Source organism: Streptomyces sp. DH12 (assembly GCF_020873895.1).
Lineage (GTDB): Bacteria > Actinomycetota > Actinomycetes > Streptomycetales > Streptomycetaceae > Streptomyces.
The window spans coordinates 1-57,230 of the sequence record NZ_JAHWGT010000026.1 but is presented as its reverse complement, the minus strand read 5'-3'; the positions used below and the strand labels follow the sequence as shown (position 1 = coordinate 57,230).

Here is a 57,230-nt window from a genome sequence, read left to right as displayed (position 1 = left end):
TGTATGGATCCCTCGTCGCGCGGGCGGTGGCGGGCGCGGTGCTCGCCTGGCCGCTCGTGCTCTCCCCCGCCCTCGCGCCGCCGGCCTCGGCCGACAGCTGTGCCCACGCGTCGACCGGGCCCGGGGGCACCCACGCGGTGTCCGTCGCGGGCGGCTCGTCCTGTACGCCCCGCCCCACTCCCCCGGTCCCCTCGCCGACGCCGCGGCCGACGCCCTCTCCCGGCCCCTCCCCCGGCCCCTCCTCCCAGCCGACGCCGAGCCCTTCGCCGCCTCGGCCCTCACCGCCGGCGCCACCGTCCGCCCCGCGGCCAGAGCCGCCCGCCGCGAGCGCGCCGCCCGCCCCCGCCCCGCCGCGTCCGGTGGCGCCCGCGCCGCCACCACCCAATCCCGCGGCGCCGGCTCCCGCGCCTGTGCCGCCACCCGCCTCGCCCCCGGCACCGCGGCCGGCGCCGACGGCCGCGCCGGCGGTGACCTACCCGCTGCCCGCCTACCGGGCGGCGCAGCGCCCGAAGCCCAAGCGCGGGCCGTCGATGGTGTCGATGATGCTGCTGCTCACGGCGCCCGCCGTCTTCGCCGCCGCCATCCTGCGCCCCCGCTCGCGCTGAGGCCACCACCGCGTCGCGGCGCACCCGGCCCACTCCCGTCCCCTCCCGAAGACCGAGACCGAGAGAGAGTTCCCGTGTCGGAATGGCTTGTCCTGACCCTGGCGATGGCCGCCGCGTGCGCGGTCGTCCTCGTCATCGTCGTCATCAACAACCGCCGCCTCGGTGAGGACGACGACCCGACCGAGACGCCGGACGTCATGGAGTACATGACGATGATGATCGGTGTGGTCTACGCGATCGTCCTCGGCCTGGCCATCGCCGGCGTCTGGGAGGGGCGCGGCACCGCGCAGGAGAGCGTCCGTCAGGAGGCGCAGGCCCTGCACGAGGTCAGTGTGCGCTCCGAGGTGTGGCCCGCCGACGTGCACGCGCGGATCCGGGCCGACGTCGAGGCGTACGTCCGGCACGTGGTGGGCCCCGAGTGGGACGCGATGGCGGAGCACGGCGAGCTGACGGAGGAGGGCACGGAGCTGCTGCACCAGGTGCGCCGCTCGGTCACCTCCTACCGGCCGGCCGACGCCCACCAGGCCGAGGCGTACCAGCCGCTGGTCGACCAGGTGGCCGCGGCGGACGACGCGCGCAGCGTCCGGGCGGACTCGGCGGGCGAGACGATGCCGGGCGTGGTGTGGTTCGGCCTGATCACCGGGGCGCTGATCGCGGTGGGGCTGATCTTCGCGCTGCAGATCCGCCGGACGTTCCGGGAACTGCTGCTGGCCGGGTTGTACAGCGCCCTGATCGCCTTCCTGCTCTTCCTGATCTGGGCGATCGACGCCCCGTTCGGGCGGGGCGTGTCGGCCACCACGGAACCGTTCCTGCGCGCCTTCCCGGTCCTCGGCGGCTGAGCCGGCCTCTCCCGGTCCGCACGGCGGGCGTGGCGTGCGCCGTACGGGTGACCCGTTGCCCCGTTCGCCCGACCGGGGTCGCGGGTGTGGTAAAGCGCTCCTAACGTTCCGGGCACAGAGGGTCATTTCAGCTCGTTCGCGGAAGTCCGTTCCGCACTGCCCCTCGGGACCGGAGGACTCTTCATGCGCGCGATAGGTGCCGCTTCCGCCGCTCTGCTCGGAGCGGCGGCTCTCGCCCTCACCGCACCCCCCGCGGCCGCGGTGGATCCGTACGCCGTCTCCCCCTCGACCGTCAACCCGGGCGGCCGGGTGGTTCTCTCCGCCCCCGGCTGCCCGGGGACCGCCATCGCGTCGTCGGGCATCTTCGACGCCGTGTCCATCCCCGCGGGCGGTACGGCGACCGCCACCGTGGACTGGGACGCCCGCCGGGGCGCCGCCTACACGGTCTCCTTCACCTGCGCCGGCGGTGCCCCGGGCACGGCGCAGCTGAGGGTCGCCGCCGGGGCGACGACCAGCTCGACCGCCGCCCCGACCGTGACGCGGACGGCGACGGCGACCACGGCGCCGTCGGGCGTGCGGGGCGGCCTGGGCGGCAGCATCGGCGGCTGGAACGCCGGCGAGCTGGCCGCCGGCACGGGCCTCGTGGTCGCCGCGGCGACCGGCGTGGTGTACGCGCTGCGCCGCAGGGCCGAGAGCCGCCGCCACTGACCCCGCCTCGTGCGGCCCGCGGACACCCCGCGCCCCCCCCCCACGACCGCACCGCACACCGCTGTATCACCCACGTTCCACCCGCCGCACACGCCCGACGCCCCGAGTCCCGGCCAGGACTCGGGGCGTCGGGCGTGTACGGCCGACCGGGAGGTTCGGCCGGTCAGGCCCTTCCGCCGCTCGGACGGCGGCGGCGGATGAGGAACACGCCGCCGGCGAGCGCCGCGCCGCCCGCGAGGACCGCGCCGACGGTCACCTCGGCGGAGCTGGGCGCCATCGAGCCGCCGAGGCCGCCCTGCGACCCGCGCCCGCGGACGACCTGGAAGGTCCGGGTGACCACCCGGGAGCTGTCGCTGCACCGGACGGCCAGGTTGTACTGGCCGGGGGTGGCGTGGTCGTAGATCCGCGGGGTGGCCGCGGAGTGGCCCGAGGCGTTGACCGTGAGGGCCGTCTTCGGGAACGCGTTGGACGACACGGTGCCGCCGTGGCCGCACCCCATGGCGCTCACCGCCAGGCTGCCGCCCTGGTGCACCTGGGTCGGGGAGACGGTGACGTTGGTCGGACCGTTGTTGGCGGTGGCGGACGGGGCGGCGACCCCGATCACCGCACAGGCGGTGGCGGCCACCGCGAGGGCGCGTGAAGCACGCATCGTTGAACCTCCAGCGGAAGACGCCCCAAAGCGGTGCTCCGGGAGATCGACGGATGCGCCTTCCATGACGAACCCTCACCAGAGAGTCGGACCACCGCATGTCGGCGCTGCGCCACCCCGGTGAGGCGACCCGCCCGGTTCGCGGGTACGGGCGGGGAACCGCCGCAGGTCACACACCGTCAGGGGGTCCGAGCCGATGACCCGGATGGTTGATCACCCGTCCGCCGCGCCGCCACCCGTTCGCGCGCGCCAGGATCGCCGGTGGCGCGGGACCCGCTTACGGTGCCGGGAGAGGCCACGAAGGGAGAAGCATGGGCCTGGAGCGCAGAGGTGTCGGGGACCGAAGTGCCTGGGACGTGATCAGGGCCCGCCGGCCCTGGGGTCCGCTGGCACTCGTCATGCTGACCGGTCTCGCGATGATGCGGAACGGGGTCGACGCCTCCTCGGGGCCGCCGCAGCCCGCCGCCGCGACGGCGGGGACGCGGCAGGTGGTGGCCGCGCCCACGCCGTCGGCCGGGCTGCGCCCGCTGGCGTACGCCCCGGCCTCCCGGGTGCGGATCGAGGCGCTGAAGGTGGACGCGCCCGTCATCGACGTGGGCCTGGACCAGGAGGGGTGGATCAGCGCGCCGCCCCCGCAGGACCCGAACCTGGCGGGGTGGTACCAGAACGGCATCTCGCCCGGGCAGCGCGGCACGGCGGTCGTCGTCGGGCACGTCGACAACGACTCCGGGCCGGCCGTCTTCTACCGCCTGGGCGCGCTCCGGCCGGGCCAGCGCGTCGAGGTGACCCGGTACGACGGCCGCGTGGCGGTCTTCCAGGTGTACGGCGTCGAGGTGTTCTCCAAGGACGACTTCCCCGGCGTGCGGGTCTACGGCGACACCGGCCACCCGGAGCTGCGGGTGATCACCTGCGGTGGCGGCTACTCGCGGGCCGGCGGCTACGACGGCAACGTCGTGGTCTTCGCCCGGATGGTCGCCACCCGCTGATCCGCCCCCGGCCGGCCGCCGCCCCGGCCACCCCCCGGGCCGGCCGCCGCCCCGGTGGTGCCGGCCGCCGGGCGGGTGCCCGCGGGGCGGACGCGGGCACCGGCCGCCGGGGTCACCGGCGGGGGACCGTGATGTGGTAGCCCGCGTCCAGGAGCCGCGGCAGGTACGTGCGCAGCGCGCGCACGGTCTGCGAGCGGTCGCCGCCCGCGTCGTGGGAGAGCACGACGACGCCGGGCCCCGCGCCGTCCAGGACGCGGCGCACGATGGTCGACGTGCCCGGTTCCTTCCAGTCGAGGGTGTCGACGGTCCAGGCGAGCGGCTCCATGCCGAGTTCGGCGCCGATCTCGAAGGACAGCCGGTTCCAGGCGCCGTAGGGGGCGCGGTACCAGAGCGGGGCGGCGCCGAGCGTCCGCTCGATCACGTCGCTCGTGGAGCCGAGCTCCTCGCGGATGCGGGACGGCGGCAGCCTGGGGACCAGGGGGTGGGACCAGGAGTGGTTGCCCACGACGTGCCCGTCCTCGGTCATCCGCCGCAGCAGGTCGGGGTGGCGGACGGCCATCTCGCCGCAGACGAAGAACATGGCGCGCACGCCGTGCTGCCGCAGGGTGGCGAGGATGGCGGGGGTGTAGCGGGGGTCGGGGCCGTCGTCGAAGGTCAGCACCATGGTGTTGCCGGTGCCGGAGACCCGCAGGAAGGGCCGTTGCCGCACGGGCGGCAGGGCCCGCCGGAAGCGCGGCGGGGCGTACGACGTCATGGGCTGGAGCCGGTACGCGGAGGGCGCCAGGCGCGGTCCGGCCACGGGGCCCGCGGCGGGCGCGGGGGCACGCGTCGCCGCGGGGCGCGGGCGGGACGGGGACGTGGCGGAGGGGGCGGGCGCGCCGGGCGGGGCCGCCCGGTCGACGCTGAACAGACCGACGGTGGTGGTGGCGCCCAGGGCGGCGGCGATGCGCAGCACCATCCGCCGCCCGGAAGGCATCTGGTCCTTTTTCATGACCAATGCTCCGCACGGGCGACTCGTGGATCGGGTGTGCGACACCGGACGCGCGGAGCGATTGCACCCGTTGGGACGAGCGGCGCGGGAGTAGGCCCGGTCCTCCTACTCCTCCCCGCGCACCAGGCCGTCGGCCGCGGCCCCGCGGCTGAGGACGACGGCGCTGATGCGGTCGCGCAGCGGGGCGAGCCCCGTGTTCCCCGCGGCGATGGCGGCGGTCAGGTCGACGACGCGGTTGGCGCCGGTGTCGTACCACTGCGGGAGGTACTCGGCGCGGGTGACCTCCCAGCGGCGGCCGGGCGCGGTCGGCGGGGCGAAGGTGAAGCGGGCGATGGTGCCCTCGTTGCCGCGCGGGTCGTGGGCGCCCGAGTGGTCGACCATGGGGCCGGCGATCTGGTCGCCCATGCCGTAGACGATCCAGGTGCCGTTGACCTTCTCGTACGCCTGGGGGACGTGGGCGTGCGTGCCGAGGATGAGGTCGACGTCGGGGCGGCCGTCGGTGGTGGCGGCCGTGAGGGCGCGGCCGAGCTCCAGTTGCCGCCGGTCGGGGGCGGTCTGCCACTCGCTGCCCCAGTGGAGGCTGACGACGACGATCTCGGCGCCCGCCTCACGGGCGGCGCGGGCGTCGCTGAGGACGCGGCTCTCGTCGATGAGGTTGACGGACCACGGCCGGTCGGCGGGGACGGGGATGCCGTTGGTGCCGTAGGTGTAGGCGAGGTGCGCGACGTCGGCGCCGCCGGCCTTGAGGAGGGTGGGGGTGTCGGCCTCCTCGGCGGTGCGGGCGGACCCGGCGTGGCGGACGCCCGCCCGGTCGAGGTGGTCGAGGGTGCGGCGGATGCCGTCGGTGCCGTCGTCGAGGGTGTGGTTGGAGGCGGTGGAGCAGGAGTCGTAGCCCGTGGCGCGCAGGGCGGTGGCGATCTGGGGCGGGGAGGTGAAGGTCGGGTAGCCGGCGAAGGGGCCGCCGTCCTCGCCGTACACGGTCTCCATGTGGCAGATCGCCAGGTCGGCGCGGGAGATGACGGGTGCGACGCCGGCGAGCATGGGGCGGAAGTCGTACCCCTCGCCGCCCGCGTCGGCGTTGGCCTGGCGGATGACCGAGTCGTGCGGGAGGACGTCGCCGGTCGCGGCGAGGGTGAACGGCCGGGCGTCGGGGCCCGCGCCGCCGGCGGACGCGTGCGGGGGCGGGGCGGGGGCGCTGGGCGGGCGGGGCGCCGTGCAGCCGGCCGCAGCCGCGGTGGCGGAGAGCAGGACGGTGGCGGCGGCGGCCGCCGCCCGCCGGACGCGCAGTGTCATCGCTGGGACTCCGTGGGTCGGAAGGGGCAGGCGGGGCGGGTGTGCCCTCTGCATCCACGGGGGACATACACGCCGATCAGTCATTCGATAGGAAAAATGCGGCAGATTCACTGAATGGGGGGCATGTCCCTGCGTCGACCGTTCGCCGCACCATTCGTCGCTCGGTGCGACCGCTCGCCGCACACCTCGGTGCGTCGCCTGTCCCGGCGGCCTCGGATGCGTTCGGATACGGCTCTGGGTCCTGGAGCCGGCGGGAAGGGAAGTGAACGATGACGACGGCGACGACCACCACGGACGAGCGGGCCTTGGAGGAGCTGCACCGGGAGCACGGCCCCGCGCTGCTGAACTACCTGCTCGGCCTCACCTACGGCGACCAGCAGCGCGCCGAGGACCTCCTCCAGGAGACGCTGGTCCGGGCGTGGCAGCACCCGGAGGCGTTCGAGGCGCCGTACGCGTCGATGCGGCCGTGGCTGTTCACCGTGGCGCGGCGGCTGGCGATCGACGCGCGACGCTCGCGACTGGCGCGCCCGACGGAGATCGGCGACGGGGTGCTGGCCTCCACGCCCGACCCGGCGGACGCCACCGAGTCCGCGGTGGCCGCGCTCGACGTGCGGGCCGCGGTGGCGGAGCTGAGCCCCGCCCACCGGGACGTGCTGGAGCGCATCTACTTCGACGGGCTGACCGTCAGCGAGGCCGCGGAGCGGCTCGGCATACCGGCGGGGACGGTCAAGTCCCGCTCGTACTACGCGCTGCGGGCCCTCGGGCGCTGCCTGCCCGGCTACAGCCGGGCGTTCCCCGCGGCGGGGAGCGGCGCGCTGGAGGGGGCCGCGGCGGAGCGGGGCGATCTGTCCCCCGCGGGCCGCGGCGGCGGCTGAGCCCGTCCGCCCCTGCGGGCGCACCGGATGTGTTCCTTCCCGCGCGTAACGGCACGGACGGGAACGTATGCGAAACCACACCGTCAAGTTGTGCAAAGAGCGGCCGCACGCCCCGCCTTTCGGTGGAGGCTCGTCTTTCAGGGGTGCGTGGCCGAGTTACGCGCGGAAGAACGTCCGGGAGAAGGTGGGAACGTTGCGGCCCGAGAGCACGAACGGCACCGGCGGAGGCGGCCTGGCCGTCCCGATGGACTGGCTGTGTGCCGAGTACCTGGCCGATGAGCTGCTGCGGACGGGCGGGCTGGTGGAGACCGGCTCCCTGGAGTACGTGGCGGGGCGCCGGACGCTCGCGCTGACGATCTACCTGAGCGACGGCGCGGCCCCCGAGGACCAGCTCGACGAGTGGCTGGACCGCACTTCGTACGACCACCCGTGGCAGGACTGGGTGCGCGCCCGACTGACCGAGCGGCGGGCGCGCGAGGGCGACGACGAGCCGGGGGTGGCCCTGGCGCTGGAGACCTGGCGGCTGCTGGAGGAGACCCTGCTGCTCGCCGCCGACCTCGGCGCCCTGCCCGCGCCGCCGGCGGCGGGGCTCGTGGTGGACGAGTCGGCGCAGGTGTGGCTGCCGTCCTGGCAGCTGGGGCTGCCACTCGGCCATCTGGCGCTGCACCTGTACTGAACCGGCTGCGGCCGGCCCCGCGTGGCCCGGCGGGGGTCGGGCCGAGGCGGGCTCACGGCCGGGAAGGCGCTGTTGCCCCGCCTCGTGCGTGCCGGTCATCCTGGGTGCGGCCGCCGGCACCGCCGGACGGCCGCACCGAGCGCGTGGACCGGACGGCTGGGCGGGAGTGGTGGTCTGGATGGTCGCGAGTCCCGTGCCGCGCGGGGTGACCGTGGGGGTCGAGGAGGAGTTCCTCCTGGTCGACGCGGTCGACGGCGCCCCTGTGGGCGGGTGCGGCGACGTGCTGGCCGCGGACCGGGCGCGGCCCGGGCCGGAGGGCGGCGCGGGCCGGGAGTTCCAGCGCGAGCTGCTGCCGACCATGGTGGAGACCGCCACGGAGGTCTGCACGGACCTGGCCCGGCTCCGTGCGGAGCTGGCCGCCGGCCGGACCCGGTTGGACCGGGCGGCGCGCAAGGCGGGGCTGCGCCCGCTCGCCAGCGGCACCGCGCCCATGGCGGCCCCCGCCCGTACGGTCACTCCGACGCCGCACTACCGGCAGATGGCCCGGCTGTACGGGCGGCTGACGGACGAGACGGAGACGTGCGGCTGCCACGTGCACGTGGGCGTACCGGACCGCGAGGCGGCCGTCGCGGTCCTCAACCACCTGCGGCCCTGGCTGCCGGTGCTGCTCGCGCTCTCCGCCAACTCCCCCTACCACCAGGGCGCGGACACCGGCCACGCCAGCTGGCGCACGCTGGTCCTGGCCCGCTGGCCGACCCACCAGATCCCGCCCCGCTTCACCTCCGCCGCGCACTACGACCGCACCGTCACCGCCCTGCGCGGCACCGGCGTCCTGCCCGCCCGGGCGGCCAACGCGTACTGGCTGGCGCGCCCCTCCCACCACCTGCCGACCGTCGAGGTGCGCGTCGCGGACGTCACGCCGAGCGTCGACGAGGCGGTCCTCCAGGCCGGGCTGACCCGCGCGCTGGTCACCTCCGCCCTGGACGCCGTCGCCCGCGGCCTCCCCGCGCCGGACCCGCCCGACCACATGCTGGCCGCGGCGCTGTGGACGGCGGCCCGCCACGGACTGCGCGGTCCGGCCGTCCACCCGGTCACCGGGGCGCGCGTCCCGGCCGCCGAGGCGGTACGGGCGCTGCTCTCCCGGGTGCGTCCGGCGCTGGAGGCGAGCGGGGACGCGCGGGAGGTGGCCGCGCTGGCGGAGGCGGTGCTCGCCCACGGCACGGGCGCCGAGCGGCAGCGCCGCCGCGCCGACCCCGCCACTCCGTGGACGGTGCTGTAGGCCCCGTCGAAGGGGCCCGCCGGGGCCGGCCCTACGGGGTGTCGGCGTGGACGCCCGCCCGGTACTTGGGGATGCGGACGGTGACCTTCATGCCCGCGTCGACGCCCGTCTCGACGACGAGCCCGTAGTCGTCCCCGTACGCCTGGCGCAGCCGCTCGTCGACGTTGGGCAGGCCGATCCCGGAGGTCCTGGGGTGTTCCCCGGCGAGGATGGCCCGCAGGACGGCCGGGTCCATGCCGACGCCGTCGTCCTCGACGGTCACGACGGCCTCGGCGCCCGCGTCCTGCGCCGCGATGGTGATGCGGCAGGTGGTGCGCGAGTCCTCCAGGCCGTGCTTGACGGCGTTCTCCACGAGCGGCTGGAGGCACAGGAAGGGCAGGGAGACCGGCAGCACCTCGGGGGCGATCTGCAGCGTCACCCGCAGCCGGTCGCCGAAGCGGGCGCCGGCGAGGGCGAGGTACTGCTCGATGGAGCGCAGCTCGTCGGCGAGCCGGGTGAAGTCGCCGTGCCGGCGGAAGGAGTAGCGGGTGAAGTCGGCGAACTCCAGCAGCAGCTCCCGGGCCCGCTCGGGGTCGGTGCGGACGAAGGACGCGATGGCGGCGAGCGAGTTGTAGACGAAGTGCGGCGAGATCTGGGCGCGCAGGGCGCGGATCTCCGCCTCGATGAGCCGGGTGCGGGACAGGTCGAGTTCGGCGAGCTCCAGTTGGACGGAGACCCAGCGGGCCACCTCCGTCGCGGCGCGCACGAGGACGGCCGACTCGTGCGACCCGTAGGCGACGAGCGCCCCGGCCACGCCGTCCTCCCCGGTGAGGGGGGCGATGACGGCCCAGCGCAGGGGGCAGGCGGGGTCCTCGCACTCGGCGCGCAGGCTCTGCCCCCGGCCGGTCTCCAGGACCTCGGCGACCCGCTCCATCACCTGGTCGGCGTGGTGGGCGCCGGAGCCGTCCCAGGCGAGCACGGCCGTGCGTCCGGTGAGGGCGAGGGCCTCGGTTCCGAGGAGGGGGCGGAGCCTGCGGGCGGCTTTGCGGGCGGTGTCCTCGGTGAGGCCGGCGCGCAGCGGCGGCGCGGCGAGGGACGCGGTGTGCAGGGTGTGGAAGGTGGCGCGTTCGACGGGGGTGCCGAGGTCGAGGCAGTCGCGGCCGGACCGCCGCGCGGCCAGCCGGCCCAGGGCGTACCCGGCGGCCGTCAGCAGCGCCCCGGCGGCGGTGAGCGCGGCGAGGAGGGTGCCGCTCACCGGTCGGCCCCCTCGGTCCTCGGGCGGCCGACCAGCCCTTCGGGCAGGTGGAGCCGGGCGAGGATCGCGGGTGTGCCGGGCGGGACGTGGCGGGGGGTGGCCAGCGAGACGCCGATCATGGTGACGAAGCCCAGCGGGACGGACCAGACGGCGGGCCAGGCCATCAGCGTGTGCGGCCAGCCGTCCGGGGCGAGCCCGGCGCGCGTCGCCATGACGGCGGTGAGGGCGGCGCCGCCGCCGGTGAGCAGGCCGGCCACGGCGCCGGGCGGGGTGAGCCGGCGCCACCAGATGCCGAGGACGAGCAGCGGGCAGAACGACGACGCGGACACCGCGAAGGCGAGCCCCACCGCGTCGGCGACGGGCACGTTGCCGGCGACGGCGCCGAGCGCCAGCGGCACGGCCATCGCGAGCGGTGTGGCCAGGCGGAAGTGGCGCACGCCCCGGGAGGGCAGCACGTCCTGGGTGAGGACGCCCGCCACCGACATGGTCAGGCCGGAGGCCGTCGACAGGAAGGCGGCGAAGGCGCCGCCGGCGAGGAGGGCGCCGAGCAGGTCGCCGGCCAGGCCGCCGACGACGCGGTCGGGCAGGACGAGCACGGCCGCGTCGGCGGCGCCGGTGAGGGCCAGTTCGGGCGCGTAGATCCGGCCGAGGGCTCCGTAGAGGGGCGGCAGCAGGTAGAACGTGCCGACCAGGCCGAGGACGACGAGGGTGGTGCGGCGGGCGGCCCGGCCGTGGGGGCTGGTGTAGAAGCGGACCGCGACGTGCGGCAGGCCCATGGTGCCGAGGAAGGTCGCGAGGATCAGGCCGTAGGTGGCGTACAACTGCCGGCCGTCGCGGACGCCGGCGAGGGAGCGGGACCAGCCGAGCGGGTCGTCGCCGTCGGCGACCCGCTCGGGGACGCGGGCGCCCGCCGGGAAGCCCAGCGTGGTGCCGGCCTCGATGCGGTGCGTGCCGGCGGCGAGGGTGACCGGCCGCCCGTCGTGGGCCACCTGGTCGATCCCGCCGGAGACGGTGACGGTGAGCGGGGCGTCGACGGCGACGCGGACGGTGTCGGCGACGCGCACGGTGGTGTGCTCGCGCAGGACGGCGGGCGCGTCGAACCGGGCGCGCGGCGCGTCGTCGCCGAGCCAGGCGGCGATGAGGAAGAACGCGGGCACGAGGAGCGCGGTCAGCTTCAGCCAGTACTGGAACGCCTGGACGAAGGTGATGCTGCGCATGCCGCCCGCGGCGACCGCGCCCGTGACGACGACGGCGACGAGGAGCCCCCCGACCCAGCCGGGCGCCCCGGTGACGATCTCCAGCGTGAGGCCCGCGCCCTGGAGCTGGGGCATCAGGTAGAGCCAGCCGATGCCGACGACGAAGAGGCTGGCCAGCCGCCTGACCTGGGTGGACTCCAGGCGTGCCTCGGCGAAGTCGGAGAGCGTGTACGCGCCGGAGCGGCGCAGCGGGGCGGCGACGAGCACGAGCAGGACGAGGTACCCGGCGGTGTAGCCGACCGGGTACCAGAGCATGTCGGGGCCCTGGAGGAGGACGAGCCCCGCCACGCCGAGGAAGGACGCCGCGGAGAGGTACTCGCCGCTGATGGCGGCGGCGTTGAGGCCGGGGCCGACGGTCCGCGAGGCCACGTAGAAGTCGGACGTGGTGCGGGAGATGCGCAGGCCGAGCGAGCCGATGAGGAGGGTGGCGAGGACGACGGCGGCGACCGCCGCCACCGCGTGGGTCTGGTTCACCGGTGTGCGTCACCTGCCTTCGACGAGGCCGGTGAAGTCGCGCTCGTTGCGCTCGGCCCGGTGCACGTACCAGCGGGCGACGAGCCACATGACGGGGTGGACGCCGACGCCGAGGGCCGCCCAGACGAACAGCCCCGGGGCGGGGGCGGTGCCGTGCGGGGCGAGCGCGGCGGGCAGCGCGAGGAGCAGCGGCAGGGAGCCGACGAGCAGGGCCAGGGTGGCGAGCGCGCGCAGGGCGGCACGCAGCTGGCTGCGCATGAGGGACCGGACGTAGGTGTGGCCCAGCGTAGTCTGCTCGCTGATCTCGGAGCGGGCGGGCGCGTGGCCCGGCGGCCGGCGGCCGGAGCGGGGCACTCCGGTGACGGTCTCGCGGCGGGGGCGCGGCGCGGGCTGCGGCTCTGGAGACATCGGTGTCCGGGGTCGGGGAGGGTGTGGCCCTGGTGGCCGGAGGGGTTCGGTCGGTGGAGTGTACGCAGACAACGGCCCGGCGGGTAAGCGGATCGTCGTACCGGCCGTCGGGGCGCGACTGCCCCCGCGGCCGGCGGGCGGCGCCGAGCCGGTCGCCGCGGTCAGCCGCGGACGTGCCGGGCGAGGAGGTCGCGCAGCTGGCGGGCGTGGCGGCGGCTGACCGACAGCTCGGCGCTGCCCACCCGTACGGTGGTGGCGCCGCCGTCGAGGCGCAGCTCGTCGATCCGGCCGAGGGCGACCAGGTGGCTGCGGTGGATGCGGACGAAGCCCCGTGCCGCCCACCGCTCCTCCAGCGTGGACAGCGGGATGCGCACGAGGTGGCTGCCCCCGTCGGTGTGGAGGCGGGCGTAGTCGCCCTGCGCCTCCACATAGGCGATGTCGTCGACCGCCACGAACCGGGTGACGCCGCCCAGCTCCACCGGGACCTGCTCGGGGACGGTGCCGGCGGGGGCCGGCTCGGAGAGGTCGCTGACCCGCCGGACGGCCTCCGCCAGACGTTCCTTGCGGACCGGCTTGAGGACGTAGTCGACCGCCTTCAGGTCGAACGCCTGCACCGCGAAGCCCTCGTGGGCGGTGACGAACACGACGAGCGGCGGCCGGGCGAAGCCCGCCAGGAGCCGCGCCACGTCCAGGCCGGTCAGCCCCGCCATGTGGATGTCGAGGAAGACGACGTCGACGGCGTCGGGGCCGTCGGGGCCCGCCTCCAGCGCGCGGCCGATGCGGCGCAGCGCCTCCGTCGCGTCGGTGGCGCCCTCGGCGCTGTGGACGCGAGGGTCGGAGCGCAGCAGGTACAGCAGCTCCTCCAGGGCGGGCTTCTCGTCGTCGACGGCCAGTACGCGCAGCATGGGGCGGAGTGTAGGCGGGCGCCGGTTGAGCGAGAAGCGGCCGCGGTACGTACGGGTCGACGCGGGGGCGGGGCGGGCGAGTACGGGAGCGAGGGACGATGGCACGGCCGGAGCGGCACGACGCGGTGGGCGCCTACGCGCTGGGCGCGCTGGAGCCGTACGACGCGCTGTGCTGCGCCGAGCACGTCACGCGGTGCGGTGCGTGCGCGGCGCGGCTGGCGGAGTTCGCCGAGGTGGCGCGGGCCCTGGCCCAGTTGACGGGCCGCGCGCCGCTCGCCCCGCCGCCGCGTCGGGCGGCGCCCCGCGGCCCCCGGCCCGCCGCGGCGCGGCCGGTGGACGTCCGGCCGGCGGTGCCGACCCCGGGCGGTGGGCGGTCCCGGACGTGGCGGCCGGTGGTGTGGGGCACCCCGGGCCGCCGGGTGCGGCGGTGGCTGGTGCGCGGTCGGGCGCCCGCGGAGTGACGGGCGCGGCGACTGCCCGCGGCTACTTCAGCAGGCGGGACAGACGGCGGTCGGCCAGCGGCTTGCCGCCCGTCTGGCAGGTGGGGCAGTACTGGAGCGAGGAGTCGCTGAACGACACCTCGCGGATGGTGTCGCCGCACACGGGGCAGGGTTCGCCGGTCCTCCCGTGGACGCGCAACCCGCTCTTCTTCTCCGCCTTGAGCCTGCCCGCCTCCGTGCCCCGGGAACGGGCGAGGGCGTCGGCGAGCGTGGTGCGAAGCGCCTCGTACAGCGTGGTGACGTCGTCGTCGGTGAGGCGGTGGACCGGCTTGAAGGGCGACATGCGGGCGGCGTGCAGGATCTCGTCGCTGTAGGCGTTGCCGATGCCCGCGACGAGGCCCTGGTCGCGCAGGGCGCCCTTGACCTGCCGCCGCTCCCCCGCGAGGAGCGCGGCGAAGGCGTCGCGGTCGAAGTCCTCGGCGAGCGGGTCGGGTCCGAGCCGGGCGACACCGGGCACCTCGGCGGGGTCGCGGACCAGGTGCACGGCCAGCCGCTTGGTGGTGCCCGCCTCGGTCAGGTCGAAGCCGTCGCCGCCGCTCAGCGCGGTGCGCAGGGCGAGCGGACCCCTGCCGGGGCGGGGCGGCGCGGCCGGCAGGTCGTCCCGCCACTGGAGCCAGCCGGCGCGGGCGAGGTGGACGAGGAGGTGCAGGCCGCCCGCGGTGACGTCGAGGTACTTGCCGTGCCGGTCGACGGCGGTGACGGTGGCGCCGTCGAGGGCGCCGAGCGGGGGGTCGTACGTCTTCAGCACGCTGATCGCGACGGGTAGGACGCGGGCGATCTCCTTGCCGACCAGACGGGCGTCGAGGAACTCGCGGAGCGCTTCGACCTCGGGCAGTTCGGGCATGGTCCCAGCCTGCCGCAGGAGGGTGCGGCGCGCCTCACCGGACGGTCCGCCGCGGGGCCCCACGGGGCGCGTCCGCGCCTCGGCGGGCCGGCGGGTCCGCGCGGGGGCGGCGCGACGGGGCGCGGTCCCCGGCCCCTCGCGCCGCGTCAGTCGGCCCGGGGCTGCCACGTCCCCTGGCGGCGCCGTCCCGCCGCCCCGGTGTCCCGCCGGCCGCCGCCGTCGCCGGACCGCTCCGGCAGGGCGAACTCGCACCAGACGCACTTCCCCCCGCCCCGCGACTCGACGCCCCACACGTCCGCGAGCCGGTCCACGAGCAGCAGTCCGCGGCCCGAGACGCCGTCCGCGCCGGTGTCCCGGCGGCGGGGCAGGGCGCTGGAGCGGTCCTCGACCTCGACGCGGAGCCGCCGTTCGGGGCCGGTGAGCATCCGCAGGGTGACGATGGCGCCGCCGTCCGTGTGCAGCAGGGCGTTGGTGACCAGTTCGTCGGCGGTCAGCGCGATCTCGTCGGCCCGCTCCCCGCCGCCCCAGGCGCGTACGGCGGCGTGGATCATGTGGCGGGCGGAGCGCAGCGCCTCGGGGTCGTTCTGGGCGACGTGCTGTTGGAGCCTGCCGCCGCTCCGCGGGGTGTAGCCGCCGCGGCGGCGCAGCAGCAGGATCGCCACGTCGTCGTCGCCGCCCCGCTCGTCGACCACGTCGCACAGCAGATCGGCGAGGTCCTGGAGGTCGGAGGGGCCGTTGCGGACGAAGGCGGTGAGCCACTGCATGCCCTCGTCCAGGTCGGCGCCCGGCTGCTCGACCAGGCCGTCGGTGTACAGCACGAGGGTCTGCCCGGGGTCCAGTTCGAGGACGCTCACGGGGTAGTCGAGCGCGCCGAACTCGGCGGAGAGCCCGAGGGGCAGCGCGCCCTCCACCGGCACCCGGCGGCAGCCGCCGTCGGCGTCCCGCACCAGCGGGTCGACGTGGCCGGCCCGTACGACCTGGACGACGCCCGTGGCGAGGTCGACCTCCATGTAGGTGCAGGTGGCGAACCGGTCGGTGTCGAGGTCGCGGAGGAAGACCGAGGCGCGCGCCATGACGGTGGCCGGGGTGTGGCCCTCGGCGGCGTACGCGCGCAGGACGATGCGCAGCTGGCCCATGACGGCCGCCGCGTGCGTGTCGTGCCCCTGGACGTCGCCGATGACCGCGCCGACCCGGCCGCCGGGCAGCGGGATGACGTCGTACCAGTCGCCGCCGACGTCGCGGCCGAGGCGGGCGGCGCGGTAGCGGACGGCGACCTGCGCGCCGGGGATCTCCGGGATGCGCCGCGGCAGCATGGCCTGCTGGAGGCCCTCGGCCAGGTCGTGCTCCTGCTCGAAGAGCATGGCGCGCTGGAGGCTCTGGGCGATGCTGCTGCCGAGGGCGACGAGGACGTTGCGCTCGTCGGCGGTGAAGCCGTCCTTGTCGCTGTACAGCAGGCCCATGGCGCCGATGGGGCGGGCCTGGGCGATGAGGGGCAGGTACGCGGCGGAGGTGATGCCGAGGTCGGTGATGTGCGGCCAGAGGATCGGGTAGGAGGCGGCGAAGTCCTCGGGCGACTCGATGAAGCGGGGGGCGAGGGTCCGCACGACCTCGCTCATGGGGTATTCCTCGTCGACGCGCGTGTAGCGGGTGCCGGGGACGAAGGAGTCCTCGGGGCCGTCGGCGACGAGGTGGATGCGGCCGGCCTCCAGCAGGCCCATGACGACGCTGGTCGCGCCGAGGTGCTCCAGCCCCTGGGAGTCCTTGAGCACGTCGATGACGTCCTGGACGGTGCGGGCGTGGGCGAGGGCGGCGGTGGTGGACTCGACGACGCTGGTCTGGCGGCGGCGCTCGGCGTCGACCTCCAGCCGGGCGGCGGACTCGGCGAGCTCCTGGGTGGCGTCGCGGACGATGCCGATGATGCGGTGGGGGCGCCCCTCGGCGTCACGGCGGATGAACCCCTGCGTGTGCGTCCAGCGCAGTCCGCCCTCGCGGGTGCGGATGCGGAAGTAGGCGCCGTAGTGGCTGCTGCCGTTCTTCAGGGCCTGCGCGACCATGCCGTCGAGGCGGACGGACTCGCTGGGCGGGACCCGCCGGGCGAGGCTCTCCGGTCTGCCGTCGTACTCGGCGGGGTCCGTCTGGAACACGTCGAGGGCGACCTCGTCCATGTGCATCAGCCCGGTGTCGAGGTCCCAGTCGAAGCTGCCCAGGCGGTTGAGGGACAACCTCAGATCCGGGTGGGCGGGCCAGTCCTCGGGAAGCGACAGGGCATCCGCTGCCGGATCAACCATGGAGCCACTCTGCCATCATTTGTCGGGTTTATCGACCTCAAGGGAACTTCACGGCCGAGGGATCGTTCCTCCTGCTCCCCGGGGTGCCCGGAGCGGCGGGGCGGTCAGTACGGCCCGCGCAGGACGTCGGCGTCGGAGGCCGCGTCGGGTGATTCCGCGTCGGGCGGCGGCGCCTCCTGCGGCCCGCCGTCCGCGCCCCCTCCCGCCTCCTCCGGTGGGGCGGCCCCGTCCGGGGTGAAGCCGTCCGGCTGCGGCGCGTCGGGCACCGTACCGTCCGGTGGCGCGTCGCCCTCGCCGGGTGGCGGGGGCGCCTGCGGGGTCCCGGGCCCATCGGGCACGACCGGCGCCGCCGGGGCGGACGGCGCGGCGCTCTCGGGGGCGGCGCTGTCGGGCAGCGGGGTGTCCGCGACGTGCCGTTCGCGCGGCTCGTAGGCGGGGGGCACCTCGGGCTTGCCGTCGTGGTCGCCCCGGGTGCCGATCGCGCGCTCCAGCCAGGTGTCGTTGAGGGTGTTCACCAGGACGAGCCGGTCCAGGGCCCGCTGGGTGGGGCCGATCAGCACGACGCGGTCGACGCGGTACCCGGGCCACGGCTGCCCCCGGTGCGCCGCCGGTCGCCGCGGGTCGGCAGGCGTGCGCAGCGGGTCGCCGGAGGCGCAGCGCACGCGGGGCGCCCCGTACCGGTCCACCAGCACGGCGCTGCCCGCCTGGAGCACGGCCTCGTACGGTACGGGCGCGCCGCCCCGGTACCCGTGGCCGGCCACCCGGGTGTCGGCGCGCAGCGTGACCGGCGTCAGGCCGCGCACCCAGGTGCCGAGGCCGGCCGGCGTGACCCCGGCCGCCTGCGCGAAGGCGGCGGCTTTGGCCTTGTCGGCCGTGAGCAGCCGCGCCTGCTGCTCGACGTCGCAGCTGGGGAGCGAATGGGTGCCGCCGTACAGGCCGGGCGTCGCTCCGTCGACGGTGGGCAGCGGCCGTTCGGCGCCGACCGGCTCCGCCGAGGGACCGCCGGGAGCGGTGGGGGCGGCCGCGGCGGTGGGGGACGCGGAGTCGCGGGCGCCGGGGGCCGCGGCGAGGGAGGTGGAGGCGGTGAAGGGGTGCGGGCCGGGCGCCGCGGCCGGCTGGAGGAGGGGGACGCGTTCGGTGGCGAGGGGGACGCCGGGGGCGGGCCCGCCGCCGTCGCCGTCGGCGCCGCAGCCCGCGGCGAGGAGTCCCGCGACGGCGGCCGCCGCGGTGAGGGCGGCGGGTCGCCGCGGGCGAGCCGCCGGGGAGCGGCGCGTGGGAGACGACACGGGCATCCCGCCTTTCCCAGGAGTCGACCGGACACGTTCCTCCATGTCTGCCGGACCGGCACGCGGGCCGCAACCGGGGTGGTCCTCCCGTGGGCGGCACGACCCGGAGTCGACTTGAACATGTTCAACTCCGCCCACTAGGCTGACCACGCTGGTTGAACGCGTTCAAGACAGGGAGAGGGTGGGGCGCGGTGACCGTCCTGGTGGACCTGGTCGTGGTCCTCGGCATGCTCGTGGTGGTCCCCCTCGGGCTGCGCCTGGTGGCGGCGCCGGAGACGGCGCTCGCCTGTCGGCTGTGGCCGCTGTTCGCGGTGCCGGGCGCGGTCTCCCTGTGGCTGCCGCGCGGCACGCCCGCCACCGCCCTGGCGGCCTGCTACGCGGCGGGCACCCTCCTCCTGGCGGTCGCGGCGCCCCGCCGGCTGATGCGCACCCGGTGCCTGGCGCCCCGGGAGGTGGCGCTGCTGACGGCGCTGGTGAGCCCGGCGGTCGCCGCGACCGCCCTGGTCGCCGAGCGGCTGGGCCACCCGCTCTTCGGCTTCGACCTGGCGATCCTCGACCTGACCGTGCCGCACTTCCACTTCGCCGGCTTCGCCGCCGCGCTCGTCGCCGGGCTGGTCCGGGGCGCCACCGGCAACCGTCGGCTCAGCGCCTTCGCCGCGCTGAGCGTCCCCCTCGGCACGCTCCTGGTCCTCGCGGGGTACTTCGTCGACGACTGGACGGAGCTGGCCGGCGCCGTGGTGCTGACCGCCGGAATGTGGGCCGTGGCCTGGCTGACCTGGCGAGACGTGCGGGCCGGCGTCCGGGACCGGCTCACCGGCGCGCTCCTCGCCGTGTCCGCGGCCGTCCTCGTGGCGACCATGCTGCTGGCGCTGAGCTGGGCGCTCGGCGAGGCGACGGGGTGGCCGCACCCCAGCCTGGCGTGGATGGCGGCGACCCACGGCGTGGCCAACGCCCTCGGCTTCGCCCTCTGCTCGCTGCTGGCCTGGCGACGCCTCGCCCGCGCCCCGGGCCAGCCCCCCGCACCGGCGCCGGCTCCCACACCGACCCCCGTCCACGCCGTCCACCCCACCCCCGCCGTCCACCGCGCCCCCACCACTCCGGAGCCCCAGGAGGCCCCCGAATGACCCGACTCGTCCGCAGCACCGGCACCACCCCCGGCGGCCCGCCGCTCCGCCTCACCTACCCGGAGGTGGGGGCGACCCGCTCCGCCGCCCTCCCCGCCGGCTACCACCACCTGAGCCACCGCGAGCCGATCGGCCGCGGCCGGGACGCCTTCGAGGCGGCCGGCGCGGCGGTCACGACCTGGCGGATGCACCGCGCGTCCGGCGCCCGGGTGCACGCCGAAGCGGTCCGCGCGGCCCCCGGCGTCCGCCTGCGCGTGGCCGTGGGTGTCGGCCGGCTGGCGTACGCCGTCCCGTGCGAGGTCGTGTGGACCGTGCACGAGGAGCGGCGCGCCGGGTTCGCGTACGGCACGCTCGACGGGCACCCGGAGTGCGGGGAGGAGTCCTTCGTCGTCGAGCTGCGCCCCGACGGGACGGTGTGGTTCACGGTGACCGCCTTCAGCCGTCCGGCCCGCTGGTACACCAGCCTGGCGGGGCCGATCGTGCCGGTGGCCCAGCGATGGTACGCGCGCCGCCTCGGCCGGACGCTGCGGAGGATCACGCGCGGCTGACGGCGCGCGGCCGATACTGGAGGGGATGGACTGGTTCCCCTGGTTCGCCTCGTCCGACCTCTGGCTGGGCCGCCTCGCCTTCCAGCGGGGCCTGGCCGCGCTCTACCTGGTGGCGTTCGTGTGCGCCGCCCTGCAGTTCCGGGCGCTGATCGGTGAGCGCGGGATGCTGCCGGTACCGGACTTCCTCCGCCGGGTGCCGGCGCGCCGGGCGCCGAGCCTCTTCCGGCTGCACTACTCGGACCGCTTCTTCGCCCTCTGCGCCTGGACCGGGGCGGCCCTCGCACTGGCGCTCGCCGCCGGCGCGGGCGACGCGGTGCCGCTGGCCGTGGCGATGCTGCTGTGGGCGGTGCTGTGGGGGCTGTACCTGTCGATCGTCAACGTCGGGCAGACCTGGTACGGGTTCGGCTGGGAGTCCCTGCTGCTGGAGGCCGGCTTCCTCGCGGTCTTCCTCGGCAACGAGCGCACCGCGCCCCCGGTCCTCCTCATATGGCTGCTGCGCTGGCTGCTGTTCCGCGTCGAGTTCGGCGCGGGACTGATCAAACTGCGCGGCGACCGCTGCTGGCGCGACCTGACCTGCCTGTACCACCACCACGAGACCCAGCCCATGCCCGGCCCGCTGAGCTGGTTCTTCCACCACCTGCCGCGTCCGCTGCACAAGGTGGAGGCCGCGGCGAACCACGTCACGCAGCTGGCCGTCCCCGTGCTGCTGTTCACCCCGCAGCCGGTGGCGACCGTCGCGGCCGGGCTGGTCGCCTTGACCCAGCTCTGGCTCGTCGCGTCCGGCAACTTCGCCTGGCTGAACTGGATCACCATCGTGCTGGCCCTCTCCGCCGTCGACGGCACCCTCGTCGCGGACGCGCCGCGGCTGCCGGCCCCGCCGCTCTGGTACGGCGTGCTGGTGATCGCCGTGACCGTGCTCGTCCTGGCGCTCAGCGTGCGCCCGGTACGCAACCTGCTCTCCCGCCGCCAGGCGATGAACCGCTCCTTCGACCCCCTCCACCTGGTGAACACCTACGGCGCCTTCGGCACGGTCGGCCGCGTCCGGTACGAGATCGTCGTGGAGGGCAGCGACGAGCCGGCGGCCCGGGAGGGGACGGTCTGGCGGGAGTACGAGTTCCGCGGGAAGCCGGGCGACGTACGGCGGCTGCCGCGCCAGTTCGCCCCGTACCACCTGCGGCTGGACTGGATGATGTGGTTCGCCGCGCTCTCCCCGGCGTACGCGGCCGGGTGGTTCGGCCCGTTCGTGGAGCGGCTCCTCGAAGGGGACCGCGACACGCTGCGGCTGCTGCGCCGCAACCCCTTCCCCGACGCCCCGCCGGCCCTGGTGCGGGCGCGCCTGTACCGCTACCGCTTCACCACGTGGCGCGAGCTGCGCGCGACGGGCGCGTGGTGGCACCGCACGCTCGTGCGCGAGTACCTGCCGCCGACACGGCTGGAGCCCCGGGCCGGGGCTGGGCCCCGGACGGGGGACCAGCGCGGGCGCGCTCCGTGAAGCACTGGTCAAAGCTGGTCGGGGAGGGCGGTGTCCGCTACCTTTCAGCGGCAGTGCGACGGGCCGAGCGGATGCCGATGACGTTCGGCCCGCCCGTCTGCCCCTCCGCGGCAGGTCCGTCCGGTCCGCTCTCCCGTGTCGGCGCCGGACGGAGAAGCCCCGTGCCCCGCCCGTCATGGGCGGGGCACGGGGCTGTCGGCTGTAGGCGACTCCGCCGCCATCGGGGGCGGCGGTGACGGGCCCGGCGGGCCGGGCCCGGCGGTCGATGCCGGGTCGGCCGATAGCGGGTCAGTCGATGCCGGGCAGGATGTGCGGCTCCGCGAGGTCGTCCTCGTACCCCGCCAGGCGGATCGGGGCCGAGCGGGCCCACACCTCCAGGCTGCCGAGCTCATCCGACCGGGTGGACCGGGCGAACCGTTCCGGGAGCTCCGTCGACTGCTCCCGCTTGGTCGATTCTGGTGTCACCGCGCACTCCTTAGTGTCGCGAACCTGTGGGTCGTGTTCTGCCGTTCGGTCGCGGTGGCGCCGGTCTCCGGGGTGGGCCGCGACCTAGGTGGCAGGCCGGTCCCGAGGTCGGCCCGAGGGGTTTTCGTGGATCCCCGTCAGCCGACCGTTCGCCTCAGAGTAACCACATGAGCGCCCCTCCGCTCGATGGAACGCGTCACACCGTCGACTTCCGGACAGAGCGACACGGAGTGCCCCGTTCGGGGCACTCCGTGTCGATGTCACCGTGGGGCCGTTCGGCCGCTCACCACTTGCCGGGCGCGTAGTCCTTCAGGAAGCAGCCGTACAGGTCCTCGCCGGCCTCGCCGCGCACGACCGGGTCGTAGACCCGGGCGGCGCCGTCGACCAGGTCGAGCGGGGCGTGGAAGCCGGCCTCGGCGAGCCGCATCTTGTCGGGGTGCGGGCGCTCGTCGGTGATCCAGCCCGTGTCGACGGCCGTCATCAGGATGCGGTCCGCCTCGAACATCTCCTGGGCGCTGGTGCGCGTCAGCATGTTGAGCGCCGCCTTCGCCATGTTGGTGTGCGGGTGTCCGGCGCCCTTGTAGCCGCGGCTGAAGACGCCCTCCATCGCCGAGACGTTCACCACGTACTTGCGGCGGGCCGGGGAGGCCGCCATCGCCGCGCGGAGCCGGCTGATCAGGATGAACGGCGCCGTGGAGTTGCACAGCTGGACTTCCAGCAGCTCCACCGGGTCGACGTCGTCGACGGTCTGGATCCAGCTGTTGACCGGCGCCAGGTCCGGCACCAGGCCGCCCGCGTCGATGGCGGTGCCCGCGGCGATCCTCGCCGGCGTCGCCGAGCCGCTGACGAGCGCCAGCTCCGTCACGTCCCGGGCGCTCAGGCCGTCGCCGCCGCGTGCGGAGGGCAGGGCGGCCACGCTGTCCACCGCGCCGCTGCCGAACGTGCCGATGACCTCCGAGGCGGGGAGTTCACCCGCGGGCAGCGGCGCCGACTCGGCGCCGAGCAACTCGCTGTACGCGCGACGGGAGCGGCGGACGGTCTGCGCGGCGTTGTTGACGAGGATGTCGAGGGGCCCGGCCGCCGCGACGGAGTCGGCGAGGGCGACGACCTGCGCCGGGTCGCGCAGGTCGATACCGACGATCTTCAGCCGGTGGATCCACTGGTCGCTGTCGGGCTGGGCCTTGAAGCGGCGGATCGCGTCGTTGGGGAAGCGCGTCGTGACGGTGGTGTGCGCGCCGTCCCGCAGCAGGCGCAGCGCGATGTACATGCCGATCTTGGCGCGGCCGCCGGTGAGGAGCGCGCGGCGGCCGGTCAGGTCGGTGCGGGCGTCGCGGCGGGCCCGGTTCTCGGTCGCGCACGACGGGCACAGCTGGTGGTAGAACGCGTCGACCTGCACGTACCGGGTCTTGCAGATGTAGCAGGAGCGGGGCCGCTGGAGTATGCCGGCCACCTCCCCCGCCACGGAGGAGCTGGGCAGCAGGCCCTGCGTCTCGTCGTCGATCCGCTCGGCCGAGCCGGTCGCGGTGGCCTCGGTCACCGCGCGGTCGTGGGCGGTCTTGGCGGCCCGGCGCTCCTGGCGGCGGCGCTGCTTGACCGTGCGGTAGACGCCGGCCGTGGCCCGCCGCACGGCGATCGCGTCGGGGTGGTCGACGTCGAGCTCGTCGAGCTCCTCCAACACGCTCAGGCAGACGGCCAGGCGCTCGGGGTCGATGCCCGGCCCGTACGCCTGGTCCTCTTCTGTCACCGTCATGGCCGCTGCCGTTCCTCGATCACTCGTTTGCCACGTCTCAAAAGGGGAACTCTACGGAGCCGACCGCCCGGCCGCCAAACCCGCGCCCCCGGCCGCGGCCCGCCGCGGGGGCCGGTCGAAGACGCAGTCGCCGCAGAGTCCCCCGCCCGGACAGCGGTAGTACAGGCAGCAGGTGCGCCGCCGCAGCGCGGGGCCGTCGAGGGCGCCGCCGAGGTCGGGGTGGGCCAGCAGCCCCGCGGCGAGCTCCGCGGCCCGCCCGGCCACCTCCGGGCGGCCGTGGCTCCGGGCCCAGCCCGTCAGCTCGCGCACGGCGCCGCCGAGCGCCGAGCCGGCGTTCCCCCACAGCAGCCTGGCCGAGACGGGCCCGGCGGCGCGCAGGGCCTCGCCCAGCGGGACGAGGTGCCCGTCCTGGACGAGCTCCCGCAGCGCGGCGGGGGTGGCGGGGCGGGTGTCGGTGCCGGACCACCAGAGGTCCTCGGGCGTGGAGCGCTCCGGGTCCCAGTGCAGGGAGGCGGGCGTCACGTCGGGGACGGTCCCGTACAGGGCGGCGGAGCCCAGCGTCACCGACCAGAGCCGCGCCGCCAGCCCCAGCTGGGCGATGGACGCGGCGACCCGGTACTCGGGCGCCCGCAGCCGCTCGGCGACGCGCGCGACGCGGGCGACGAGCGGCGGGGTGCCGGGCTCCGGGACGGCGCCGGGGGCGCCGGGGCGCGGCGGGGCGGCCGGGGCGGGGTGCGGCGAAGGGGCGCCGGGGCCCGCCGGGGCGGCGTAGGCGTGGGCGAGGGGGACGTACGTGCCGGGGGCCGGGGGCGCGGTGGGGAGGACGAAGAAGCCGCCCACCTCGCTCAGGGTCCGTAGTTCGGCGGCCGTGAGCCGCCGTGCCCGCTCTGCCATCCCGTGCTCCTCCCCTGGCGTGCCGGACCGCCCGGCGGGCACCACGGTAGCGGCGGGCGCCGCGGCCCCGTACGCCCGTACGGCACACACGGACCCCCACGCCGCTGCGCCCCGTACTGCCGTACGGGGCACGGGCTCGCGCTGCTCGCGGGTGGACCCGGCGGCCGCGTCGGAGCCGCTGCGCCCCGACGGGGCCGCCGGAAACCTCAGAGGGAGACGCCGCCGCGCCGCAGGTAGGCGAGGGGGTCGACGTCGGAGCCGTACCCGGGGCCGGTGCGCACCTCGAAGTGCAGGTGCGGGCCGCTGCTGTTGCCCGTGGAGCCCGAGCGGGCGATGCGCTGGCCGCTGCTGACGGTCTGCCCCTCCCGGACGGTGAGCGCGGAGAGGTGGGCGTACTGGGTGTACTTGCCGTCGTCGTGCCGGATGACGATCTCGTAGCCGTACGCGCCCGCCCAGCCGGCGGAGACGACCCTGCCGGTCGCGACGGCCCTGACGGAGGTGCCGGTGGGCACGGGGAAGTCCACGCCGGTGTGGTAGCCGGAGGACCAGGCGGAGCCGGCCTTGCCGTACGCCGTGCCCGGTGTGGCGTCGACTGGCGAACTGAGCGTGCCGGTGCGGGTCTTGACGGCGACCGGCTTGGCCGCGGGCCGCGGCCTCGGCTTGGCCTGAGGCTTCTGCGCCACCTGTTGCGGCCTCGGCTTGGCCTGGGCCTTCTGCGCCGTCGGCAGCGGTCTCGGCTTGGCCTGCGGCTTCGACGGCGCCGAGGGGGGCGCCTGGGTCCTGCTGCCCGCCTGCGTCGACGGCTTGGCCTTGCCGCCCGCCCGCGTCGACGGCTTGGGCTGCGTCCCGGCGGGCGAGCCGCGCAGTGCCAGCCGCTGCCCCGGCATGATCAGGTCGGGGTCGTCCCCTATGACCGCGCGGTTCTGCGCGTACAGCCGCTGCCATCCGCCCTGGACGCGGCGCTCGGAGGCGATCCGCGACAGGGTGTCGCCGCGCGCGACCGTGTAGCTCTCGCGGCGCTGGTTGGGGATGGTGGTCGGCGTCGTGGCGGGCCGGTCGCGGCGGTCCGCGCGGCCGTCCGGGCTGACGTCGGGCTTCTCGCCGCCGCGGGTGAGGCCGGCCCGCTGCGAGCAGGTCGGCCAGGCGCGGGGGCCCTGCCCCTTGAGCACCTTCTCGGCGACGGCGATCTGCTGGTCCTTGGTGGCCAGGTCGGCGCGGGGGGCGTACCGCGTCCCGCCGTACGCCCGCCACGTGGACTGGCTGAACTGGAGCCCGCCGTAGTAGCCGTTGCCGGTGTTGACCTGCCAGCGGTTGGTGGACTCGCAGGCGGCGACCTTCTCCCAGACGTCGACCGACGCCGCGTGGGCCGTGCCCGCGCCGATCAGCGGCAGCGCGATGCCGGCGCTGCCGACCGCGGTCAGCGACGCCCGGTTGAGGCGGCTCGGCTGGTACCGACGGTGTCGTCCCCGTTCGGCCATGGGCGGTTCCCCCCTATGCACAGGTCAGCAGCCGCCCAAGCTAGGGGCGCGCGGCAAGCCGTGGCAAGGGGGCGCACAGGGCGCATGGGGCGCGGGCTGTCTCTCAAGTGCCCTCGCGGCACTGCGGCGAGACGGGCCGTCAGCAAGGGGGGCGCACCGGCCGTACGCGAACACCCGCACGTCGCGTACGTACGCCGCTCCCGTGGCGGGGTCGCACGGGGGACGGCGCCGCCGGGCGGACCGTCACACGCGGGACGGGTCCCGGCAGCGTGTCGCCGGCCCGGTCACGGGCGGGAGAGGGGTCCGGGACCGGGGTCGGGCGACGGGACCGGGTCCGGGCCTGGGGGCTCGGGCACCGGGTCGGGCGTCGGCACCGGCCCGGGCGCCGGATGCGGCGGCGGGGTGGGCACCGGCCCGGGGCCGGGCGGCTCGGGCGGGGGCCCGGGGTGCGGCGCGGGCGCCGGGTCGGGCATGGGCGGCACGGGGTCGGGTCGGGGCTGGGTCATGGCCTCCCCCAGGGGTGGTCGTCGCTCCCGGTCGGGGTTCTCGTGCTGCGCGTTCCCCCACACACCGGGGCCATGCACATCCCGGCCCCGAGGACCCGCCCGCGCCCCGCCGGTCCCTCCCCGGCGGGGCGGACGCCCCCGTACCGCTTCAGGCCCGGGCGGCGGGCACGGCGTGGGGGCTGCGCGCGGTGTCGGTGCCCGGGACGGGGGCGGAGGCGTCGGAGCCCAGCTCGACGACGCGGTTGCCGGCGTCGACGTGGACGACGCGCGGCACCAGGGCCCGGGCCTCGGCGTCGTCGACCTGGGCGTAGCTGATGAGGATGACCAGGTCACCGGGGTGCACCAGGTGCGCGGCGGCACCGTTGATCCCGATGACGCCGGAGCCGCGCTCGCCCTCGATGACGTACGTCTCCAGGCGGGCGCCGTTGTCGATGTCGACGATGTGGACCAGCTCGCCGGGCAGGAGGTCGGCGGCGTCCATGAGGTCCGCGTCGACGGTGACGGACCCGACGTAGTGCAGGTCGGCCTGGGTCACGGTCGCCCGGTGGATCTTGGACTTGAACATCGTGCGCAGCACTGGGGACTCCTCGAAGACGGCTCCCTGCCAGCTTTGTGCAGGTCAAGGGCGTTTTCCACTTTACAACCGGCGGGCGTCGGGCTCGAAGACTGTGAGGAACATCGCTCCTATCCGGCAAGCAGACTCCTGCCTGGGCTCCGCGCCATCCCGGATCTTGTGGCTCGTCGAAGACGTGCCCACGGGGACGCTCTTCGTCTCCTGGGGGCGCTCGTCCAGGACCAGGTCCTCGTCGGCGCGCTTCTGGCCGCCTGCCTGTCCCGGTTGCGGGCCAGTACATGAGCGGGCAGACGGCGCCGAGCGGCGTTCACGGCCGCCGACCACAGATGAGCGCATCGGCTCGGGCGCGGTCGGCGTGCCCGGCCGCCAGCCGAGTCGTCGTGCTGGACGGCGCGTGCATGATCCGCCCCACGGCCGGCGCGCCGAGGGTGGTGATCTCCTCTCAGCGCTCGTCGGTGGACCTCCTTCTGCACCGCTTGCCCACGGGGCGCTGCGCCTTCCGCTCAGCGGCACGGCGCCCCTCGTCCTCCGCGACGGCGCGGGCCTCGTGCTCTCGGAAGGGGGCGTCGCCGTCGGGGTTGTCGTGCGCGGCCGTCAGCGCCTGCTCGCCCAATACGACTTTTCATCGCTTGGTGTGATGACGGATCGGTTTACCGGGCGATGCGAGAGCAGCCCTGCTTGGCTGGGCATGTCAAAGGACACAGGGCGATCCGCCCTCGGTGAGAAAGGCAGCCATGTTGCCCTCATCCAAGATCAAGACCCTTGTAGTCGCCTTCCTGGGCAGCGTCGCCTTCTCGGCCGGAGCGGTCGTTCCCGCTCAGGCCGATGCCACAGGCACGATCACCTATGTGGAGGGGTCGACACAAGCGACCGTCACCGTGACGAACCCGGGCAGCGACTGTTACCCGGCGTCACGTCGCTCCAGCAGGCTCACCAACAACACGAACCGGGCTGTCACGGTGTATACGGCCAGTGGTAGCTGTTCGCGCGCTCCGGCCTACACCGTGAGCCCGGGCGGACACTTCGGCGGCGAGTTCCTCAGCTTCAGGTCCGGGTGAAGCCAGTCGCTCGGGTGCAGCCGCGACGTCACACTCTCCACCACCGCCTCTGTCGACGCGGTGCCCACCGAACACCTCGACGTCGACCGGGAGCGACTTCGCACGGTGGAGAAGGGCCAGTACTCCCCTCTCGCGCGCTGGCGAAGTAGCCACCCCGGCCTGACCCGAGCCGCTGCTCGTCGACGCCGCCCCTCCCCCCGTGCCCGACAAGGAGGGGCGTCGTCGCCGTGTGAGGTCGGCCGCGGCGGCGGAACAGCCCGCGGCGCTTGCCCGGCTCCTGGTCGGGTGGAGCCCCGGGTTCGGCCGTCACCGACGATGTCCACCGGTCCGACTCGCCGGTTCCCTCTGCCGGGCAAGCAGGATCGACGGGAGGCCGTGTCCAGGTCGTCGCCTGCGGCGTTCCTTCTTGCGGCAGACGACTGCCGACATCCTCAGTTGTAGAAGGAGGTCACCCGGTGGCTCGAACGCTGTACTCTGCGGGTCTTGCCATGACAGCTCTGGCGGGTCTCACGGCGCTGGCGGCTCCGGCATCCGCTGGTGGGGTGTTGCGATCGCCAACCCATCTCCTTCGGTAACACCTGTCTCAACCACTCCAGCGCACTGACCAACGCTTCCGCGATCACGTCGTCGGCGCTGGGCAGCGGCAACGTGGGACAGCTTCCCGCCGCCGCCCCCAACCAGTCCTGCGGCGGCAGCGACCTCGCACAGGCCGGCAACCTCTTCAACTTGCTCAACGAGTAAGCCGGGGCCACCGGCTGGCTGGTCAGAGTCGCGCGCGATGTCGCTGGGCGATCAGTACGACCGTGCTGATCGGCTCTGACACCTCTCAGTCAAGCTGCCCGTCCTCATGGCGGTCCTCCTGAGCAGTGCGCTCGCGGCCCCGACCGACGAGGGCCCGGTGGGGTCAGCCCTCCCACGAGTGACCGGTGCCGGCCTTCTGCTCGGGCACGGCCTGGTCCTCCTCCTGATCCCAGCGGATCGCGCCCGGCCAGGCTTCCTGTCGATCCCGAACGGTGGATCCGCCGTTCCGTCACGGCCGCCGCAGCCGGCCGGGCTCATGGTCGAGCCGCCTCTGCTGGGCAAGGGAGCCCGGTTTGACCCTGGCAGGCCCGATTCGCCGGTCTCGGCTCGGGAGGGAGAGTCCTCGGTCCCGGGCTGTGTGCAGTGTCAGCCGGCTGTTGACCGGCGGACAGGGGTTTCAGGCGGTGGTGCGGTTGCCTCGGCGTGCGGCGAGCGCGGCGTCGACGCTGGGGTAGGCGGGCAGGAAGGTGTCCATCCCGGTGACGCCCAGCAGGCGGCCCAGCCGATCGGGGATGGCCGCCAGGGTGAGGCTGCCGTCGGCGTCCTTGGCGCAGCGCCAGATGCCGACGAGGGCTCCCAGGCCGGAGGAGTCGCAGAACGTGACGCCCGCCAGGTCGGCGACCAGGTCGGGGTGGCCGTCCGCGATGAGGTCCAGGGCGCGGGCCCGCACGGCGGGGGCGGTGGCGATGTCGAATTCACCGGACAGTGCGATCACGGCCAGGGTGCCGTCGGTGTGCGGGACGTCGATGTGGAGTGCGTCGGTCATGGGCGTCGGTTCTCCTGCCCGACGGAGGCGTCGGCGGTCGGGGCGGCGGCGCTGTGAGCGGTGGTGGTGATGCCCGCGGGAGCGGCATCGGGGGTGGGGACGGACAGGGCCAGCAGGGCCACGTCGTCGCGTTCGGTGTCGGGGAGGGTGTCCAGGAGCGCGACGGTGTCGTCGATCAGGGCGCCGGCACTGACCGGTGCGGGCCGCTGGGCCAGGAAGTCCGTCAAGCCCGTATCGGCGAGCATGTCGCCATCGGCCGTGCGGGCCTCGGTCAGCCCGTCGGTGTACAGCAGCAATCCCTGGCCGGGTGCCAGGTGCAGGGTGCGTGAGGCGAAGGCGGCTTCGGCGAACGCGCCGACCAGCATGCCGCCCTTGGCGCGGATCGCCTCCACCCGCATGCCGCCGTCCTCGGTGGGGCTGAGGTGGTAGGCGGGCGGGTGACCGCCGGTGGCCAGCGTGACCGTGAAACCACCCTCCCGGACGGGATCGAGCAGGCCGAAGATGGCGGTGCAGAAGCGGGTGCCGACCGCCGCGTCCAGCAGCAGCGCGGCGTTCAGGGCCTTGAGCGCGGCCGTGGGTTCGGCGTCGACGAGGGCTGCGGCCCGCAGCGTGTAGCGGGTCAGTGAGGTGACCGAGGCGGCTTCGGCGCCCTTGCCGCACACATCGCCCAGGAAGAACGCCCACCGGCCGGCGCCGACGGGGAAGACGTCGTAGAAGTCGCCGCCCACTTCCTGGGGGGAGGCGGTCTTGTAGTGGCAGGCCAGCTCCAGCCCGGGTACCGCGGGCAGCGCGGGAGGCACCAGAGTGCGCTGCAGGGTGGAGGCGAACGCGGCGATGGCCGCCTTGTCCCGCTCCGCGCGCTGCCGGGCCTCTTCCTCCGTCTGGCGCTTCTCCTGCTCGGCGCGCACGACGTGCAACGCAGACAGCCGCAGCTCCAGCTGGTCGCGCACCACCGCCGCCAGGTCCGCCAGCGTGGCCGAATCCGCCTCGCTGATCTCGCGGGGGCGGGTGTCCAGGACGTTGACCGTGCCCAGCCGGTACCCGTCGGCGGTGATGATCGGAGCGGCGGCGTAGAACCGCACCCCCATCGGGCCGGCGACCAGCGGATTGGAGCAGGCAATCGGATCGAGCAGGGTGTCGGGAATGACGGTGGTGTCATCGGTCAGGACCGCCGAGGCGCACAGCCCCGGATCCCGGCCGATCTCGGTGACACCCTCCAAGCCATGCGTGGCCTTGAACCAGATCCGGTCCTCGTCCACGATGGTCACTGTCGCCACCGGCACCTCGAACAGGCGGGCGGCCAGCGCCGCGACCCGGTCGTAGGCGCCGTCCGGCGGAGTGTCGAGAATGTCGTAACGGCGCACCGCCGCCATCCGCGCCGCCTCGACCGATGCATTCAGGAGTTCCTTCGGTGCTATCGCAGGCGGGCTCGCTTGCTCCGGCATGTTCCTCGTCTCGCTCATCCCCCCAGGAAGGCACCGACCAGGCAGCCAGCACCCGGGAACCCTATCGAACGCCCCAGCGTCACCGCTCAGGAGGCGCCGCCGAGCGGCCGGTCCACAAGCTTGCGGAAGAAGCCCGTGTCCCGCGGACGTACGCGCTCGCGGTCGGCCGACGTGACAGTGCCCACGCGCTCGCCCAGGATGTCGTTCCGGCCGGTGGACTCCATTCGGTGGAGTGGATGCCGGACACCGTCGGCGCGCACCAGGGACCTCAACCCTGCCTGAACAAGCCCCGGTTGCGCCACATCTCACCGGCTCCGACGTGGGAGGGTGGTCGTTGGCCCTCGTCCCGGTGTCTGCTGGAGCCGTGCCTGGGAGGCAGAGTGAAGGGCCGGCCTGGACATGTCCCGCGGTGCTCGTCCGGCCACCCACGGCGCCGTTTCCACGTCGCTGGCGCTGCGCAGTGACCGCGGTCTGCGCGAGTTCATGGAAGCCGGTGCACCGCTGGGATCGGGCATCGGTGGGAGAACGGTACCCCCTGCCCGCGCCCGAAATCGCCACCCCCTGACGTCACCGGTGACTGAACGGAGACCAGACCGTTGACCAGAGCACCGGCACCCTACGTGGGCGCCGATCAGGCATGAGAAGAGGCGCGCAATGCAGTCCCCTGTCACAGCTGATCTCACGGGAGTCGCGGAGACCTCGTTGTGGACCCTGTACCACCGCGCGGCCGAGGCAGCCCGGAAGGACAGCGTCCTGCCGGACCCGCAAGCGGTGCGGCTGGTGAACCAATTGGACTTTCCCTTCCGCCAACGGCTCGGCCGCCCCCGCCCATGGGTCGCCCAGATCCTCGCGCTGCGGGCCCTCGCATTCGACGGTGTGGTGCGCGCCTTCCTCTCCGCACGTCCTGGAGGCACCGTGATCGCACTCGGTGAGGGGCTGGAGACGACGTTCTGGCGGGTGGACAACGGTCAGGTGTGCTGGGTTTCCGTGGACCTCGCCGGCCCTCTTGAGTTGCGTACCCGCGTACTCCCGCACGGCACGCGTCAACGCCTTGTCTCCTGCGACGTCAGCAGCGACTCCGACAGTCGTTGGATGGACATGGTGGATCCCTCACATGGCGTACTGGTCACCGCACAGGGGCTGTTGATGTACCTGGACGCGGCCCGGGTACACCAACTGATCGCCGCTTGCGCCGAGTCCTTCCCCGGGGGGATGATGGTCTTCGATACCGTTTCACGACGCATCAGTGCGTGGTTGCGGACCGGCGGAAAGGGGATGGGGGGCTACACCTTCCCCCCGATGCCCTGGGGAATGGACCCCGACGAACGCCGGATGCTGCGAACCGTCCACCCCGCCATCACTGCGACCCGGGACATTCCCGTTCCCGTCGGCCGTGGCCTCACCGGCCAGCTGGTCTCCCGAGCTTCGGCGCTGCCTGTCCTCCGGAACAGCCGGCCTCTCATCACCTGCCTGCACTTTGGCGCGGTCGGCAGCGCAAAAGCCTGAAGAGCCGCACAGAGGTCACCCTGCGGACGCATTTGCCACCTGCGAACTCGATCTTCAGCCCTGGAATCCGAACGAGCCTTTGTGCTTGATCACTCGGACTGTCACCTCCCCTACGTGAAGGTGTCTTCGGCTGAGCAGGTGATCCGGCCAGGAACACACGAACACACGGCGGCCTCGAAGTCCGTGGGGATACGTCTGTCGCACCACCTTGTCCGGCAGGATCCAATTGCCGGAAGGGCGGTCTCTATGACGCCTTGTCCGCGGGGTGGGTCGAGGTCGCCCGGCTGCGACGGGCCCCGGCCACGGTGCGGGTACCGAGGGTGAACGACGGCCGACCCGTCCCTGCTGTCGACCTCCCTGCTGGCTGCGGTTCAGCGCTCGCACTTCACCGCAGCGGATCCTGTACCACGTCAACGGCCAGGGGTAAGGACACCACTACATCCCTGTTCCCGGTCTGGCCCTACTCGGTGATCTCCGCGCTGAAGAGGGGCCGCAGTTCCAGGACCGCCAGGCTGGACGCGCTACGGCTGCGCCGCGAGACGATGCCGCCACCGTCACCGCGGCGCAGGTGCGTAACCTCGTCGCGCGGCTGATTGTGTCCGTACCCTGTCCGGCCGGTGCACCCACCGCGTGTGACAGGCAGCGGGTTTCCGGCCGCCAGCGCCGCACGTCACGTACCTCCCGAGTGATCCGCGTGCGCGGTCGCCCGTCACCGCGCCGCGAAGGCGGAGTGCGCGCCCGGGGGCGCCGTCGCCACCGGTTCCGCGGCCCCCTCCCGGGCGGTGCGGTCACTGCTCCATTCGACGGAGTGTTACGCGTTCCTTGCAACATCGGGGCCCGCGTTTCGTTACGCACGGGCAAGCGGGAAGTGCGCCGAGCCCTGAAGCCTGTCCTCAACGTGGGTCAGCTGCTTCAGCACGCTCAAGCAGCCCATGTGCGAAAACTCTAGGACGTGGATGTGAGCATCATTCGCGCCGAAGGCCTGAGAAAGACCTTCGGCTCCGCTGTGGCGGTGGAGAATGTGGACTTGCATGTGTCGGAGGGTGTCGTCATAGGCATTCTGGGGCCTAACGGGGCCGGAAAGAGTACGACCGTCCACATGCTGACCACGCTCCTGAGAGCTGACAGCGGGATCGCTACCGTCGCCGGCTTCGACGTGGCCCGCCAACCCGGCAAGGTGCGTCGGTCCATTGGACTGTGCGGCCAGTACGCCGCCCTGGACGGGTACTTGACAGGGCGGGAGAACCTTCGCCTGGTTGGCCGGCTCCACCACATGACGTGGGCGGACTCCAGGCGGCAGGCCGCGAAGCTGTTGGAGGACTTCGGTCTCACTGCGGCGGCGGACAGGTTGGTCAGAACCTATTCCGGCGGCATGCGACGGCGACTCGATCTGGCCGCCGCTCTCGTCGCCTCTCCTCCCGTGTTGTTCCTCGACGAGCCCACCGTCGGTCTGGACCCGCACCATCGCCAGTACCTGTGGTCGCGGATCCTCGAACTTGCCTCGGCGGGCAGCACCGTGCTGTTGACCACGCAGCACCTCGACGAGGCCGACCACCTGGCCGACGAGGTGACCGTCATCGACCGTGGCAGGGTCGTGGCATGCGGCACCCCGGACCAGCTCAAGGACCGTGCGGGCGAGCAGCAGGTGGAAGTGACCCTCCAGGACCGCCAGGACATCGCGATGGTGCGTGCGCTGCTCCTCGGCGTCGGATCGGGTGACGTACGTGTTCGGGACCATGCCCGCAAGCTGACCGTGCCGGTCGCCAGAGGGCCGGAAGCGGTGGCCGAGCTGCTGCGGTTGTTGGCCGACCGCGGTACGGGAGTCAGCAACATCGCGCTGCTGCGTCCGACCCTGGACGATGTCTTCTTCTCACTCACGGGCGGCAGGCAGCTCGGCCCGGAGGAACAGATCCAGGAGCCTGTGAAGTGACCTCCGGCGCCGACTCCGTCTCGTCCACTCGCGGGAGTGAATTCGCTCATGCGGTGGCGGACACCCTCGCCATGGCCTACCGAAATGTGTTGCACATGTCCCGGCTGCCCGAAGTGCTGGTCTTCGGGCTCCTTCAACCCGTCATGTTCGTCCTGCTGTTCAGTTACCTGTTCGGCGGTTCCATGGAAGTCGCCGGCACGACGGACCCGGGTGTGTACCGAGAGTTCGTCATGGCCGGCATCTTCGCGCAGAGCGTGTCCTTCGCCACAGTCAGCGCCAGTGCAGGTATCGCGGACGACATCCACAAAGGGCTCATCTACCGGTTCCGGTCCCTTCCCATGTCCCGGAGTTCGGTGCTCAGCGGACGCACTCTGGCCGATTCGGCTCGGTCGGTGCTGAGCATCGCCATTCTCTCCGTCGTCGCGACGCTCGTCGGGTGGCGCATCCATCTCGGGATCGCCAAGGCTCTGGGGGCGTTCGCGCTCCTGGTGCTTCTCGGATACGCCTTCTCTTGGGTCGGCGCACTGATCGGTCTCTGGGCACGGAGCCCGGAAGCCGCGACCACGGGCGGCGTGGTGTGGTTGTTTCCGGTGGTGTTCATCTCGAATGCCTTCCTGGACCTCAGGAACATGCATCCTTTTCTGCGTGCCATCGCCGAGTGGAACCCCTTCAGCGCCACCGTGCAAGGGTGCCGTCAGCTGTTCGGGAATCCCGGCGTCGCGGAATCCGCGGCCTGGCCCATGCAGCATCCGATCTGGGCCTCCCTCGTGTGGTCGATTCTCATCATCGCCGTCTTCCGTGCGGCGGCTGTGTACAAGTACCGGACGTTGACCCTCTGAACTGCGATCTTGGCCGATGCTCGTGCAAGCGGAACTACGAGGTCTCATGACAGCAGAAAAGCAATTCTCGTTGTCCTACGAAGGCTTTTCCTACAACGCGCGCGTGGTCGGGAAACCGCACCCTCCAAGTCTCCCGGTGGTGCTTCTGGGTGGCGCCCTCATGGACATGCTGGGATGGCGTATGACGGAACGGCATCTGTCGGAGAGAACCACGGTGGTCACCGTCGACCTCCCCGGTCAGGGAACGTCGGATCCACTGCCGGCCGCCTACGGACTGAGGTACCTGTCCGCCTCCGTCGCTCACCTGGTGAAGCACCTTGGCCTGGGCAGGGTCAATCTCGTCGGCACCTCGTTCGGCAGCACCCTCGCCTACGCCGTCGCTCGGATCCATCCCGAGATCGTCAGCCACATGGTGCTGGTCGGATTCGGGGGAAAGCCGACTCCGCGGGCCAGAAAACTGACGGACTGGACGTGCGCGATGGTCGATAAGGGCATGCCGAACCTCGGACACCGTTTCGCCACCAGCATCCTCAACCACGACCCCTCTTGCTCCGTGCGCAACAGGAATTCGGTCAGGGACACCCTGATCCGTTACTACGACAGATACGTGCCAGGCCCTCAGGCAGCCGCCACGCTTCGACGGGCTCTCGGTGATTCCGACCTGTGGGAAGCCGGCGTGACCGGGGTTCCGGCACTACTCGTGTGCGGCGAGCACGACCATCTCGTCCCGCCCTCCCTCTCACGGCGTGCCTGCTCCCTGATCGAGGACGCGCGCTTCGTCGTCATCAAGGAGGCGGACCACGTGGTGCATCTGGAACGGCCGGCCGAACTGGCAGAGGTCGTACTGCGCTTCTGCGACGGCGCCTCGCTGGACGCCCTCGACTACCTCGGTCCCGTCGAACAGCCGTACGGCGACGCACCGCCGGCTGTCACGCCGCTCCGCCGGCTGAGGAGCCGCTGAAGCCGAACACCCGCCGAGCCTCCACACCTTCTTCCGCCGGACGGCGCGGTGAGGCGGGGCGCGGCGCCCGAACGACACCGGGAGAAGTCCTGGTGCAAGCGACGAGAGGGGCTTTCCGACATGACTGACGACCTCATCCTTTCCGAGGACCGCATGGTCGACGCCGTGGCGGTCGTGGGGATCGGCTGCCGCCTTCCCGGCGGCGTCGATTCGATGAGCGCTTTCTGGACAGCTCTGGCAGGGGCGCGGGATCTGATCACCCAACCACCGGATGGACGCTTCGATGTCGCTTCCTTCCTCGACCCCCGGGCCGACCGGCCGGGCAAGACGTATGCAGCCGCAGGCGGCTACCTGCAGAGCATCACCGAATTCGACGCGGAGTATTTTGGGATGTCGCCGCGGGAAGCCTCTCGCGTGGATCCCCAGCAGCGGCTTCTGGCTGAATGTGCCGTCGAGGCGTTCGATGACGCGGGGATCGACCCGCAACGCTGGGCGGGTTCTGACGTCGGCGTTTTCACCGGAGCCTCTTACAGAAGTTACCTGGAACTGCAATTCCGGCACATGCGATCGGTCAACGCCTACACGATGTCGGGCGGATCAGGGAACAACACGTCCAACCGGTTGTCCTACATCTTCGACTTCCGCGGCCCCTCGATGTCCATCGATACCGCGTGCTCATCCTCGTTGACCGCCGTGCACCAAGCCTGCGAGGTGCTGCGCTGCGGCCGGAGTCCCGTCGCTCTGGCTGGGGCGGTGAACCTGCTGCTGCACCCAGGGGAGTACGTCGGTCTGTCGAAGGCCTCCATGCTCTCCCCGTCGGGCCGCAGTCGCACCTTCTCCGCGCACGCGGACGGGTATGTCCGGGGAGAGGGTGCCGGCATGCTCGTCCTGCGCCGGCTGTCGGACGCCCTCGCGGACGGCGATCGGATCCACGGCGTGATCCTGGCCACGGCGGTCAACACCGACGGTCGTACCCAAGGTCTGTCGTTGCCCAGCGCCGAGGCCCAGGAAGCCCTCCTGCGCGACGTGTACGGCCAGGTCCGCCTCAGCGCCAGCCGTGTCGCCTACGTGGAAGCACACGGTACGGGAACGGCAGCAGGGGACCCTCTGGAATGCCTGGCACTGGGCCGTGCCCTTGGCCGGCGCAGGTCCAACGGGGCTGAGCTGCCCGTCGGCTCGGTGAAGACGAACATCGGGCACCTGGAACCGGCCGCCGGTATGGCGGGGCTGCTCAAGGCGCTGCTGATCCTGCAGCGCGGCACCATCCCGCCCTCGCTGCATGGCCTGCCCCTCAATCCAGCCATCCCGTTCGACGAACTCGGTTTGGCCCCGGTGCACGCGTCCCGTCCGTTGGGAGCTGTCGGCACGCACTGTGTGGTGGGCGTCAACTCGTTCGGGTTCGGCGGCGCGAACGCACACGCCATCCTCACAGGGGCCCCCGACGTTCCCCGCCAGGCTTCTTCCGGGCCCTCTGGGTCGCGCAGGCTTCCTGTCGTCGTCTCCGCGCGAACCCGCGAAGCTCTGACACAGGCAGCCGAGCGGATGGCGGCACATCTCGACGGCGTGCCCGGAGACGGCTTCTACGACACGGCCTGGACCGCGGGCAGACGGCGTGCCCCACGGGAAGAACGCATGGTGGTGATGGCCGGCAGTCCGGCCGAGGCGGCCAGGGAGCTGCGTCGCGCTGTCGCAGGGGAGCCATCCGCCGCCGGCGTGGCAACCGCGGTGCCGAACGGACGCGTGGGATACGTGTTCTCCGGCAACAACTCGCAGTGGGCGGGCATGGGAGTCTCCCTCCTGGCCGAGGAGCCCGCCTTCCGCTCGAAGGTCGAGGAGGTCGACCGGCTGCTGGGCCCCCGCATCGGCTGGTCGGTCCTGGAGGAACTCGGCAGGTGTGACGCTCAGCGCCTGGAACGCACCGAGATCGCGCAACCCCTGCTCTTCGCGGTCCAGGTCGGCCTGGTGGAGGCTCTGGCCCGGCGGGGGGTCGCCCCGGTGGCGGTCACCGGTCACAGCGTGGGTGAGGTGGCCGCGGCCTACGCCGCCGGAGCCCTGGACCTGGAGGCCGCGTGCCACGTGATCTCGGTGCGCAGCCAGGTGCAGGCGCTGACTGCCGGCCAGGGTCGGATGCTGGCCGTCGGCGTGTCCGTCGAGCGGGCTCGGACACTGATGGCCCCGTACGGGGGAAAGGTCGAGCTCGCGGCGGTGAACTCCGCGCACGACGTCACTCTCGCCGGGGACCTCGACGCCCTTGACGACCTGGCCTGCGAGCTTGTGGTCGAAGGTGTCTTCTCCAGGCTCCTGGACCTCGACTACGCCTTCCACACCTCGGCGATGGAGCCCATCCGGGAGTCGCTCGTGGCCGGCCTGGCAGGCCTGAAGTCCTCGCCGCCGAAGATCCCCTATGTGTCGGCCTGCGTCGACGCCGGGACCGTGTGTGAGCGGTTCGACGCCAACTACTGGTGGCTCAACGTGCGGCAACCCGTCCAGTTCGCCGACGCCGTCACCCATCTGGTGGAGGACCTCGGGTGTGACATCCTCGTGGAGATCGGGCCGCGCCCCGTTCTCGGCGGTTACGTACGGCGCCAGGCCGTCGCGCTGCACAAGAAGGTGGCCACGCTCGCCGTCATGGACCGCTCCCCCGCCGGCTCCCTCTCCATCGACACGACGGTGGCCCGTCTGGTGGCGGCAGGCGCGGACGTGATCGAGCAGGCGCTGCCCCGGCGCGGGCGGGTCGTGGATCTGCCGGCGTACCCCTGGCAGCGGCGGGAGCACTGGAACGGCTCCCCGGCATGGTGGTCGCAGGACCAGAGCGGCTCGAACGCTCAGGGGGAAGAGCATGAGCTTCTCGGCAGCCGCTTGTCCGTCGCGGAACCGACCTGGCACAACACCGTGGAGGCGACCCGTCTGCCATGGCTGGCTGATCACCGTATCGGGGCATCGGTGGTGCTGCCGGCCGCGGCCTACGTGGAGATGGCGATGTCCGCCGCGCGGTCCGTCTTCGACGGTGCTCTCGCCGAGGTCCACGCGCTGACCATCGAGAACGCGCTCGTCATGCCCTGGGATGACGCCGCGATGGACCTCACGTGGCAGGTGTCCGTCGCCGAACCGAACCACATGGTGCATATCTCCAGCCGCGGCGGGGGCACCGGGCCATGGCAGCGCCACGTGCGTGCCCAGGTGCGCCGCCTGCCCCGATCCGCCGCCACGCCCCTCGACATCGATGAGCTTCGCCGCCGCCTGAAGGACCGGCTGACAGGTGACGAGCACTATCGCGCGGCAGCCGCCATGGAATGTGTGTACGGCCCCGCCTTCCAGGTGGTGAAGGGCCTGTGGAGGGGGCACGGCGAAGTCCTGGCCTCCTACGGCACCGACATGCCGAACGGGTCCGTCAGCGCGAACGTCACCGTCGTCGACGGCGCACTGCAGTCCGTTCTGCAACTCCTCGACTGTGCTGCCCGCAAGCCCTTCCTCCCCGTGTCGTTCGACACGGTCCGCAGGTACACGGATCTCGCCTCCGCCGGCTTCGTGCATGTGCGCGCCCAGGACCTCGATCCACGGCAGGCCGTTGTCGACATCACGTTCACGGACGAGGCCGGCACCGTCACCGCCGAGATCCAGGGCTGTCGTGTGCGCCGGTTCGAGGGGGCTGGCAAAGCGTCGGGGCCGGCCCGGCTGCTGGAGACAGTCGTCCGCGCCGCCCCCGACCAGCAGCCGGACCGTACGGCGGTTGCCGGACTGCCCTCGCCACGGACGGTGCTGGCACAGCGCAGCACCGCCGGCGATCAGACGTATGCGGCGGCCGTGCAGGGGGTGGTCGATGCCGTCGGACGTCTCACGTCCCACTGCATGGCGGCCTTCCTCGACGACCTCACCGGCGAGGCACGCTCGGAGTCCTTCTCCCCCGCCGGCCTGCTCGACCACGGCATCGACCGCAGCCACCAGCGACTGCTCGACTTGCTCCTCGCGGAGACGCGGGCTCAGGGCCTGGTCCGCCCTGCCGGCCCGGGTCTGCTGCGACGCACAGATGTCCCGGCACGACCCGGGCGGGTACTCCGTCAGGCCCTGCTGGACCTGCCCGAGTACGCGGATCTGTGGACGCTCCATGGGCACTACGCCCGGACTCTCCCGGAGTTCCTGCGACGACAGCGTGAGGGAGACACCCCCTTCCGCCCCGCGGAAGACGACCTGACCGCCGTCTTGAACCGTCTCCTGCGGCCCACTTACTTGGCGGCCGCCGATCTGCTGGGCCAGGCGTTGCGCCAGTGGCCCGCCGACCGGCCGTTGCGGGTCCTGGAGGTCGGGGCCGCAGCCGATCCCTTCGCCTCCGTGCTGCTACCCAATCTGCCTGCGGACCGCACCCACTACGTCCTCACCGGCAGCAGCGCCGAACTCCCCGACCAGGCGCGTGATCAGCTCAACGCATCCGATGTCGTCACCTACCGGCCCCTGGACCTCGGCCGAGACCTGCACGACCAGGGTTTCAGCGAAGCGTCGTTCGACGTCGTCGTGGCCCGGCACTCCTTGAGCAGGACACGGGACCTCTCGGCGGGGCTGGAGCGTCTGTCCGCCCTGCTCGTGGACGGCGGCTACCTGGCGGCGGTCGAAGTGCGCGATCCGCGGCTGCTTCTGCCGGTGCTGGCGACAGGCGTCGGCGGGTGGGCCCCCGCGGACAACGATCCGCGGGGGCGGGCCGCATGGCGTGACGGGGCGGATTGGACCGGTCTGCTGCGGCAGCACGGCTTCGCCGACGTGGCCTCCACGCCCGCGCTTGGTTCAGGGGAGGGTGCCTCTCCGTGCTCGGTGCTTCTTGCTTCCCGGGAACCCCGGCGGACACCACCGGCCGACAGGCCGGTGAAGCCCTCCGCCGCCCCAGTCTCCTGGGTCGTCGCCGGTGAGGAGAGCACCGGGTCGACAACGGAGGCGCTCACCGAGGCGCTGCTGAGTGCGGGGCAGGAGCGCGTCACCGCGACTGTCCTGACCACCTCGCCCGAGCAGTGGGAGTCCGTCCTGCCCCCACACGCTCAGGTCGTCAACATCGTTTGCCTGTTCCGGCGGCGGGACCACGTGGACGCGTGCACCGAGCCGTGGAACGATGATGAACCTGTCGAGCGGTTCCGGACCGTACGCAGCATCGTCCAGGCGTGTGAAAAACTCCCCCCGCACACCGAGGCACACCTGTATCTGGTCGTCATGGGCGCGTCGGTCAACATGAGCATGCCTCCTTCGCACCACGGGAGTGACGCCGCCGTCTGGGGGATCGGCCGCTCTCTCGGCAACGAGCAGCAGCGCGTGCGGGTCACCCGCGTCGCGGTGCCGCACGACTTGGCGGAGGACGGTGCCGAGCAGGCCGCCGGCGTGCTGCTCCGTGAGCTGACGACAGGCTCCTCCGAGGACGAGGTCATCCTCACCGCGCACGGTCGGTTCGTATCCCGCATCAGGGAAATGCCGCCGCGACAGGTCACCGCCTCGAGCACAGCGCCAGGCTCCGCGGGCACCTTCGTCCTGCGGGCCCATGACGTCGGCACGTCGTACCGGCTCCGGTGGGAAGAACGCCCGCCGCTGTCCCCCGGCCCGGGACAGGTGCTCATCGAGGTGCGTGCGGCCGCCCTGAACTACCGCGACGTCATGGTCGCCACCGGAATGGTGCCCCCGGTGCACCAGACCGAGGGCGTACCGGAGCTCGGACTCGAATGCGCCGGTCTCGTCGCCGCGGTGGGGCCGGGCGTCACCGGTGTCGCGCCGGGTGACAGGGTGTTCGGCCTCACGGCGTCGGGGATGGGGTCGTACACCCTGGCCTCGGCTGACTTTGTCGCCCCTGTGCCGGACGGCATGGGCTTCGCCGAGGCGGCGACACTGGCCCTGGCCCACCTCACCGTGCAGTACAGCCTCGACCACCTGGCCAGGTTGCAGCCGGGCGAGACCGTCCTGGTGCACGGGGCGGCGGGCGGAGTCGGCCTGGCGGCACTCCACCACGCCGGGCAACGGGGTGCCGCTGTCATCGCGACCGCGGGCACCGAGGTCAAGCGCAGCCTCCTGCGCCTCCTGGGAACCGATCACGTGCTTGACTCCCGGTCCCTCGCCTTCGCGGACGAGGTCCGCCAGATCACCGACGGCCGGGGAGTGGACGTCGTGCTCAACTCCCTGGCCGGGGAGGCGCAGGCCCGAGGGCTGGAGTTGCTGGCGAGCGGTGGTCGTTTCATCGAACTGGGCAAACGTGACTTCCTGGAGAACAACCCCCTGATGACGCGCCCGTTCCTCGCGAACACGGCCTTGTTCGGCGTGGACGTCGGAGCGCTGGTCGGACCGCAGCGGGAGGCCGGCAAGCTGCAGTTCCGACAGCTGGTGGAAAGGGTGCAAGCCGGCGCCTGCCCACCACTGCCGCACCAGACCTACCCCGCTCACCAGGTCGACCGCGCCTTCCAGCTCCTCAAGGGTTCCCTGCACACGGGAAAGGTGGTGGTCACGTTCGACGGCTCCACGCCCCATCACCCGATGCCGACGAGGCTGAGGCTCGACCCGCACGGCACGTACGTCGTCACTGGTGGTCTCAGCGGCTTCGGCGCCGCGACCGCCCGTTGGCTGGCCTGCCGTGGTGCGCGCCACCTTGCGCTCGTGGGCCGTCGGGGCGGCGCCACCCCGGCGGCCGAGTCCCTCATCCAGGATCTGGCGGACCTGGGGGCGCGGGCCGTCGCGCACGCCGCCGACACCGCGGACCCGGCTGCCGTACGACGGATCCTGGCGGAGTGCGAAGCGTCCGCCCGACCCGTGCGCGGGGTGATCCATGCCGCCATGGTCCTGGACGACACCCTGGTGAGGGACGCGACGGACGCGCAGTTCAGGACCGTGTGGTCGCCCAAGGCCGTCGGCGCGCGGGTCCTCGACGCCCTCACCCGGGGCATGGGCCTGGAGTTCTTCGTCGTCTACAGTTCCGTCTCGGCGCTGACCGGGATGAGCCGACAGGCGAACTACACGGCCGCGAATTCCGCCATGGAGGCGCTGGTGCACCAGCGTCGCTCCGCGGGCGAACATGCCCTGGCCGTCCAGTGGTCAGTGATCAACGACACCGGCATCGCGGTACGCACGAACCTGGTCGACGTCCTGGAAAGGGCCGGCACGGACAATATCGACAGCGCCAGCGCCCTGGCCGCGCTCGAACAGCTCCTGCACGACCCGCATGCCTCGGTGGCCAACGTGGGCGGATTCGACCCGACCGTGCTCCGGCGCTCCAACTACGCCATCGACGCCCCGCGCTTCAGTCTCCTGACACCCGCCGGCGCGACCCGGGAGAACTTCTCCAGCACATTCCTCTCAAGCCTGCCCCACATGACGTACGACCAGGCGCTGGATGCCACTACGACCATCCTGGCCGACTTCCTCGCCACGACGCTCCACACGACTCCCGACAAGATCGACCGAACGCGTCGCCTGGACCGCCTCGGAGTGGACTCCCTCCTCGCCGCAGAACTCAGCGCCTCCCTGCACCACCACCTCAAGTGCTCTGTCACCCCCATCGAAGTTCTGAACTGCGCACACCTCATGGAGCTCAGCAAACGCGTCCTGGCCCTCAGCGGGCACACGAACTCGCCCCGGGAGGGTGCCTGACCGACTGTGACCGCCACAGCGGCGCCCCCGTCCGGGGGCGCCTGCATGCGCGGGCACCCGTGCGCCGATAGGCGCACACGGATTCGATCACTGGTCTCCAGCCCAGCGCCGAGTAGGCGCTGGGCAAGCGGGAGACGTAGCGCAGCCTACGGCCGGGTCCACGCCGGTCGCGTCGACGTCGCGGGGCAGGGCGCCGGCCACGGGGCACAGGTCCCGCAGCGCGGGCGCCGGCTTCGTGGGCGGCGCCGGTCGCTGCCCGGACGTCGTACAGCGCGGTGGTGGCGAGCCGTCCGGTGTTGCAGTGGGTGAGGACGCGCAACGGGCGTCGCCCGCAGAGGTTCTTCACCAGTTCGGCCGCGCGACGGGCGGCTGCCCGGTTGGTCTCCTCGTCCTCGTGGAGCATGGCGCGGGCTTCCAAGAGGACGGCCTGTGGTCCGCCCCGGAGCCGGGACAGGGCGCGGCGCACTCCCCAGGACAGATTGACGGCGGTGGGCCGGGCCGCGACGATGCGGGCAGCGTCAGCGTGCACGGCGGCCGCGTCGACCGCTCCGCCGGTCCCGTGCCGGGCCGCCGACAGGGCGACGCCCAGGGCGCCCGCGACGCCCAGCGCCGGGGCGCCGCGCAGGGCGAGAGAGGTGATGGCGTCGACCGGGCAGACCTACCCGGACCAGAGCCTGTACCCGGCCAACTCGGTGCCCTGTGCGGTCCGTCAGGTCGCCCGAGGCTGCCCCAGCGGACTTCACCCGACGTGCTGCGGAACGTCTCGGCCAGCGTCCATTCCCTCACGCGCGCCACCTCTCTCGGTCGTGGCTTCGGTCAGGCGGTCCGTCCATCATCGAGGGCGGTGGCGTGCCGGGCCGGTACCCACACCGTCCACCCTCTCCGTCTCTCCCGTCCCGGCCCCGTCACCCGGAGCTGGACGGCACGTTCGACCGCGGCGACCAGGCCGGCGGTACGCAGCGCCGGGCGCCGGCCGGATCCATCGCCGCCTTCGCCGGTGCGCTGTTGACCGACCCGGACACCCGCCCGGACGCCCTGCTCGCCCGCATCGCCCGCATGGACCACAAGCACGTGGCCGTCGGCGTCACCGGTGACCGGTACGCGGCCGTGCACAAGTGCCTGCATGCCGGCATCGGCCTCACCTCGCGGGGGTGGACCAGCGGTGTGTACCACCAGTACACTCGCCGCGTGATCGCCTTCGTCAAGGCCACGGGGACCGCCCTGGTCGCCGTCCTGCTCTGCCAGCCGTGGTGGGCGCCGCAGTGGGGGCGCGGGCTGCTCGGGGAGGTCGGGGGGCTGGGCGCGCCCGCCGCGCTCGCCGTCGTGCTGGTCTTCTTCGGGCTGGTGGCCCTCTACTGCCGGGCGCTGCAGCGGATGCTGGCCTGCGTACGGCCCGGCGCCGCCGTGCGGAGTCCCGCGTCCGTGTGGTGGATGTTCGCGATCCCGTACAACTTCACCGAGGACTTCTTCATCGTGCACGCGGGCGCCAGGTCGCTGGCCGCCGACGGACGCACGGGCGCCCGGTTCGTCCGGCGGTGGGCGGTCCTGGGCCACGGCTGGTGCGCCTTCCAGGTCCTGTCCCTCTTCCCGGGCGCGGCCGGTCACGTGGGCGGGGCCGTCGCGGTTCCGCTGTGGGTGGCGCACTGGGGCATGACGGTTCGCGCCCGCCGGACGCTCGCGCCGGTCCCGCGGGTCGCCCCCTCCCCCACCGTCGACGGATAGGTACGCCCATGCCCCTGCCCCGGTTTCACCGGCTGCCTCCCGAGACGCAGGCCGCCCTCCTCGCCGTGGCCCGCGGGCACTTCGCCCGGGCCGGGAGGGACGCGGCCTCGTTCAACCGGATCATCGCCGACGCGGGCATCTCCAAGACGTCCGCCTACCACTACTTCGACGGCAAGGAGGACCTGTTCGAGGCGGTGGTCGGCGACGCCGTCCGCCGCACGCTCACCGCGCTCGGGCCGTGGACCGAGGTAGCCACGGCGGACGAGCTGTGGCGCCAACTGACGCAGGGAGCCACGCGGTTGGCGGAACATCTGCGCGCCCACCCCGAGGACCGGGCCGTCCTGGCCGCGGGCCGGGGCCTGGAGCACACCGACGCCTCCTGGGTCCACCGCCTCGTCGACAACGGCCTGCGCATCGGGGTGATCGATCCCGGGCCGAGCGCCGAGCTGGTCACCGTGGTGACGGTGGCCGTCTTCGCCGCCCTGGACGCCTGGGCACTCGCCCGGCCGGACGACGCGGACGACGGCGCGACGCGGGCCCTCACCACGTATCTGGCACGGCTGTGGCGTACGGTGCCGCCGCCCGCGGGCGAGGCCGGCACCACGGGGAGCGCTGCCGGTCCGCGGTGATCGCCACGTGGAGGGGCCCCGTCCGCCTCTTCCCCGTCCACCGCCAGGCACACGGCCGTGCCGCCCGGCCGCTTGGTGCGGCAACCGGGCACCGGATATGTCGACGCCGGATGCGGACACACCACGTCCCGCCGCCACCCGCCCCCCGAGCCGACTGATCGTCACATTGGATTGACAATCGTTTTCATCTGATGAATGCTGCTCACGCCCCGCGCCCCTCCGCACCGTCCTGCGGACGTGCGGCGCGGGGTCCGATACGTGAGCCCTGGGAGCAGCATGTCGATCTTCCGTAACCGTCGAGAGTTCCTCGCCCTGACCGGCGCCGCCGCGGGCGGTCTCGCCCTGACCGCGTGCGGCGGCGGCGCGGGCACCGGGGAGGGGGCCGCCGACGGCGGTAAGGGCGAGCCCCGGCGCGGCGGCCGGTTCCGGGCCCTGTTCACCGGCGGCGGCGAGCAGGAGACCATCGATCCGCACGCGGAGGCCCTGGCCGTCGACATGGCCCGCACCAAGGCCCTGTTCGACCGGCTCGTGGAGCTCGACGGGGGGATGAAGCCCGTGCCGCGCCTCGCCGAGAAGTGGGAGTCCAACGCCGACGCCACCGTGTGGCGCTTCACCCTGCGCAAGGCGCTGTTCCACGACGGGAAGGCGCTCACTCCCGAGGACGTCCTGTTCACCTTCGCCCGCATCCTCGACCCGAAGGCGACCAGCCACTTCGCGCAGGGGATGCTCTCCGTCATCGACCTCGGGAAGAGCCGCGCCGTCGGCGGGAACGTCGTCGAGGTGGCGTTGAGGCGACCCGCCGCCGAGTTCCCGGCGCTCCTCGGCACCCTGGGCACGGCCGTCGTCAGCACCCGGTACGCCGACCCGGCCAAGCCGGTGGGGACGGGGGCGTTCCGGCTGACGTCCTTCGAGGCCGGCCGGTCCTTCGCCGCCGCCCGCTTCGACGACCACTGGGACGGCGGCGCGTACGTCGACGAGCTGCGGATCCTCTCCGCCGACGCCGACGCCCGGGGCAACGCCCTGCGGGCCGGGGAGGCGGAGTTCGGCTACGAGATGACGCCCACCTTCGCCCGGACCGTCCAGGCCGACAAGGCCGTACGGATCCTGGCCGCCAAGGGCAGCACCGCCCACGCGATCGTGATGAAGTGCGACCAGGAGCCCTTCGACGACCCCGACGTCACCCTCGCCTTCAAGCTGCTCGCCGACCGCCGGAAGCTCGTCGACGTCGTCCTCGCCGGGCAGGGCGTCGTCGGCAACGACATGTTCGGCAAGGGCTACCAGTACTACCCCGAGGACGTCCCCCAGCGCACCCGCGACGTCGCCGAGGCGCGCGCCCTGCTGAAGAAGGCCGGCGCGCTCAACAGGACCCTGTCCGTCTACACCTCCTCGGTGGCCAACGGCTTCGTGGAGGCCGCCACGCTCTTCGCCGAGCAGGCCGCCGACGCCGGCCTGCGGGTGAAGGTGACCACCGGCCCTTCGGAGACGTACTTCAAGGACCAGCTCACCAAGGGCGTCATGGGCAGCCACCGCTCCGGCGCGATGACCATCCCCAACTACATCAACGACCGGCTGCTCAGCACGTCCGCGTTCAACGCCTCGGGGTGGCGCCGCAAGGACTTCGACGCGACCTTCGCCCGGGCCCAGTCGACCACCGACACCGCCGAGCGCACCGCGCTGTACGGCGGGTTGCAGCGGACCGTCCACGACGAGGGCGGCCTGCTCGTCTGGGGGCACCCGGACTGGCTGAACGCCGTCTCGTCCCGGGTCCGCGGCATGGAGGCGGCCCCGCCCAACACCCTGTACTCCGCCCGCTTCGACAAGGCCTGGCTGGCCTGACGATGCGTGGGTACGCATCGCAGCGCCTCGCCCTGGGAGTCGCCCAACTCGCGCTGCTGGCGGTGCTGGTCTTCGTCCTCACCGCCCTCCTGCCGGGTGACGCGGCCGACGTCCGCAACGACGAGGACGCCACCGACGCGCAGGTCGCGGCGCTGCGCGAGCAGTTGGGGCTGGACCGGCCCGCCGCGGAGCGGTTCGCCGACTGGGCGGCGGGACTGCTGACCGGTGACCTCGGCACCTCCCTGGTCAGCGGCGGCCCGGTGCGCGACATCCTCGCCGACACCGTGGGCACGACCCTGGTGCTCGGCGCGGTGACGCTCGCCGTGGTGCTGCCGCTGGCCCTGCTGCTCGGCACCCTGTCCGGGCTACGGGAGGGCGGACGCCTGGACCGGGCCGTCTCCTCGGTCACCCTGGCGCTCAACGCCGTACCGGACTTCGTGCTGGCGCTGCTGCTCGTCGCCGGCCTCTCCCTCAAGCTCGGCCTGCTCCCCGCCACCTGGGTGGGCGTCGGGACGGCGGACCTGTTCGCCGAGCCGGCGCTGCTGGTCCTGCCGGTCACCGTGGTGGCCGCCCGCATGGTGTGCCTGCTCTCCCGCCAGGTGCGCGCGGGCGTGGTCTCCGTGCTGGGCGCGGGGTACGTCGCCCAGGCCCGGCGCCTGGGCGTCCCGCGCCGGACACTGCTGCTGCGGCACCTCCTGCCCAACGCGGCGATCCCCGGCGTCCAGGAACTGGCGCGGGTGGGCGACAACCTCGTCGGCGGGGTGCTGATCGTCGAGGCGGTCTTCGCCGTGCCGGGGGTGGCCACCGCCCTCGTACGGGCGGTGGAGGCTCGGGACGTACCCACCGTGCAGGGCCTCGCCCTGGTCGTCGCGGTCGCGGCACTGCTGTTCAGCCTCGCGGCGGACCTCGTCTGCCACCGCCTCGTACCACGGACGGAGGTCCTGCGGTGAAACCGCTGAAGCGGCGGTCCCCCTCCGGCGCCCTCGGGGCGTCGGTCGGCGCCGCCCTCGTCGCCCTGCCCCTGGGGACGGCTGTCCTCGGGCCGCTGTTCGCCGACGTGCCCGCCGCCGGCCTCGCCGCGCCGTACGCCGGACGGGAGGCCGCGCACCTCCTCGGTACGGACGCGCTCGGCCGTGACGTGCTGGCCCTGCTGCTCCACGGGGGGCGCAGCGCGCTCGGCATGGCCCTGGGCGCGGTCGCCCTCGCCTACCTGGTGGGCGGGGCGGCCGGGCTGGTCGCGGCGTCGGCGCGCCGCCGGTGGCTGGACGAGCTGCTGATCCGGCCCCTCGACGTGCTGCTCCCGCTGCCCACGCTCCTGGTGATCAGCGTGGTAGCGGTGGGGTGGCGCGGCTCCCCGGTCGCCATCGCGCTCGCGGTCGCCGCCGTGAACGTCCCGCCCGTGGCCAGGCTGGTCAGGGCGGCGGCGCTGGACGCGGCGAGCGGTCCCGTCACCGAGGCGCTGCGGCTCCAGGGCGAGTCCTGGGTGCGCGTCCAGTGCGGCCACGTCGCGCGGTCGGTGCTCGCCCCGGTCGCCGCCGACATCGGCACCCGGGTCACCCTCGCGGTCTTCCTCGTCGGCTCGGCGAACTTCCTCGGCCTGGGGCTGGACCCGACGGCGCCCGACTGGGCGGTCAGCATCGCGCGCGGACGCGAGGGCCTGCTGCTCCAGCCGTGGGCCGTGCTGGCGCCGGCCGCGATGCTCGTCCTGTTCACCGTGGGTCTCAACCTGTTCGCCGACCGTCTGCTGGCCCGTTCCCGGCACCGTACGCAGGAGGCCGTCCGATGACCGCGCTCGTCACCGTCCGCGGGCTGACCGCACACGCCGGGAGTTCCGTCCTCCTCGACGGGGCCGACTTCGACCTGGCCGAGGGCCGTGTCACCGCGCTCGTCGGCCCGTCGGGCAGCGGCAAGACGACCGCCGCCCTGGCGCTGCTCGGCGAGGCGGGGCCGGGCGTCCGGCTGAGCGGCCGGGTCTCCGTCGGCGGCGTCACCGTCGTGGACGAGCGGGGCCCGACCGCGCAGGCGGCCTCGGTGCTCGGACGGGTCGTCGCATACATGCCGCAGCACCCGGGGAGCGCGCTGAACCCGGCGCGCCGCACGGGGTCCGTCCTCGGCGAGCTGGCGCGGCTGCACCGCCCGGAGACCGCGCCGCCCGTCGCGGTGGCCGAGGCTCTCCAGGCCGCCCAGCTCCCCCCGGACCGGGACCTCGTACGGCGCTTCCCGCACCAGTTCTCCGGGGGGCAGCGCCAGCGGGTGGCGCTCGCCCAGACCCTGGTGTGCCGGCCCCGCGTCCTCGTCCTCGACGAGCCGAGCACCGGGCTCGACACGGTGGCGCGGATGCGGCTGGCGGACGAACTGGCCTCACTCACCCGACGGGGCCTCGGGATCCTGCTGCTCAGCCACGACCACGACCTGGTACGGGCCCTCGCCGACCGGGTGGTCGTCCTGAGCCGGGGCCGGGTGACGGCCTCGGGCACCCCCGCCGAGGCCCTGCCGGCCCGGTCCCGGCCGGACACCGTGCGCCACGGCCCCACCGACCCCGACCGGCCTCCGGTGCTGGAGGTGCGCGGGCTCTCCGCGCACCTGCGCGGCCGCGGGCGCGACCCGGTCCTGCACGCGGTGGACCTGCGCCTGCCGGCCGGGGCCTGCGTGGGGGTCGCCGGGCTGTCCGGCAGCGGCAAGACGACCCTGGCCCGCTGCGTGGCCGGCCTCCACGAACGGCACCGCGGACAGGTGCTCCTGGACGGTGCGGCCCTGCCCGTGCTGCGGCGGCGCACCCGCGAGCAGAAGCGGCGCGTGCAGTACGTGTGGCAGGAGGTGCGCGGTTCGTTCGAGGAGCGGTACGCGATCGTCGAGCAGGTGGCCCGTACCGCCGTGCGCCTGCGCGGTCTGACGCCCGGTGACGCGCGCGCCGAGGCGCTGCGGCTGCTGGGCCGCCTGGGGCTCGACGCGGCGACCGGCGCGCGGCGCCCCGCCGGTCTGTCCGGCGGCGAGCTGCAGCGGGCCGCCCTGGCGCGGGCGGCCGTCGCGGCGCCCGACGTCCTGGTCTGCGACGAGATCACCACGGCCCTGGACCCGGCGGCGACCGGGGCCGTCCTCGCCGAACTCGCGCGGCTGCGGGACGAGCACGGCACCGCGCTGCTGTGGGTCAGCCACGACCTGGGGCTCCTCGCCGCCGTCGCCCACCACGTCATCGTCGTCGACGGCGGGCGCGTCGTCGAGTCCGGCGCACCCGCCGAGGTGTTGCGCGCGCCCCGGGCCGCGCCGACCCGGCGGTTGGTCGACGCCATGGACCTCGGCACCGGACGAGGGCGGGCGGACTCGGACGCGGCCGGCCCGGACCCGACCGGCGCGGACGCGGCCGGCTCGGACCCGACCGGCACGGGTCCGACCGGCACCGACGTGACCGATACCGGCCTGGCCGCACCGACCGCGTCCGGCGCCTGAGCACACCCGGCACACCCGGCGCGTCCGGCGCACCCGGTACCCACCGGCATCCCCGGCGCCACCGGCGCGGCCGGCACCCGAGCTTCCCACCCCGACGACCACGGAGGACCCATGACCGACCGGACCGCAACCGGCGCCGCAGCGTCCCAGGACGAGGCCCGCGCCCTGCTGGACTCGCTGCCCGACACGCTCCCCGGGGACGAGATACTCGCCCTGAACAGCGCCCAGTCCGACATCCACACCGAGCGGACGTACGACTACAACGGCTGGACGTTCACCCTGCCGCCGGGGGTCTTCCGGCCGGGCGACACCAGCCGCATCGTCCACGACCGCCTGCTGGACGGAACGATCCCCGTCAAGGGCCGCTCCTACGCGGCGATGGGCGTCGGCCTGGGCGTCGAGGCCGTGATCGCCGGCGCCCTGGGGGCGCGGGAGGTGTACGCGGTCGACGTCCACCCGGACAGCGTGGCCACCGCCGCCGCCCACTACGACCGGATCGTCGGCGACCGGTCGGACACCGTCTTCCGGCCGCTGGTGTCGAACCTCTTCGAGGAGTTCCCGCACTCCGCCCGGCTGGACGTCGTCACCTTCAACCCGCCCGCGGTCTCCCGGCGTACCAGCGACGACCCGACGGTGGTGCGGAACGTCTGCGTGGGCGCCGAGATCGTCCTGCGCTTCTTCGACCAGATCGTCACCCGCGACCTGCTGGCGCCGGACGGCGAGATCCACCTGATCGTCTCCAACACCGCCGAACTGAAGCGGATCGTCGGCCACGCCGTCGACGCGGGCTTCCGCCCCGCCGTGCTGCACCGCCAGACGTGGGAGGGCGACAACTGCCAGGCGTACCTGTTCAAGCTCATCCGGCACGACGCCGTCTGACGGGGAGGAGAAGGACATGCACGAGCACATAGCCGAGGCGGTCAAGGAACCGGACGTGGTGACGGTCCCGCCGGGAGCGGTCTGCCTGCGCTTCGAGACGATGAAGCTGTACTCGGCACTCGGCGCGGTGCGCCACCTGCTGGAGACCGGGCGGGTCAAGCCCGGTGACACGCTCGTCGACAGCTCCAGCGGCATCTACGCCCACGCGCTCGCCCTGGCCTGCCACCGGTACGGCCTGCACTGCCACATCGTCGGCTCGACCACGGTGGACCGCACCCTGCGCGTCCAGCTGGAGATCCTCGGCGCGACCCTCGAACAGGTCCGGCCCTCGAAGAACCTGCGCCTGGACCAGAACCTGCGCGTCGAGCGGATCGGCGAGCTGCTGCGCGAGAACCCGCACTACCACTGGATGCGCCAGTACCACGACGCCATCCACTACCTCGGGTACCGCGACGTCGCCGACCTGATCCGCAAGGAGGTCCCCGAAGGCCCCCTGTCGCTGGTGGGCGGCGTCGGGACCGGGGCGTCCACCGGCGCCATCGCCACCTACCTGCGGGAGGCGGGCCGTGACGTGACGCTCGTCGGCGTGCAGCCGTTCGGCAGCGTCACCTTCGGCGCGGAGCACGTCTCCGACCCCGACATGATCATCGCCGGCATCGGCAGCTCCATCCCCTTCCACAACGTCCGGCACGACCTGTACGACCGCGTCCACTGGGTCAACTTCGACTACGCCATGTCCGGCGCCGTGGAACTCCTGCGGGCCAGCGGCATCTTCGCCGGCCTGTCCGCCGGCGCCGCGTACCTCGCCACGCTGTGGGAGCGCGAGCGCGACACCGACCGGACGTACGTCTTCCTCGCCGCCGACACCGGGCACCGCTACGTCGACAGCGCCTACGCGAACCACACCGACGCCGTGGGGCTCGGATCGATGCGGCCCCACGAGGTGACGACGCAGGACCAGCTCAGGCACCCGTGGTCGGCGATGGACTGGCCGCCGGCCGACAGCGCCCTGCTGCGCGGCGCGTCGCCCGTCCTGGTGGCGGAGACGGCCTAGCGTGCGTCGCGGGGGCGGGGGCCGCCCGCTCCCCGCCACGCCCGCCCCCGCCCCGCCTCCCGCGCCTCGTGCCCGACCGGAAGGTGCCCCCATGTCCTCCTTCGACGAGCAGTCCGCCCGCGGTTTCGTCCTCCTGCCGCGGCTCGTCGGCCCCGCCGAGACGGCCCGTCTGGGGGAGGCCGCGGAATCCGTGCTCGCCCGCGTGACCGGGAGGGCGGCGGCCGGCCCCGCCGAGGTCACCGTGTGGCCCGACGGGCATCGGCTGGAGGAGGTGGACGGCACCACCGTCCACTGGGAGCCGGGGGCCCGTCCGCCCGTGGTCCGCAGCCTGTCGCCCGTCACCCACCTGGACCCGGCGCTCGACGCCCTGTGGGACGACGACCGGATCGCCGCGCCCATGCGGCGGATGGTCGGCAGCGCGCGGCTGGGCCGCTTCACGTCGAAGCTGAACTTCAAACGGGCGGGCGTCGGCTCGGAGTTCCGCTGGCACCAGGACCACCCGTACTGGTACTGCTTCGCGGGCCCGGACGCCCGGGACGTCGCCACCGCCGTGGTGTTCCTCGACGACGCCACGGTCGACAACGGCGCTATCCAGCTCGTCCCGGGCAGCCATCTGGCCGGGCCCGCGCCGCGTGACCGGTCCGAGCCCACCGGTCTCCTGGTCGACGCCGCGCGGACCGACGTGCGCGGCGCCCTGACCGTCGAGGCGCCGGCCGGGTCGGTGCTGATGTTCCCCGGCCTCGTCGTGCACCGCTCCGGGCCCAACCGGACGGCCGGGGACAGGCGTTCCCTGCTGCTCTGCTTCCAACCGGCGGGGCGGCCGGAGCTGTCCCGTCTCCCCTACCGCGCCGAACGACTGGCCGACCTGCCCTGACCACTCCCCTCCCCCGCACCACACCCCGTACGGCCTTCTGGTGCCGCACCCCGCGAGGGCGCCCCCCGGGTGCCCCCACCACACCCGTGTCCGCACACACCCGAGAAGGAACCACCATGTCCACGACACAGCCCCACTCCGTACCCGAACTCCAGGAGGCCGTCCTGGACGGCGCCTACGGGCCGCTCCCCGGCGAGCTCGCCGTCACCAGCGCCTTCTGGCTCCACCACACCACCCGCCTCGCCGGCAGCCAGGTCACCTACCGCAACAGCTACCTGCTGATGCGGTCCGGCGACGCCTTCGGCGCCTGCTCCTTCGAAGCGGGCGAAGTCACCCCCGACTTCTGCGCCGACGCCTCCGGACACACCCTCGACACCCTCATCCGCCACGAGTCGGCGGCGGTGCGCGTCGCCGCGCTCGACGCCTACCTCGGCCGCGTACGGCCGCACCGCGACGCGGCGGAGGCCGAGACCGTCGTCCTGCCCACCGGAACGCCCGAGGAGCGCGCGCAGGCCAGGGACGCGGCCGTCGCCGGGCTCCTCGACATCGCGCCCGGCGCGAAGGTCGCGCTCATCGGCGTCGTCAACCCGCTCGTCGCCGCGATACGCGAGCAGGGCGGCGTCCCGCTGCCCTGCGACTTCAACCTGCGCACCACCAACTGGGGCGACCCCGTCACCGACGACATGGACCAGGTCCTGGACGCGGCCGACGCCGTGGTCGCCACCGGCATGACCCTCGGCAACGGCAGCTTCGACCGGATCCTCGAACACTGCCGCAAGCAGGAACTCCCCCTGGTGGTCTACGCCCAGACCGGCAGCGCCGTCGCCCGTGCCTTCCTCGGTGCCGGTGTGACCGCGCTGTCCGCCGAGCCGTTCCCGTTCTCCCAGTTCAGCGCCGACGCGACCGCGCTCTACCGGTACCGGGTGGGGCAGGCGTGAGCAGCGAGACCAAGGGCCCCGCCGCCGCGACCACGGGCCAGGAGGCGTCAGGTCCGCAGGCCGCGGGCCCCGAGGCCGCCGACCCGAAGGCCGCGCCGGCCGTCCCCGGCGACCTGCGGATGGCCCGCCTCCTGTGGCCGTTCATGCTGGCCTCCGCGGTGGGCCTGGTGCCCTTCACCATCTACAGCACCTTCCTGGTCCCGATCGCCGACGAGTCGGGGGGCGGCGTCGCGGCCCTGGGCCAGCTGCGCGGCCTCGGCGGCCTGGCCGCCCTCGCCGTGGGTACCGCGCTGGCCCCGCTGATCGACCGCGTCCGCCGCGAGTGGGCGGCCGCGGGCGGCCTGGCCGTGCTCGCCCTCTCGGCGGCACTCGGGGCCGGCGCCGACCTCCTGCTGCTGGCCGCGTTCTGCCTCCTCGTCGGCGCGGGTACGGCCGTCCTCAACCCGGCGCTCACCGCGGCCGCCGCCGACCGCTTCGACAACGACGCCGCCGCGGGCCGCGCGGCCACGCTCATCACCGCCACCCAGTCACTGACCGCGCTCCTCGCGGCGCCGCTCGTGGCGCTGCCGGCGCTGCTGTGGGGCTGGCGGGGCGACCTGTGGGCCGTCGCGGCGCTCTGCTCCGTACTGGCCCTGTACTTCCTGCTGCGGGGCCGGCGGAAGACCGACCCGGATGCGGGAGGGGGAGCCGAGACCACCGACAAGGTCGAACGGCCCGGCTACCTGGAGTCGTTCCGGCTCCTGGGCGCCCTGCCGGGCGTGGTGCCGCTGGTACTGGTCGCCATGCTGCGCACGGCCGCGTTCATGGGGTACCTCGCCTACCTCGCCGCCTTCTACGACGAGCGGTTCGGGCTCGCGCCGGGGCCGTTCGCGCTGGTGTGGACGCTCAGCGGCACGTCGTTCTTCCTCGGGAACCTGTTCGCCGGCCGGCTGCTGAGCACGGAGCGGGCGAGGGTCTCCGGGGAACGGCTGATGACGGTGGGGCTGGTGGTGGCGCTGGCCGCGCTGGTGGGCGTCTTCTTCACCCGGTCGCTCTGGCTGGCCCTGCCGCTCACGGCGCTCGTCGGTGTCGGGCACGCCACCGTCGCGGCGTGCGTCACCACCCTGCTCGTACGGCGCTGCGGCTCCCTGCGGGGCACGGCGCTGAGCCTCAACGCCGCCGGGATGAGCTTCGGGGTCTTCGTCGGCGCGGGACTCGGCGGCGTGGGCCTGGCCCTCGGCGGCTTCCCGGGCACGGCGGCCGTCCTCGGCGGCCTGACGCTCGTGGCGCTCGTCCTCGCCCGTGTCGTCGCCCGGTCCCCCGCCCCGCCCGGGGACTGAGCCGGCACCGACCGGGTGCGCGCGCGGCGCGTGGTCACCTTCGTGGCCCGGGGCCCACGGGGACTTGTCCCCGTGGGCCCCGGGCCGCACCGCACTGGCACAGCGTTCTGCGAGGAGTCGGCCGTGAGCGCCACAGCAACGAGGACGAACGGGACGAACCGGCGCATGACCCGTCAGCGCGCCGCCGTGGCGAAGGCGCTGGCCGAACGCGGCGAGTTCGTCTCGGCCCAGGAACTGCACGGGGTGATGGGCGAGTCGGGCGTCCACGTGGGCCTCACCACCGTGTACCGCGCGCTGCAGGACCTGGAGCGCGCCGGCGGCGCGGACGCCGTGCGCGACGAGGTGGGCGAGCGGCTCTACCGACACCGCCCCGGGGCCGGTCACCGCCACTACCTCATCTGCCGCCGCTGCCGCCGTGACGAGCCCCTGGACACGGAGGTCATCGAGGAGTGGGTCGCCGCCGTCGTACGGTCGCGGGGTTTCGCCGATGTCGAGCACACCCTGGAACTCACCGGGGTCTGCGCCGACTGCCGCGGCGGCGCGGAGCACGGCGGAGGGCACCCCGCTCGGCGGTAGGCGCCGACACCTCGTGCGGGCCCTTCGCCCGGGCGGCGGGGCGCAGCACGGGAGGGGCCCGCCGACACCGGCTCCGCCGGGCCGCCACGACGCCGGTAGGCGCCGCGGCAATACGCGG

The 57,230-nt window shown here is 73.8% G+C and carries 48 protein-coding genes and 2 pseudogenes; 30 read left to right on the top strand and 20 right to left on the bottom strand.

Annotated elements, in window-relative coordinates; genetic code table 11:
- Positions 1–467: 467 nt before the first annotated feature.
- The 3 genes from LPA54_RS22955 to LPA54_RS22945 all read left to right on the top strand — a co-directional run bounded on the left by LPA54_RS22955 (position 468) and on the right by LPA54_RS22945 (position 2,152).
- Positions 468–605 carry a hypothetical protein gene (locus LPA54_RS22955; protein WP_228980815.1) on the top strand — a complete coding sequence of 46 codons (138 nt, stop codon included), beginning with the start codon at positions 468–470 and terminating at the stop codon, positions 603–605.
- Positions 606–679: 74 nt separating this feature from the next.
- Positions 680–1,444: a DUF4239 domain-containing protein gene (locus LPA54_RS22950; protein WP_228980813.1), complete on the top strand. Its 765-nt coding sequence runs from the start codon at positions 680–682 to the stop codon at positions 1,442–1,444.
- A gap of 183 nt (positions 1,445–1,627) precedes the next feature.
- Positions 1,628–2,152, top strand: a complete 525-nt coding sequence (locus LPA54_RS22945; RefSeq protein ID WP_228980811.1) for a hypothetical protein — start codon at positions 1,628–1,630, stop codon at positions 2,150–2,152.
- A 163-nt stretch (positions 2,153–2,315) separates the two neighbouring features.
- Here the strand turns inward: LPA54_RS22945 and LPA54_RS22940 are convergent, their stop codons facing one another.
- Positions 2,316–2,801, bottom strand: coding sequence for a hypothetical protein (locus LPA54_RS22940; RefSeq protein WP_228980809.1), 486 nt, complete (start codon positions 2,799–2,801; stop codon positions 2,316–2,318).
- Between the two features lie 311 nt (positions 2,802–3,112).
- On the opposite strand from LPA54_RS22940, the gene LPA54_RS22935 reads away from it, so the two are divergent.
- Positions 3,113–3,787, top strand: coding sequence for a class F sortase (locus LPA54_RS22935; protein WP_228980796.1), 675 nt, complete (start codon positions 3,113–3,115; stop codon positions 3,785–3,787).
- A gap of 112 nt (positions 3,788–3,899) precedes the next feature.
- Here LPA54_RS22935 and LPA54_RS22930 read toward each other — a convergent pair whose 3' ends face one another.
- Both LPA54_RS22930 and LPA54_RS22925 read right to left on the bottom strand, forming a co-directional pair.
- On the bottom strand, positions 3,900–4,778 hold the full coding sequence (locus tag LPA54_RS22930; RefSeq protein ID WP_228980793.1) for a polysaccharide deacetylase family protein: 879 nt from the start codon (positions 4,776–4,778) through the stop codon (positions 3,900–3,902).
- Between the two features lie 105 nt (positions 4,779–4,883).
- Complete coding sequence (locus tag LPA54_RS22925) at positions 4,884–6,071, bottom strand: CapA family protein (RefSeq protein WP_228980787.1); 1,188 nt, start codon at positions 6,069–6,071, stop codon at positions 4,884–4,886.
- 269 nt (positions 6,072–6,340) lie between these two features.
- Here LPA54_RS22925 and LPA54_RS22920 point away from each other — a divergent pair, with 269 nt between their 5' ends.
- The 3 genes from LPA54_RS22920 to LPA54_RS22910 all read left to right on the top strand — a co-directional run bounded on the left by LPA54_RS22920 (position 6,341) and on the right by LPA54_RS22910 (position 8,901).
- Positions 6,341–6,946 carry a sigma-70 family RNA polymerase sigma factor gene (locus tag LPA54_RS22920; protein ID WP_228980784.1) on the top strand — a complete coding sequence of 202 codons (606 nt, stop codon included), beginning with the start codon at positions 6,341–6,343 and terminating at the stop codon, positions 6,944–6,946.
- A gap of 193 nt (positions 6,947–7,139) precedes the next feature.
- Positions 7,140–7,622: a hypothetical protein gene (locus tag LPA54_RS22915; RefSeq protein ID WP_228980782.1), complete on the top strand. Its 483-nt coding sequence runs from the start codon at positions 7,140–7,142 to the stop codon at positions 7,620–7,622.
- 178 nt (positions 7,623–7,800) lie between these two features.
- Positions 7,801–8,901, top strand: a complete 1,101-nt coding sequence (locus tag LPA54_RS22910) for a glutamate--cysteine ligase (RefSeq protein WP_228980778.1) — start codon at positions 7,801–7,803, stop codon at positions 8,899–8,901.
- Between the two features lie 31 nt (positions 8,902–8,932).
- Here LPA54_RS22910 and LPA54_RS22905 read toward each other — a convergent pair whose 3' ends face one another.
- The 4 genes from LPA54_RS22905 to LPA54_RS22890 form a co-directional block, all read right to left on the bottom strand.
- Positions 8,933–10,135, bottom strand: coding sequence for a sensor histidine kinase (locus LPA54_RS22905; RefSeq protein WP_228980777.1), 1,203 nt, complete (start codon positions 10,133–10,135; stop codon positions 8,933–8,935).
- Complete coding sequence (locus LPA54_RS22900; protein WP_228980774.1) at positions 10,132–11,865, bottom strand: cation acetate symporter; 1,734 nt, start codon at positions 11,863–11,865, stop codon at positions 10,132–10,134. The genes LPA54_RS22905 and LPA54_RS22900 overlap by 4 nt, the downstream gene beginning before the upstream one ends.
- Before the next feature lie 9 nt (positions 11,866–11,874).
- Positions 11,875–12,273 (bottom strand): hypothetical protein, encoded by a 399-nt coding sequence (locus LPA54_RS22895; protein WP_228980772.1) that lies wholly within the window; start codon positions 12,271–12,273, stop codon positions 11,875–11,877.
- A 161-nt stretch (positions 12,274–12,434) separates the two neighbouring features.
- Positions 12,435–13,178: a LytTR family DNA-binding domain-containing protein gene (locus tag LPA54_RS22890; RefSeq protein WP_228980769.1), complete on the bottom strand. Its 744-nt coding sequence runs from the start codon at positions 13,176–13,178 to the stop codon at positions 12,435–12,437.
- Between the two features lie 98 nt (positions 13,179–13,276).
- On the opposite strand from LPA54_RS22890, the gene LPA54_RS22885 reads away from it, so the two are divergent.
- Positions 13,277–13,639 carry a hypothetical protein gene (locus LPA54_RS22885; protein WP_228980766.1) on the top strand — a complete coding sequence of 121 codons (363 nt, stop codon included), beginning with the start codon at positions 13,277–13,279 and terminating at the stop codon, positions 13,637–13,639.
- Positions 13,640–13,661: 22 nt separating this feature from the next.
- On the opposite strand, the gene LPA54_RS22880 is transcribed toward LPA54_RS22885, so the two are convergent.
- The 3 genes from LPA54_RS22880 to LPA54_RS22870 form a co-directional block, all read right to left on the bottom strand.
- On the bottom strand, positions 13,662–14,522 hold the full coding sequence (locus LPA54_RS22880; RefSeq protein WP_228980764.1) for an Fpg/Nei family DNA glycosylase: 861 nt from the start codon (positions 14,520–14,522) through the stop codon (positions 13,662–13,664).
- A 146-nt stretch (positions 14,523–14,668) separates the two neighbouring features.
- Entirely contained in the window at positions 14,669–16,810 is a 2,142-nt protein-coding gene (locus LPA54_RS22875) for a SpoIIE family protein phosphatase (protein WP_228980762.1), read from the bottom strand.
- A 104-nt stretch (positions 16,811–16,914) separates the two neighbouring features.
- Positions 16,915–18,096 (bottom strand): DUF6777 domain-containing protein, encoded by a 1,182-nt coding sequence (locus tag LPA54_RS22870; RefSeq protein WP_228980758.1) that lies wholly within the window; start codon positions 18,094–18,096, stop codon positions 16,915–16,917.
- A gap of 191 nt (positions 18,097–18,287) precedes the next feature.
- Here LPA54_RS22870 and LPA54_RS22865 point away from each other — a divergent pair, with 191 nt between their 5' ends.
- The 3 genes from LPA54_RS22865 to LPA54_RS22855 are packed head-to-tail and all read left to right on the top strand — an operon-like array spanning position 18,288 to position 21,260.
- On the top strand, positions 18,288–19,220 hold the full coding sequence (locus LPA54_RS22865; RefSeq protein ID WP_228980757.1) for a YndJ family protein: 933 nt from the start codon (positions 18,288–18,290) through the stop codon (positions 19,218–19,220).
- On the top strand, positions 19,217–19,768 hold the full coding sequence (locus LPA54_RS22860) for a DUF1990 family protein (RefSeq protein ID WP_228980756.1): 552 nt from the start codon (positions 19,217–19,219) through the stop codon (positions 19,766–19,768). The genes LPA54_RS22865 and LPA54_RS22860 overlap by 4 nt, the downstream gene beginning before the upstream one ends.
- 25 nt (positions 19,769–19,793) lie before the next feature.
- Positions 19,794–21,260 carry a lipase maturation factor family protein gene (locus LPA54_RS22855; protein WP_228980754.1) on the top strand — a complete coding sequence of 489 codons (1,467 nt, stop codon included), beginning with the start codon at positions 19,794–19,796 and terminating at the stop codon, positions 21,258–21,260.
- A 288-nt stretch (positions 21,261–21,548) separates the two neighbouring features.
- Here LPA54_RS22855 and LPA54_RS22850 read toward each other — a convergent pair whose 3' ends face one another.
- From LPA54_RS22850 to LPA54_RS22825, 6 genes are all read right to left on the bottom strand, one after another.
- Positions 21,549–21,725, bottom strand: a complete 177-nt coding sequence (locus LPA54_RS22850; protein ID WP_228980749.1) for a hypothetical protein — start codon at positions 21,723–21,725, stop codon at positions 21,549–21,551.
- A gap of 283 nt (positions 21,726–22,008) precedes the next feature.
- On the bottom strand, positions 22,009–23,475 hold the full coding sequence (locus tag LPA54_RS22845) for an SDR family NAD(P)-dependent oxidoreductase (protein ID WP_228980747.1): 1,467 nt from the start codon (positions 23,473–23,475) through the stop codon (positions 22,009–22,011).
- Between the two features lie 51 nt (positions 23,476–23,526).
- Positions 23,527–24,369 carry a (2Fe-2S)-binding protein gene (locus LPA54_RS22840; RefSeq protein ID WP_228980746.1) on the bottom strand — a complete coding sequence of 281 codons (843 nt, stop codon included), beginning with the start codon at positions 24,367–24,369 and terminating at the stop codon, positions 23,527–23,529.
- A gap of 206 nt (positions 24,370–24,575) precedes the next feature.
- Positions 24,576–25,847, bottom strand: coding sequence for a transglycosylase family protein (locus tag LPA54_RS22835; RefSeq protein WP_228980744.1), 1,272 nt, complete (start codon positions 25,845–25,847; stop codon positions 24,576–24,578).
- 654 nt (positions 25,848–26,501) lie between these two features.
- Positions 26,502–26,930 carry an aspartate 1-decarboxylase gene (gene panD, locus LPA54_RS22830; protein ID WP_228980741.1) on the bottom strand — a complete coding sequence of 143 codons (429 nt, stop codon included), beginning with the start codon at positions 26,928–26,930 and terminating at the stop codon, positions 26,502–26,504.
- A 439-nt stretch (positions 26,931–27,369) separates the two neighbouring features.
- Positions 27,370–27,540 carry a hypothetical protein gene (locus tag LPA54_RS22825; protein WP_228980738.1) on the bottom strand — a complete coding sequence of 57 codons (171 nt, stop codon included), beginning with the start codon at positions 27,538–27,540 and terminating at the stop codon, positions 27,370–27,372.
- Between the two features lie 106 nt (positions 27,541–27,646).
- Between LPA54_RS22825 and LPA54_RS22820 the strand changes: the two genes are divergently transcribed.
- Positions 27,647–27,985 (top strand): hypothetical protein, encoded by a 339-nt coding sequence (locus LPA54_RS22820; protein WP_228980736.1) that lies wholly within the window; start codon positions 27,647–27,649, stop codon positions 27,983–27,985.
- A gap of 1,198 nt (positions 27,986–29,183) precedes the next feature.
- On the opposite strand, the gene LPA54_RS22815 is transcribed toward LPA54_RS22820, so the two are convergent.
- The 3 genes from LPA54_RS22815 to LPA54_RS22805 form a co-directional block, all read right to left on the bottom strand.
- Complete coding sequence (locus LPA54_RS22815; RefSeq protein ID WP_228980734.1) at positions 29,184–29,552, bottom strand: STAS domain-containing protein; 369 nt, start codon at positions 29,550–29,552, stop codon at positions 29,184–29,186.
- Positions 29,549–31,015 carry a PP2C family protein-serine/threonine phosphatase gene (locus LPA54_RS22810; RefSeq protein WP_228980731.1) on the bottom strand — a complete coding sequence of 489 codons (1,467 nt, stop codon included), beginning with the start codon at positions 31,013–31,015 and terminating at the stop codon, positions 29,549–29,551. Before LPA54_RS22810 ends, LPA54_RS22815 begins: the two co-directional genes overlap by 4 nt.
- Positions 31,016–31,083: 68 nt before the next feature.
- Positions 31,084–31,221 carry a hypothetical protein gene (locus LPA54_RS22805; protein ID WP_228980729.1) on the bottom strand — a complete coding sequence of 46 codons (138 nt, stop codon included), beginning with the start codon at positions 31,219–31,221 and terminating at the stop codon, positions 31,084–31,086.
- A gap of 175 nt (positions 31,222–31,396) precedes the next feature.
- On the opposite strand from LPA54_RS22805, the pseudogene LPA54_RS22800 reads away from it, so the two are divergent.
- From LPA54_RS22800 to LPA54_RS22775, 6 genes and pseudogenes are all read left to right on the top strand, one after another.
- A pseudogene (locus LPA54_RS22800) lies at positions 31,397–31,528 on the top strand (protein kinase family protein); the annotation flags it as partial.
- 171 nt (positions 31,529–31,699) lie between these two features.
- Entirely contained in the window at positions 31,700–32,503 is an 804-nt protein-coding gene (locus tag LPA54_RS22795) for a class I SAM-dependent methyltransferase (RefSeq protein ID WP_228980727.1), read from the top strand.
- A gap of 952 nt (positions 32,504–33,455) precedes the next feature.
- Positions 33,456–34,433 (top strand): ATP-binding cassette domain-containing protein, encoded by a 978-nt coding sequence (locus LPA54_RS22790; protein WP_228980724.1) that lies wholly within the window; start codon positions 33,456–33,458, stop codon positions 34,431–34,433.
- Positions 34,430–35,272 carry an ABC transporter permease gene (locus tag LPA54_RS22785; protein ID WP_228980721.1) on the top strand — a complete coding sequence of 281 codons (843 nt, stop codon included), beginning with the start codon at positions 34,430–34,432 and terminating at the stop codon, positions 35,270–35,272. The genes LPA54_RS22790 and LPA54_RS22785 overlap by 4 nt, the downstream gene beginning before the upstream one ends.
- A 46-nt stretch (positions 35,273–35,318) precedes the next feature.
- Positions 35,319–36,233: an alpha/beta fold hydrolase gene (locus LPA54_RS22780; protein ID WP_228980719.1), complete on the top strand. Its 915-nt coding sequence runs from the start codon at positions 35,319–35,321 to the stop codon at positions 36,231–36,233.
- A gap of 120 nt (positions 36,234–36,353) precedes the next feature.
- Positions 36,354–43,838 carry a type I polyketide synthase gene (locus tag LPA54_RS22775; protein WP_228980717.1) on the top strand — a complete coding sequence of 2,495 codons (7,485 nt, stop codon included), beginning with the start codon at positions 36,354–36,356 and terminating at the stop codon, positions 43,836–43,838.
- On the opposite strand, the gene LPA54_RS22770 is transcribed toward LPA54_RS22775, so the two are convergent.
- The gene (locus LPA54_RS22770; RefSeq protein WP_228980894.1) at positions 43,801–44,415 is read right to left on the bottom strand and encodes a hypothetical protein; all 615 of its coding nucleotides are present in this window, start codon (positions 44,413–44,415) and stop codon (positions 43,801–43,803) included. The genes LPA54_RS22775 and LPA54_RS22770 overlap by 38 nt on opposite strands.
- A 338-nt stretch (positions 44,416–44,753) precedes the next feature.
- Here LPA54_RS22770 and LPA54_RS22765 point away from each other — a divergent pair.
- From LPA54_RS22765 to LPA54_RS22710, 12 genes and pseudogenes are all read left to right on the top strand, one after another.
- A pseudogene (locus LPA54_RS22765) lies at positions 44,754–44,960 on the top strand (hemin transporter); the annotation flags it as partial.
- A gap of 608 nt (positions 44,961–45,568) precedes the next feature.
- Entirely contained in the window at positions 45,569–46,189 is a 621-nt protein-coding gene (locus tag LPA54_RS22760) for a TetR/AcrR family transcriptional regulator (protein ID WP_228980715.1), read from the top strand.
- Between the two features lie 276 nt (positions 46,190–46,465).
- Positions 46,466–48,025 carry an ABC transporter substrate-binding protein gene (locus LPA54_RS22755; protein WP_228980711.1) on the top strand — a complete coding sequence of 520 codons (1,560 nt, stop codon included), beginning with the start codon at positions 46,466–46,468 and terminating at the stop codon, positions 48,023–48,025.
- Between the two features lie 2 nt (positions 48,026–48,027).
- Positions 48,028–48,975, top strand: a complete 948-nt coding sequence (locus tag LPA54_RS22750; protein ID WP_228980709.1) for an ABC transporter permease — start codon at positions 48,028–48,030, stop codon at positions 48,973–48,975.
- On the top strand, positions 48,972–49,811 hold the full coding sequence (locus tag LPA54_RS22745; protein WP_308112889.1) for an ABC transporter permease subunit: 840 nt from the start codon (positions 48,972–48,974) through the stop codon (positions 49,809–49,811). Before LPA54_RS22750 ends, LPA54_RS22745 begins: the two co-directional genes overlap by 4 nt.
- A complete protein-coding gene (locus LPA54_RS22740; protein ID WP_228980707.1) occupies positions 49,808–51,472 on the top strand; it encodes an ABC transporter ATP-binding protein in 1,665 nt (554 codons plus the stop codon). The genes LPA54_RS22745 and LPA54_RS22740 overlap by 4 nt, the downstream gene beginning before the upstream one ends.
- Positions 51,473–51,583: 111 nt before the next feature.
- Positions 51,584–52,351: a methyltransferase gene (locus LPA54_RS22735; RefSeq protein ID WP_228980705.1), complete on the top strand. Its 768-nt coding sequence runs from the start codon at positions 51,584–51,586 to the stop codon at positions 52,349–52,351.
- Positions 52,352–52,367: 16 nt separating this feature from the next.
- Positions 52,368–53,405 carry a pyridoxal-phosphate dependent enzyme gene (locus LPA54_RS22730; RefSeq protein WP_228980702.1) on the top strand — a complete coding sequence of 346 codons (1,038 nt, stop codon included), beginning with the start codon at positions 52,368–52,370 and terminating at the stop codon, positions 53,403–53,405.
- Positions 53,406–53,496: 91 nt separating this feature from the next.
- Positions 53,497–54,279, top strand: coding sequence for a phytanoyl-CoA dioxygenase family protein (locus LPA54_RS22725; protein ID WP_228980701.1), 783 nt, complete (start codon positions 53,497–53,499; stop codon positions 54,277–54,279).
- 116 nt (positions 54,280–54,395) lie between these two features.
- Positions 54,396–55,217, top strand: a complete 822-nt coding sequence (locus LPA54_RS22720) for a DUF364 domain-containing protein (protein WP_228980697.1) — start codon at positions 54,396–54,398, stop codon at positions 55,215–55,217.
- The gene (locus tag LPA54_RS22715) at positions 55,214–56,536 is read left to right on the top strand and encodes an MFS transporter (RefSeq protein ID WP_228980696.1); all 1,323 of its coding nucleotides are present in this window, start codon (positions 55,214–55,216) and stop codon (positions 56,534–56,536) included. The genes LPA54_RS22720 and LPA54_RS22715 overlap by 4 nt, the downstream gene beginning before the upstream one ends.
- A gap of 123 nt (positions 56,537–56,659) precedes the next feature.
- Positions 56,660–57,112 carry a Fur family transcriptional regulator gene (locus tag LPA54_RS22710; protein WP_228980694.1) on the top strand — a complete coding sequence of 151 codons (453 nt, stop codon included), beginning with the start codon at positions 56,660–56,662 and terminating at the stop codon, positions 57,110–57,112.
- Positions 57,113–57,230 lie beyond the last annotated feature (118 nt).

Coding starts and splice junctions, on each gene's coding strand:
- LPA54_RS22945 (WP_228980811.1), top strand. CDS start 1,628: ATGCGCGCGATAGGTGCCGCTTCCGCCGCTCTGCTCGGAGCGGCGGCT.
- LPA54_RS22940 (WP_228980809.1), bottom strand. CDS start 2,801: ATGCGTGCTTCACGCGCCCTCGCGGTGGCCGCCACCGCCTGTGCGGTG.
- LPA54_RS22935 (WP_228980796.1), top strand. CDS start 3,113: ATGGGCCTGGAGCGCAGAGGTGTCGGGGACCGAAGTGCCTGGGACGTG.
- LPA54_RS22930 (WP_228980793.1), bottom strand. CDS start 4,778: ATGAAAAAGGACCAGATGCCTTCCGGGCGGCGGATGGTGCTGCGCATC.
- LPA54_RS22925 (WP_228980787.1), bottom strand. CDS start 6,071: ATGACACTGCGCGTCCGGCGGGCGGCGGCCGCCGCCGCCACCGTCCTG.
- LPA54_RS22920 (WP_228980784.1), top strand. CDS start 6,341: ATGACGACGGCGACGACCACCACGGACGAGCGGGCCTTGGAGGAGCTG.
- LPA54_RS22910 (WP_228980778.1), top strand. CDS start 7,801: ATGGTCGCGAGTCCCGTGCCGCGCGGGGTGACCGTGGGGGTCGAGGAG.
- LPA54_RS22895 (WP_228980772.1), bottom strand. CDS start 12,273: ATGTCTCCAGAGCCGCAGCCCGCGCCGCGCCCCCGCCGCGAGACCGTC.
- LPA54_RS22890 (WP_228980769.1), bottom strand. CDS start 13,178: ATGCTGCGCGTACTGGCCGTCGACGACGAGAAGCCCGCCCTGGAGGAG.
- LPA54_RS22885 (WP_228980766.1), top strand. CDS start 13,277: ATGGCACGGCCGGAGCGGCACGACGCGGTGGGCGCCTACGCGCTGGGC.
- LPA54_RS22880 (WP_228980764.1), bottom strand. CDS start 14,522: ATGCCCGAACTGCCCGAGGTCGAAGCGCTCCGCGAGTTCCTCGACGCC.
- LPA54_RS22875 (WP_228980762.1), bottom strand. CDS start 16,810: ATGGTTGATCCGGCAGCGGATGCCCTGTCGCTTCCCGAGGACTGGCCC.
- LPA54_RS22860 (WP_228980756.1), top strand. CDS start 19,217: ATGACCCGACTCGTCCGCAGCACCGGCACCACCCCCGGCGGCCCGCCG.
- LPA54_RS22855 (WP_228980754.1), top strand. CDS start 19,794: ATGGACTGGTTCCCCTGGTTCGCCTCGTCCGACCTCTGGCTGGGCCGC.
- LPA54_RS22845 (WP_228980747.1), bottom strand. CDS start 23,475: ATGACGGTGACAGAAGAGGACCAGGCGTACGGGCCGGGCATCGACCCC.
- LPA54_RS22840 (WP_228980746.1), bottom strand. CDS start 24,369: ATGGCAGAGCGGGCACGGCGGCTCACGGCCGCCGAACTACGGACCCTG.
- LPA54_RS22835 (WP_228980744.1), bottom strand. CDS start 25,847: ATGGCCGAACGGGGACGACACCGTCGGTACCAGCCGAGCCGCCTCAAC.
- LPA54_RS22815 (WP_228980734.1), bottom strand. CDS start 29,552: ATGACCGACGCACTCCACATCGACGTCCCGCACACCGACGGCACCCTG.
- LPA54_RS22810 (WP_228980731.1), bottom strand. CDS start 31,015: ATGAGCGAGACGAGGAACATGCCGGAGCAAGCGAGCCCGCCTGCGATA.
- LPA54_RS22805 (WP_228980729.1), bottom strand. CDS start 31,221: ATGGAGTCCACCGGCCGGAACGACATCCTGGGCGAGCGCGTGGGCACT.
- LPA54_RS22780 (WP_228980719.1), top strand. CDS start 35,319: ATGACAGCAGAAAAGCAATTCTCGTTGTCCTACGAAGGCTTTTCCTAC.
- LPA54_RS22775 (WP_228980717.1), top strand. CDS start 36,354: ATGACTGACGACCTCATCCTTTCCGAGGACCGCATGGTCGACGCCGTG.
- LPA54_RS22760 (WP_228980715.1), top strand. CDS start 45,569: ATGCCCCTGCCCCGGTTTCACCGGCTGCCTCCCGAGACGCAGGCCGCC.
- LPA54_RS22755 (WP_228980711.1), top strand. CDS start 46,466: ATGTCGATCTTCCGTAACCGTCGAGAGTTCCTCGCCCTGACCGGCGCC.
- LPA54_RS22750 (WP_228980709.1), top strand. CDS start 48,028: ATGCGTGGGTACGCATCGCAGCGCCTCGCCCTGGGAGTCGCCCAACTC.
- LPA54_RS22740 (WP_228980707.1), top strand. CDS start 49,808: ATGACCGCGCTCGTCACCGTCCGCGGGCTGACCGCACACGCCGGGAGT.
- LPA54_RS22735 (WP_228980705.1), top strand. CDS start 51,584: ATGACCGACCGGACCGCAACCGGCGCCGCAGCGTCCCAGGACGAGGCC.
- LPA54_RS22730 (WP_228980702.1), top strand. CDS start 52,368: ATGCACGAGCACATAGCCGAGGCGGTCAAGGAACCGGACGTGGTGACG.
- LPA54_RS22725 (WP_228980701.1), top strand. CDS start 53,497: ATGTCCTCCTTCGACGAGCAGTCCGCCCGCGGTTTCGTCCTCCTGCCG.
- LPA54_RS22720 (WP_228980697.1), top strand. CDS start 54,396: ATGTCCACGACACAGCCCCACTCCGTACCCGAACTCCAGGAGGCCGTC.